Source organism: Stappia taiwanensis (assembly GCF_014635285.1).
In the GTDB taxonomy this organism is placed as follows: Bacteria; Pseudomonadota; Alphaproteobacteria; order Rhizobiales; family Stappiaceae; genus Stappia; species Stappia taiwanensis.
In genome coordinates this window covers 275,301-331,866 of the sequence record NZ_BMCR01000002.1, presented here as the reverse complement: position 1 = coordinate 331,866, position 56,566 = coordinate 275,301, and the positions used below count along the sequence as shown (strand labels likewise).

General features: G+C 65.4%; 48 protein-coding genes (2 of these 48 only partly in view). 23 read left to right on the top strand and 25 right to left on the bottom strand.

What is annotated here, in order from left to right; all coding sequences use genetic code 11:
- Positions 1 to 177: the final stretch of an ABC-type transport auxiliary lipoprotein family protein gene (locus IEV83_RS05425; RefSeq protein WP_209002987.1), read on the top strand. The gene continues 450 nt to the left of window position 1, outside the view; only the last 177 of its 627 coding nucleotides appear in the window; its start codon lies off the left edge, out of view; its stop codon occupies positions 175 to 177.
- A gap of 298 nt (positions 178 to 475) precedes the next feature.
- On the opposite strand, the gene IEV83_RS05420 is transcribed toward IEV83_RS05425, so the two are convergent.
- On the bottom strand, positions 476 to 6,700 hold the full coding sequence (locus IEV83_RS05420) for an apolipoprotein A-IV repeat region-like domain-containing protein (protein WP_181758627.1): 6,225 nt from the start codon (positions 6,698 to 6,700) through the stop codon (positions 476 to 478).
- A 258-nt stretch (positions 6,701 to 6,958) separates the two neighbouring features.
- Between IEV83_RS05420 and IEV83_RS05415 the strand changes: the two genes are divergently transcribed.
- The 3 genes from IEV83_RS05415 (at position 6,959) to IEV83_RS05405 (ending at position 8,376) form a co-directional block, all read left to right on the top strand.
- A complete protein-coding gene (locus IEV83_RS05415) occupies positions 6,959 to 7,267 on the top strand; it encodes a hypothetical protein (RefSeq protein WP_209002986.1) in 309 nt (102 codons plus the stop codon).
- Positions 7,268 to 7,570: 303 nt separating this feature from the next.
- Positions 7,571 to 7,933, top strand: coding sequence for an Hpt domain-containing protein (locus IEV83_RS05410; protein ID WP_244628072.1), 363 nt, complete (start codon positions 7,571 to 7,573; stop codon positions 7,931 to 7,933).
- 122 nt (positions 7,934 to 8,055) lie between these two features.
- The gene (locus IEV83_RS05405; protein WP_181758628.1) at positions 8,056 to 8,376 is read left to right on the top strand and encodes a 2Fe-2S iron-sulfur cluster-binding protein; all 321 of its coding nucleotides are present in this window, start codon (positions 8,056 to 8,058) and stop codon (positions 8,374 to 8,376) included.
- Between the two features lie 177 nt (positions 8,377 to 8,553).
- On the opposite strand, the gene IEV83_RS05400 is transcribed toward IEV83_RS05405, so the two are convergent.
- Positions 8,554 to 9,798: an MFS transporter gene (locus tag IEV83_RS05400; RefSeq protein ID WP_209002985.1), complete on the bottom strand. Its 1,245-nt coding sequence runs from the start codon at positions 9,796 to 9,798 to the stop codon at positions 8,554 to 8,556.
- 306 nt (positions 9,799 to 10,104) lie between these two features.
- On the opposite strand from IEV83_RS05400, the gene IEV83_RS05395 reads away from it, so the two are divergent.
- Positions 10,105 to 10,881: an AraC family transcriptional regulator gene (locus tag IEV83_RS05395; RefSeq protein WP_181758629.1), complete on the top strand. Its 777-nt coding sequence runs from the start codon at positions 10,105 to 10,107 to the stop codon at positions 10,879 to 10,881.
- A gap of 99 nt (positions 10,882 to 10,980) precedes the next feature.
- Here the strand turns inward: IEV83_RS05395 and IEV83_RS05390 are convergent, their stop codons facing one another.
- The 7 genes from IEV83_RS05390 to IEV83_RS05360 form a co-directional block, all read right to left on the bottom strand.
- Positions 10,981 to 13,134 (bottom strand): methyl-accepting chemotaxis protein, encoded by a 2,154-nt coding sequence (locus IEV83_RS05390; RefSeq protein WP_181758630.1) that lies wholly within the window; start codon positions 13,132 to 13,134, stop codon positions 10,981 to 10,983.
- Positions 13,135 to 13,328: 194 nt separating this feature from the next.
- Complete coding sequence (locus IEV83_RS05385) at positions 13,329 to 14,513, bottom strand: vWA domain-containing protein (protein WP_181758631.1); 1,185 nt, start codon at positions 14,511 to 14,513, stop codon at positions 13,329 to 13,331.
- A gap of 64 nt (positions 14,514 to 14,577) precedes the next feature.
- Positions 14,578 to 15,681, bottom strand: coding sequence for a YcjF family protein (locus tag IEV83_RS05380; protein WP_181758632.1), 1,104 nt, complete (start codon positions 15,679 to 15,681; stop codon positions 14,578 to 14,580).
- Positions 15,678 to 17,147, bottom strand: a complete 1,470-nt coding sequence (locus tag IEV83_RS05375) for a YcjX family GTP-binding protein (protein WP_181758633.1) — start codon at positions 17,145 to 17,147, stop codon at positions 15,678 to 15,680. The genes IEV83_RS05380 and IEV83_RS05375 overlap by 4 nt, the downstream gene beginning before the upstream one ends.
- 74 nt (positions 17,148 to 17,221) lie before the next feature.
- On the bottom strand, positions 17,222 to 17,827 hold the full coding sequence (locus IEV83_RS05370) for a SixA phosphatase family protein (protein WP_181758634.1): 606 nt from the start codon (positions 17,825 to 17,827) through the stop codon (positions 17,222 to 17,224).
- A gap of 95 nt (positions 17,828 to 17,922) precedes the next feature.
- The gene (locus IEV83_RS05365) at positions 17,923 to 18,468 is read right to left on the bottom strand and encodes a hypothetical protein (protein ID WP_181758635.1); all 546 of its coding nucleotides are present in this window, start codon (positions 18,466 to 18,468) and stop codon (positions 17,923 to 17,925) included.
- A gap of 5 nt (positions 18,469 to 18,473) precedes the next feature.
- Positions 18,474 to 19,319, bottom strand: coding sequence for an AAA family ATPase (locus IEV83_RS05360; protein ID WP_181758636.1), 846 nt, complete (start codon positions 19,317 to 19,319; stop codon positions 18,474 to 18,476).
- Between the two features lie 277 nt (positions 19,320 to 19,596).
- On the opposite strand from IEV83_RS05360, the gene IEV83_RS05355 reads away from it, so the two are divergent.
- The 3 genes from IEV83_RS05355 to IEV83_RS05345 all read left to right on the top strand — a co-directional run bounded on the left by IEV83_RS05355 (position 19,597) and on the right by IEV83_RS05345 (position 24,523).
- Positions 19,597 to 21,012: a flagellar hook protein FlgE gene (locus IEV83_RS05355; RefSeq protein WP_181758637.1), complete on the top strand. Its 1,416-nt coding sequence runs from the start codon at positions 19,597 to 19,599 to the stop codon at positions 21,010 to 21,012.
- Between the two features lie 83 nt (positions 21,013 to 21,095).
- Positions 21,096 to 22,979: a flagellar hook-associated protein FlgK gene (gene flgK / locus IEV83_RS05350; RefSeq protein WP_181758638.1), complete on the top strand. Its 1,884-nt coding sequence runs from the start codon at positions 21,096 to 21,098 to the stop codon at positions 22,977 to 22,979.
- A gap of 8 nt (positions 22,980 to 22,987) precedes the next feature.
- Positions 22,988 to 24,523, top strand: a complete 1,536-nt coding sequence (locus tag IEV83_RS05345; protein WP_181758639.1) for a flagellar protein — start codon at positions 22,988 to 22,990, stop codon at positions 24,521 to 24,523.
- A 306-nt stretch (positions 24,524 to 24,829) separates the two neighbouring features.
- Here IEV83_RS05345 and flaF read toward each other — a convergent pair whose 3' ends face one another.
- From flaF to IEV83_RS05320, 5 genes are all read right to left on the bottom strand, one after another.
- Entirely contained in the window at positions 24,830 to 25,198 is a 369-nt protein-coding gene (gene flaF / locus IEV83_RS05340) for a flagellar biosynthesis regulator FlaF (RefSeq protein ID WP_181758640.1), read from the bottom strand.
- Entirely contained in the window at positions 25,080 to 25,574 is a 495-nt protein-coding gene (flbT, locus tag IEV83_RS05335) for a flagellar biosynthesis repressor FlbT (protein WP_181758641.1), read from the bottom strand. The genes flaF and flbT overlap by 119 nt, the downstream gene beginning before the upstream one ends.
- A 198-nt stretch (positions 25,575 to 25,772) precedes the next feature.
- Complete coding sequence (locus IEV83_RS20340) at positions 25,773 to 27,161, bottom strand: flagellin N-terminal helical domain-containing protein (protein ID WP_181758642.1); 1,389 nt, start codon at positions 27,159 to 27,161, stop codon at positions 25,773 to 25,775.
- Between the two features lie 225 nt (positions 27,162 to 27,386).
- Positions 27,387 to 28,775 (bottom strand): flagellin N-terminal helical domain-containing protein, encoded by a 1,389-nt coding sequence (locus tag IEV83_RS05325; protein ID WP_181758643.1) that lies wholly within the window; start codon positions 28,773 to 28,775, stop codon positions 27,387 to 27,389.
- Between the two features lie 218 nt (positions 28,776 to 28,993).
- Positions 28,994 to 30,382 carry a flagellin N-terminal helical domain-containing protein gene (locus tag IEV83_RS05320; RefSeq protein WP_181758644.1) on the bottom strand — a complete coding sequence of 463 codons (1,389 nt, stop codon included), beginning with the start codon at positions 30,380 to 30,382 and terminating at the stop codon, positions 28,994 to 28,996.
- A 333-nt stretch (positions 30,383 to 30,715) separates the two neighbouring features.
- On the opposite strand from IEV83_RS05320, the gene IEV83_RS05315 reads away from it, so the two are divergent.
- Genes IEV83_RS05315 through IEV83_RS05300 form a run of 4 tightly spaced genes read left to right on the top strand, consistent with a single transcriptional unit; the run spans position 30,716 to position 34,228 of the window.
- On the top strand, positions 30,716 to 31,585 hold the full coding sequence (locus IEV83_RS05315) for an N-acetylneuraminate synthase family protein (protein WP_181758645.1): 870 nt from the start codon (positions 30,716 to 30,718) through the stop codon (positions 31,583 to 31,585).
- Positions 31,582 to 32,775, top strand: coding sequence for a polysaccharide pyruvyl transferase family protein (locus IEV83_RS05310; RefSeq protein WP_181758646.1), 1,194 nt, complete (start codon positions 31,582 to 31,584; stop codon positions 32,773 to 32,775). Before IEV83_RS05315 ends, IEV83_RS05310 begins: the two co-directional genes overlap by 4 nt.
- Positions 32,772 to 33,524: a class I SAM-dependent methyltransferase gene (locus IEV83_RS05305; protein WP_181758647.1), complete on the top strand. Its 753-nt coding sequence runs from the start codon at positions 32,772 to 32,774 to the stop codon at positions 33,522 to 33,524. Before IEV83_RS05310 ends, IEV83_RS05305 begins: the two co-directional genes overlap by 4 nt.
- The gene (locus IEV83_RS05300; RefSeq protein ID WP_181758648.1) at positions 33,521 to 34,228 is read left to right on the top strand and encodes an acylneuraminate cytidylyltransferase family protein; all 708 of its coding nucleotides are present in this window, start codon (positions 33,521 to 33,523) and stop codon (positions 34,226 to 34,228) included. The genes IEV83_RS05305 and IEV83_RS05300 overlap by 4 nt, the downstream gene beginning before the upstream one ends.
- A gap of 37 nt (positions 34,229 to 34,265) precedes the next feature.
- Here IEV83_RS05300 and IEV83_RS05295 read toward each other — a convergent pair whose 3' ends face one another.
- The 5 genes from IEV83_RS05295 to IEV83_RS05275 form a co-directional block, all read right to left on the bottom strand.
- Positions 34,266 to 36,086 (bottom strand): tetratricopeptide repeat protein, encoded by a 1,821-nt coding sequence (locus IEV83_RS05295; RefSeq protein WP_181758649.1) that lies wholly within the window; start codon positions 36,084 to 36,086, stop codon positions 34,266 to 34,268.
- A gap of 87 nt (positions 36,087 to 36,173) precedes the next feature.
- Positions 36,174 to 36,548 (bottom strand): flagellar protein FlaG, encoded by a 375-nt coding sequence (locus tag IEV83_RS05290; RefSeq protein WP_181758650.1) that lies wholly within the window; start codon positions 36,546 to 36,548, stop codon positions 36,174 to 36,176.
- 388 nt (positions 36,549 to 36,936) lie between these two features.
- Complete coding sequence (locus IEV83_RS05285) at positions 36,937 to 37,434, bottom strand: hypothetical protein (RefSeq protein WP_209002984.1); 498 nt, start codon at positions 37,432 to 37,434, stop codon at positions 36,937 to 36,939.
- Positions 37,431 to 37,757, bottom strand: a complete 327-nt coding sequence (locus IEV83_RS05280) for a rod-binding protein (protein ID WP_209002983.1) — start codon at positions 37,755 to 37,757, stop codon at positions 37,431 to 37,433. The genes IEV83_RS05285 and IEV83_RS05280 overlap by 4 nt, the downstream gene beginning before the upstream one ends.
- Positions 37,757 to 38,869, bottom strand: a complete 1,113-nt coding sequence (locus tag IEV83_RS05275) for a flagellar basal body P-ring protein FlgI (RefSeq protein WP_181758651.1) — start codon at positions 38,867 to 38,869, stop codon at positions 37,757 to 37,759. The genes IEV83_RS05280 and IEV83_RS05275 overlap by 1 nt, the downstream gene beginning before the upstream one ends.
- 255 nt (positions 38,870 to 39,124) lie before the next feature.
- On the opposite strand from IEV83_RS05275, the gene IEV83_RS05270 reads away from it, so the two are divergent.
- The 3 genes from IEV83_RS05270 to IEV83_RS05260 all read left to right on the top strand — a co-directional run bounded on the left by IEV83_RS05270 (position 39,125) and on the right by IEV83_RS05260 (position 41,742).
- The gene (locus IEV83_RS05270; RefSeq protein WP_181758652.1) at positions 39,125 to 39,544 is read left to right on the top strand and encodes a flagellar assembly protein FliX; all 420 of its coding nucleotides are present in this window, start codon (positions 39,125 to 39,127) and stop codon (positions 39,542 to 39,544) included.
- A 181-nt stretch (positions 39,545 to 39,725) separates the two neighbouring features.
- On the top strand, positions 39,726 to 40,142 hold the full coding sequence (gene dksA / locus IEV83_RS05265; RefSeq protein WP_181758653.1) for an RNA polymerase-binding protein DksA: 417 nt from the start codon (positions 39,726 to 39,728) through the stop codon (positions 40,140 to 40,142).
- A 616-nt stretch (positions 40,143 to 40,758) separates the two neighbouring features.
- Positions 40,759 to 41,742: an HD-GYP domain-containing protein gene (locus IEV83_RS05260; RefSeq protein ID WP_181758654.1), complete on the top strand. Its 984-nt coding sequence runs from the start codon at positions 40,759 to 40,761 to the stop codon at positions 41,740 to 41,742.
- 297 nt (positions 41,743 to 42,039) lie between these two features.
- Here the strand turns inward: IEV83_RS05260 and flgH are convergent, their stop codons facing one another.
- The 4 genes from flgH to flgF are packed head-to-tail and all read right to left on the bottom strand — an operon-like array spanning position 42,040 to position 45,331.
- On the bottom strand, positions 42,040 to 42,792 hold the full coding sequence (gene flgH, locus IEV83_RS05255) for a flagellar basal body L-ring protein FlgH (RefSeq protein WP_181758655.1): 753 nt from the start codon (positions 42,790 to 42,792) through the stop codon (positions 42,040 to 42,042).
- Entirely contained in the window at positions 42,789 to 43,760 is a 972-nt protein-coding gene (gene flgA / locus IEV83_RS05250; protein WP_181758656.1) for a flagellar basal body P-ring formation chaperone FlgA, read from the bottom strand. The genes flgH and flgA overlap by 4 nt, the downstream gene beginning before the upstream one ends.
- Positions 43,761 to 43,788: 28 nt before the next feature.
- Complete coding sequence (gene flgG, locus IEV83_RS05245; protein WP_181758657.1) at positions 43,789 to 44,571, bottom strand: flagellar basal-body rod protein FlgG; 783 nt, start codon at positions 44,569 to 44,571, stop codon at positions 43,789 to 43,791.
- A 22-nt stretch (positions 44,572 to 44,593) separates the two neighbouring features.
- On the bottom strand, positions 44,594 to 45,331 hold the full coding sequence (gene flgF, locus IEV83_RS05240) for a flagellar basal-body rod protein FlgF (RefSeq protein ID WP_181758658.1): 738 nt from the start codon (positions 45,329 to 45,331) through the stop codon (positions 44,594 to 44,596).
- Between the two features lie 278 nt (positions 45,332 to 45,609).
- On the opposite strand from flgF, the gene IEV83_RS05235 reads away from it, so the two are divergent.
- From IEV83_RS05235 to IEV83_RS05215, 5 genes are all read left to right on the top strand, one after another.
- Complete coding sequence (locus IEV83_RS05235) at positions 45,610 to 46,116, top strand: flagellar basal body-associated FliL family protein (RefSeq protein ID WP_181758659.1); 507 nt, start codon at positions 45,610 to 45,612, stop codon at positions 46,114 to 46,116.
- A gap of 7 nt (positions 46,117 to 46,123) precedes the next feature.
- Complete coding sequence (gene fliM, locus IEV83_RS05230) at positions 46,124 to 47,353, top strand: flagellar motor switch protein FliM (protein WP_181758660.1); 1,230 nt, start codon at positions 46,124 to 46,126, stop codon at positions 47,351 to 47,353.
- Positions 47,350 to 47,835 carry a DUF6468 domain-containing protein gene (locus tag IEV83_RS05225; RefSeq protein WP_181758661.1) on the top strand — a complete coding sequence of 162 codons (486 nt, stop codon included), beginning with the start codon at positions 47,350 to 47,352 and terminating at the stop codon, positions 47,833 to 47,835. The genes fliM and IEV83_RS05225 overlap by 4 nt, the downstream gene beginning before the upstream one ends.
- Entirely contained in the window at positions 47,832 to 48,605 is a 774-nt protein-coding gene (locus tag IEV83_RS05220) for a MotE family protein (RefSeq protein WP_181758662.1), read from the top strand. Before IEV83_RS05225 ends, IEV83_RS05220 begins: the two co-directional genes overlap by 4 nt.
- Before the next feature lie 109 nt (positions 48,606 to 48,714).
- On the top strand, positions 48,715 to 52,599 hold the full coding sequence (locus IEV83_RS05215; protein ID WP_181758663.1) for a tetratricopeptide repeat protein: 3,885 nt from the start codon (positions 48,715 to 48,717) through the stop codon (positions 52,597 to 52,599).
- A gap of 9 nt (positions 52,600 to 52,608) precedes the next feature.
- On the opposite strand, the gene fliP is transcribed toward IEV83_RS05215, so the two are convergent.
- Positions 52,609 to 53,376, bottom strand: a complete 768-nt coding sequence (gene fliP / locus IEV83_RS05210) for a flagellar type III secretion system pore protein FliP (RefSeq protein ID WP_181758664.1) — start codon at positions 53,374 to 53,376, stop codon at positions 52,609 to 52,611.
- The gene (locus IEV83_RS05205) at positions 53,373 to 55,103 is read right to left on the bottom strand and encodes a FliO/MopB family protein (RefSeq protein WP_181758665.1); all 1,731 of its coding nucleotides are present in this window, start codon (positions 55,101 to 55,103) and stop codon (positions 53,373 to 53,375) included. The genes fliP and IEV83_RS05205 overlap by 4 nt, the downstream gene beginning before the upstream one ends.
- A 447-nt stretch (positions 55,104 to 55,550) precedes the next feature.
- On the opposite strand from IEV83_RS05205, the gene flgB reads away from it, so the two are divergent.
- The 3 genes from flgB to fliE form a co-directional block, all read left to right on the top strand.
- Complete coding sequence (flgB, locus tag IEV83_RS05200) at positions 55,551 to 55,958, top strand: flagellar basal body rod protein FlgB (RefSeq protein ID WP_181758666.1); 408 nt, start codon at positions 55,551 to 55,553, stop codon at positions 55,956 to 55,958.
- Positions 55,959 to 55,989: 31 nt separating this feature from the next.
- On the top strand, positions 55,990 to 56,400 hold the full coding sequence (flgC, locus tag IEV83_RS05195) for a flagellar basal body rod protein FlgC (RefSeq protein ID WP_181758667.1): 411 nt from the start codon (positions 55,990 to 55,992) through the stop codon (positions 56,398 to 56,400).
- Between the two features lie 61 nt (positions 56,401 to 56,461).
- A protein-coding gene (gene fliE / locus IEV83_RS05190; protein ID WP_181758668.1) for a flagellar hook-basal body complex protein FliE crosses the window boundary here: on the top strand, positions 56,462 to 56,566 show its 5' end (the start). Its footprint extends 210 nt past the window's final position; only the first 105 of its 315 coding nucleotides appear in the window; it begins with the start codon at positions 56,462 to 56,464; the stop codon falls past the right edge of the window.

Genomic DNA, 56,566 nt, shown 5'->3' with positions numbered 1-56,566 from the left:
GTCGAGGTGATGGCCCGGCTCGTGAACGACCGCAATGGCCGCACCCGCGCCAGCCGCGTGTTCCGCGCCGAGGTTCCGGCCTCCGGCACCGATGTGCGCAAGGCGGTCGAGGCGATGAACGTGGCCGCCGACCGTGTGGTGCGCGAAATGACCGCCTGGGTTCTCACCAAGGTCTGAGCCGCGCGCCGCGCTCCATCAAGACTGCCGCAGTTGATTGACGAAGACCAGCTTCGCCCGGCGCCCCTCTTGCGCGGGGCGGCAGGGAGCTCTGTGGCTCTGACGCTCTCCGATCCCGGCTCGGGGGATGGGATGACGTCGGGAGGGGCGCCGCAGCATCGCCCTCGTGCGCGACAAGTCAACGACATGAAAAAGCCCCGCCGCTGGCTGCGGCGGGGCTTTTTCTATTGGTGACCTCCCGAGGGAAGGCCGTTGTCTTGCCCTGCCGCCCGATGAGGGGCGGCAGGGGGGAGGACGATCAGTCGAGACGCCCGCTGGCGTGGGCCAGCATGGTGTAGACCTTGCCCGTGTCGGAGGTCAGGTAGGTCTGGCTCATGACGTTGTCCCGGTCATTGCGCGAGACCTGCGACAGGAGCTGCTCGAAGTCCTTCAGGTAGCGGTCGACGGCCCCCCGGAATTCCGCGTCGCGCGCGTATTTCTGGCGGATCTCATCGAAGGTCTGCTGCCCCTGCAGGGTGTAGAGCCGGCGGGTGAAGACGTGACGCTCACCCTGCTTGTAGCGGTCCCACAGGTCGATGAAGGTCTCGTGATCGATGGCCCGGGCGATGTCGATCGACAGGGAGTTCAACGATTCCACCATCTGCAGCGGCGAGCGCGGGGACGCCTGGTCCGCATCGCTCGTCGGCTGCTCGTCCTGGGAGGCGCGGCGCAAGAGGTCGCTGACCCAGCCCTTGCCCTGCTGGCCCTGATCCGCGGCCGCCGGACGCTTCTCGCTCCGCTCCGGCGCCTTGGCCGGCTCGAAGTCGCTCAGGGTCGTGCGGCGCAGCTCGCCACGCACCGACTGGGGTGTCGGCGCCTGAGCGGGCGCCGGTGCGGCCGGCCGGGGGGCCGGTTCGGCAGGCGCGGCGCGCGGTGCGGCAAGCGTACCGGTCGAGGCCATGGCCCGTTCACCGGCCCGGGAGGTGTCGAGGGCATTGCTCTGCCGTGCGACGATCTCCGACAGCTCGCTCAAGGCGCGCACCTGCTCGCTGACCACCTTGCGCAGGGCAGAGGCGGACTGCTCGGCTTCTTCCGGCAGATCGAGAATGCCGCGCTTCAGCTCGCCGCGCGTCTTCTCCAGCTCCCGATGCACATCGTGGGCGACATCGCGCATGCGCGTGGTCGCATCGGTGAAGCGCTCGGAGGCATCGGCGAGGGTCTTGGACATCTCCGCGACGATCTCGTCCTGGGTTGCCCGGACGGCCTCGCGGGCCTTCTGCCCTTCAATGCCGGCGGACATGCGCATGGACTCGAACTGCTCGGTGACGGCCGCCGTGGCCGCCTCGGCCGCTGCGGACAGCATCCGCGTCACTTCGCGGCTCTTGTCATCGGCGGCGTTGAGCGTCGTCTCAAGCTGCTGCGAGAAGGTCCGCATCAGGCTGTCCACCGCCTCGGTCTTGGCCAGCAGCGTGTCGGCCACCTCCTCGATGGCGGTCTTGCGCTCGCCCACCCGGGTTTCCACGTCGCGGTTGGTCTCTTCCAGATGCTTGGCCGCATCGGTGAGTTGGCGTCCGTGCTCCTCGAACCGGCCTGCCAGTGCGGCAAGGTCGGACAGGACCGTGTTCGACACCTCCTTCAGCACGCCGGTCTGATCGGTGATGAGACCGGTCGAGTTGGTGGTCTCGGTAACGGCGCGGTCGACAGCGGTGCGGAATTCCCCGGCGCTGCGCGACAGGGAGGTCTCGATCTGACCCAGGTTGGTCCCGGCCTTCTCCACCACATCGCTGAGCAGCGCGTTCGACTGGGTCAGCCGGTCGAGCAGAGCGGTGATGTCGCTTTCGAGCTGCTCCTTGGTGCCGGACAGGATCTCGGCCGCCGACTTGCTGCGCTCGTCGAGGCGCGCAACCAGCTGGTCGCCAGCCTCCATCAGCGAGCGGGTGGCGTCGAGACCGGTGCGGGCGAAGTTGTCGGCCACATCCCGGCCCTTGACCGTGATGGCCTCAAGGATCGCGTCATGCACCTCGCCGACACGGCCGGTGAGATCCTGCGCGCGGGCCTCGATCGCCTTGACGAGGGCATTGCCATCGGTGGCGACAAGCTCGGACAGGGTGCCGGTGCGCTCTTCAAGCGCCTGATTGAGCGCATCGGCGCGGGCGAGCAGATCGTCGGCGACCGCCTGGCCGCGCTCGGACAGAAGCTCGGCCGCCTCGCGCACCGCGCCGGCCACCTTGGAGCGAACCCCATCGGCCTCGCCGGCAACGATGTTCTGGATCTCCTCCATGGTCCGCGCCAGCACGACACGGGCCTGCTCGCTCTCGGCGGTCAGGGTGCCGGACACCTCGGCGACGGTGCGGGTCAGGTCCTCGCGAACCTTTTCGCTTTCGCCGCCAAGCGCACCGCTCATCTCCGACAGGGAGCCGACGAACAGGGTGCGGGCCTTCTCGCTTTCCGCTGCCAGCGACCGGGCTGCCTCGCCGATGGCGGAGAACAACAGGTCGCGGACCTGCTCGCTCTCGCTCGACAGGGAGCCCGTGGCGGTGTTGAGCGCCTGGATGATGGCATCGGCCGCCTTCTCGCTCTCGCTCTGCATCGCGCCGCGCGCTTCGCCGACCGAGCCGAGAATGATCTGGCGCAGACGCGCGCCTTCGCCGCCGAGCTTCTCGGTGGCGCTGTCGAGGGTCGTCTCGACGATCTCACGCAGCTTGTCGCCTTCGCCGGTCAGGATGCCGGACATGCGCTCGACCGTGCCGCCGGCCTCGGTCAGCACATCGGTCAGGATCAGGCGTGCCCGCTCGCTCTCCGAGGAGAGGGTGCCGGAAATCGCCGCCAGCCGTTCGGCGAGGATGCGTTCCAGCTCCGCCGAACGGTTGTCGAGGGTCTCGGCGACCTCGAACACCTTGGAGCCGAGCGAGACATTGATCTCGGCGATCCGGTCGGACAGGGTCTCGGTGAGTTCCTGGCTCTGGCGCGACAGCACCGCGCCAGCGTCCGTCAGCCGCTCGTCGAGGGCATGGGACATCTCGTTCTGACCGTCGACGAAGGCGGTGGCGATCTCGCGGGTCCGGGCGATCAGCGTCTCGCTGATCTGGCGGGCGCGGGCGTCCAGAGCCTGGTCGATGCGCTCGGTGCCGGTCGACATGGTCTCGGCCAGATGCTCGGCCTTCTCCGACATGGACGTGGCGGCCAGTTCGACCTTCTCGCTGATCTTGCCCTCGAAGCTGGCCAGATGCATCTCGATCGACCGGCCGATGCTCTCCGAGCGTTCCGACAGGCTGTTGCCGATCTCCTCGGCGCGGTTGCCGAGCGAGGCGCTGACCTCCGCCACCTTGGTGGAAAGCTGGAGGGTGATCGCATCGGAGCGGTCCTCCAGGATGTCGGCCATGGCAACGGTCCGGGCGTTGAGCGCCTCGGACAGCTTTTCGGTGCGGCTGTCGATGGTCTCCGCCAGCGAGCCGGTGCGCTGTTCGAGAGTGGTCTCGAAATGCGTGGTGCGGTCGCGCAGGGTGGCGTTGATGGCCTCGACGCGGCTGTCGATAGTCTCGGCCAGGGCACCGGTGCGGGCTTCGAGAGTGGTCTCGAACTGCGCGGTGCGGTCGCCCAGGGTGGCGTTGATGGCCTCGACGCGGCTGTCGATGGTCTCGGCGAGGGCGCCGGTGCGGGCTTCGAGAGTGGTCTCGAACTGCGTGGTGCGGTCGCCCAGGGTGGTGTTGATGGCCTCGATCCGGCTGTCGATGGTGCTGGCCAGGGTGCCGGCCCGCGCATCGAGAGAGGTTTCGAACTGCGCGGTGCGGTCGCCCAGGGCCGTGGTGATCGTCTCGATCCGGCTGTCGATGGTGCTGGCCAGGGTGCCGGCCCGCTCATCGAAGGAGGCTTCGAACCGTGCGGTGCTGTCGCCCAGGGTCGCGCTGATCGTGTCGATCCGCGTGTCGAGGGTTTCGCCAAGCGCGGAGGCGCGCAGGTCGAAGGTGGTGTTGAGGGACTCGATCCGCCCGTCGAGGGTCTCGCCGAGATCGGCGGTGCGCTGCTCGAAGGACGACACCAGCGAGGTGCCGCGCTCGTCGATCAGGAACTCCATCCGCTGCAGATGGCCGGACAGGCCTTCCTGCAGGCTGGCACCGCGTGCGCCCAGCGTGCTGTCCAGCTTGTCGCCGATGGCGGTCAGCTCGCCGGCAACCCGCTCGCCGCGCGACCCGATCAGATGGGCCAGCTCGGTGCCGGTCTCCGACAGGGTGAGGGCGAAGCTGGAGGTATGCTTCTCCAGCGAGGTGTTGAGCGAGGCGGCCGCCGTTTCCAGCGTCTCGCGGAACGAACTGGTCTGGCTGTCGATGAGCGTCGCCATCTCGCGGTTGCGCTGCTCCAGACGGCTGTCGAGGGCTTCGCCATTGACGGAGATCGCCTGGTGGATCTTCTCGCCGACGGAGCCGAGCCGGTCGGCCAGCTCGGTGCCGCGCACGGTGATGGTCTCCGACAGGCTGCCGGCGGTCTCGTCCAGCTTGGAGGCGATTTCGCCGCCGCGCAGGGACAGATCGACAACGATGGATTCGCCGGTGCCACGCAGGATCTCGGCGACCTCGTTGGTGCGCGAGGACAAGGTGTCGACGATTTCCGCGCCCTTGACCGAAATGGTGTCGGTAACCTCCTGGCCGCGCAGGGAAATGCTCTCCACGACCCGGTCGCCGGTGGTGGCCAGCGAGGCATCGAGGCCGGTGACCCGCTCGTCCAGGGTGGACAGCAGACCTTCGGTGCGGGTGGTGATGGTGTCGATCAGCTTGCCGCTGGTCAGCGACAGGTTGGCGGTGATCTCGTCGCCGCGCTGGGCAATGGTGTCGCCGACGGTGGTGCCGGTCAGCGTCAGCGCCTCGGTGATCTCCGTGCCGCGCTGCGACAGGGTTTCGACAATCGAACCACCCGTGGAGGCGATGGTGGAGGTGATCTCCTCGCCGCGCTCGGACAAGGTGGTCACGATCGAGCCGCCGGTGGTCGCGATGGAGGAGGTGATTTCCTCGCCGCGGCCCGACAGGGTCTTGACGATGCTGTCGCCAGTCGAGGCGATGGTGGAGGTGATCTCCTCGCCGCGCTCGGACAAGGTTGCGACGATCGAACCGCCGGTGGAGGCGATGGAGGTGGTGATTTCCTCGCCGCGGCCCGACAGGGTCGAGACGATGCTGTCGCCGGTGGTGGCGATGGCGGTGGTGATCTCGTCGCCGCGACCCGACAGGGTGTCGATGATCGAGGTGCCGGTGGTGGCGATGGCGGTGGTGATCTCCTCGCCACGGCCCGACAGGGTCTCGACGACCGTATCGCCCGTCTTGGCCAGGGTGTCGTTGATCTGGGTGCCACGCGCGGTGAGGGTCTCGACGAATTCGCTTGCCGTGGCGGCGAAGCGGTCGTTGATCTCCGTGCCGCGGCTGTCCAGCGTCTCGGCAAACAGGGTGCCGGTGCTGTTCATGGTGTCGACCAGGTTCTGGCCGGTGCTCGTCAGGCGCTCCACATAAGACTCGCCATGAGAGGCCAGGTTCTCGATCAACTGGCCGCCGGCGGTGTTGAAGGTCTCGGTGATCTCGCGCACGCGGCTGTCGACGGTGGCGGTCAGATCGCCGACACGGCCGTCGATGGCAACGGTGAGGCGTTCCGTTGCGGTGTCGGCGATGGTGCCGATCTTCTCCGAGGTGGAGGTGAGCTGGGCGGCGAGGCTCTCATGGGCGCCGGTGATGGAATCGCGCACCCGGTCGGCGTTGGACACGACGGCCTCGCGCTGGGTGACCAGTTCCTCGATCAGCGAGCGGATCTTCAGCTCGTTGTCATTATAGGAGCGCTCCAGCGAGGAGACCTCGTTGTGCACCAGCACTTCCAGTTCGCTGGCGCGGGCAATCGCACGCTCGATGCCGTCGCCCATGGCGGCGACCTCGCGGCGGATGGCCTGTCCGACGCTGAGAATGGATTCCTTGGCAACGTCCTCCGGCTCGGCGAGGCGCAGGGCGACCTCGGTCATGCCGCGGGCGACGATGCGCATCTCCTGGGCGCGCCAGATCATCAGCGCCATGATCCAGAAGAACAGGATCGGCACCAGGATGGCGACGCCGGACAGAACGAGGAACGGCGCGGCGACGAGATCGTCGAAGGACGAGATCGCGGCGATGTCCCCCGAATAGGCGGACAGGGCGAGGCGGCCGCCAAGGCCACCCCAGATCACGGTCAGGGCGAGGGCGAACCAGAAGGGCGCCGCGGACGGACGGCGCTGCAAGGCGTAGATCAGGTTGCCGATGGTGCGGCGGTCGTCATTGGCCGCCGATGTCGGGCGGCCGCCACCGCGACCGCGCCGGCGCGCGGGGCCCGAGCCTTCCGCCTCCGGCGTATCGCCATTTGCCGGGGTCGGCAGGGGCTTGCCGCCGGTCGCCTCCGGCCGGGCCTTGGTTTCGGCGGAGGCGGTTGCGACGCTGTCGCCGTCGGACCCGTCCGTGTCTCCGAAGTCGATTTTCAGCGCCTCCTCGACTGCCGATAGGGCTGCCTCGGCGGGATCCTTCACCTTCGGGGGATTTGCCATGTTCAACTCGCCTCGCGTCCGTACTCGTTACATATCGGGTGCCACGGCGCAGACCACTGCGCGCCGTAAAACCTCACGGCACAGCTCTCGGTCCCGGTGCCAGGCACCGGAGGACGAGATGGCGGGAAAACGCTGCATGTCGGGTCGGCCTCTGACCCGAAACATACGTTTCCCAACCTTGCCGCATCCCCTTAGCTAATGACACAATCCTAACAGGTGAACAAGAATTTGCAGAATCCGCACAAGGGGATGACGGCAATGGCTCGTGCTGGAAACGAAGTTGAAAATGCCACTGCGAAGCGTGCCGGAAGCCGGAGCGGATCCCGTTCGCCGATACGCAAGCCGACCCGCACCCAGCGCGCCTGGCTGCGGCGGGGGCTCGATCAGGCGGGTGGCAAGCTGCCGCTGTTCGATGCCGAGGGGCGCAAGGTGCCGGAAAAAACGATCCGCGCTTGCCTTGCCGCCGGGTGGGCAGAGCCTTGGTTTTCCAACCCAATCAAGCCCGACTGGCTCGTTTGCCGGCTGACGGAGGCCGGGCGCCGGGCGGTTGCCGAGCCCGACGGCTGAGCGCTCCCGGCTCTCCGATCTCACACCTCTTCGGACAGGCCTCAAGGGCTCTGGCGCGGCGCTTCCAGCGTGCCGGGTCGGATGCACCTGGGCCTTGCCCGGGAAGCCGTTCAAATGCGTTTATTTTCGTTAACCAAAGATTCACTTTGTTGGAAGGCCGGGTGAGCAACGCCTGTTTTCCTTAACGTCGCTTTTGTCGATTTTGCCAAGACTGGCCTCTTGCGGGACGCGGTGACCGGTTTCAGGCGGAATCAGCGGGTGCAGCCGGGCCCCGCTTGCAAGGTGAAGGGGAAGGGAGCGATCATGAGGCAGATGGCGACGGCGGAGAGCCCGGACGCGAGTGCTGCTCGGGACCCGGGGCCGATCGACCGGGCACATCTGTCGCGGCATACGCTCGGCGACCGGGATCTGGAGCGGGAGGTGCTCTTGCTGTTCGCCCGGCAGGCGGAGCTTTTGATGGGGCGGATCGACGCACGGGACGCGGCGGCGGACCTTGCCGATACAGTGCACACCATCAGCGGATCGGCCAAGGGCATCGGCGCCTGGAAGGTGTCGGCGGCGGCTGAGGCGGCGGAAACGGCACTGCGCGCTGGCGAGGCGGCGGATCTTTCCCCTTTGCGAGCGGCGATCGAGGAAGTGCGGTTCTTCATTGATGGGCTTGTCTGAGGACAACCTGAAGTCGTAGGAAACCTTGCGGCATGGGCCAGGTGGCGCTTGACCTTTGGCGCTGATTGGGTATGTCGGTGGACGTAATCCCATTCGTCCTACAATGCCGAGACCGCCAGCCCATGCCAAAGATCACCTACATTACCGCCGACGGAGCCGAGACCGTGGTGGACGCGCCCATTGGATCGACGGTGATGGAAAACGCCATCAAGAACATGGTGCCCGGGATCGAGGCGGAATGCGGCGGGGCCTGCGCCTGCGCCACCTGCCATGTCTATGTGGATGGTGCGTGGGCGGCGGCCACCGGTTCGCCGGAAGCCATGGAAGAGGACATGCTGGACTTTGCCTATGACGTGCAGCCGACCTCGCGGCTGTCCTGCCAGATCAAGGTGAGCGACGCGCTCGACGGTCTGGTGGTGCGCATTCCCGAGCGCCAGGCTTGAGGCTGGGGCTTTTCGCTGCCTGACGGCGCTTGGCGTCATCCGCTGGCACTGAGACTGCCGGCGCTTTGACCTATCGATGCGCAGAACATCGGCAGCAGCGATGTCATCGTGGCAAGATCGCAAACGAAAGGCGCTCGTCCGGTGGGACGGGCGCTTTTCCATTTGTCGGTTGGGGCGTTATTCGGCCGGTGCGGCGGCCGTGCGCCGCCAGAAGACCGTGACCTCGTTGCCCTCGCACGGATCTTGCGGCACGAGACGGGCGAGGAACAGACTGACGGCGGCCATGCCGGCGCCGATCAGGAAGACGGCGGTGGGGGACACCAGCCAGATCAGGCCGAACAATGCCGGGATGAACACGGCGGCGATGTGGTTGATGGTGAAGGCGACGCCGGCGGTCGGCGCGATGTCGGCCGGGTCGGCGATCTTCTGGAAATAGGTCTTCATGGCAATCGCCACGGCGAAGAAGGCGTGGTCGATCACGTAAAGGGCGGCCGCCAGCGTCGGATTGGTGACGAAGGCATAGGTCGCGAACACGCCGATCAGGCCGATGTATTCGAAGGTGAGGGCGGTGCGTTCGCCGAACCGGCCGATCAACTGACCGATCTTCGGCGCCAGCAGCATGTTGAACACCCCGTTCAGCAGGAATAGGCCGGCGACCTCGTGCACGTCGTAGCCGAAGCGCTCCACCATCAGAAAGCCTGCGAAGACGATGAAGATCTGGCGCCGCGCGCCGCCCATGAAGGTCAGCGCGTAGTAGAGCCAGTAGCGGCGGCGCAGCACCAGCGTCTTGCGCTGGGGCACGCCCTCGCGAAACTGCGGATAGGCGATCACCAGAAAGGCAAGCACGCACAGGGTCAGCAGCCCGGCGATCAGGAAGACCGTGGCGAAGCTCAGGTTGAAGGTCTTCCAGGCGACGAAGATCAGGCCATAGGCAATGAGCTGGGCAAAGGCGCCGACGGAGATGATCTTGCCCATGCCGGCGGCGGCGGTCTGCTTCGGCAGCCACTGCAGCGACAGGGACTGGTTCATGGTCTCGTAATAGTGGAAGCCGACCGACATGACGAAGGTCGTCAGGTAAAAGCCCCAGGCCGTCGGGAAATAGCCGGTCACCGCGACGCCGATGCCGAGAAAGGCGAGCGACAGATAGGCGAGGGTCTGCTCGCGCATGATCAGAAGCACGTAGATGGCAGTGAAGGCGAGAAAGCCCGGGATTTCCCGGATCGACTGCTGAATGCCGATCTCGCGGCCGGTGAAGGCAAGCTCCTGCACCGCGAAATTGTTCATCAGGTTCCACCAGGCGGCAAAGGAAAGCTGCATGGCAGCGGCCATGACCATCAGCATCACCAGCGGCGAGCGCCAGCCGGTGCGAATTTCCGGTGCCGTCGGCGGCAGGGGGGCGGTGGAGGTGGCGGGCGAGGTCATGGTCAAAAACCTTTAGGGCGGTCGGGCGCGCGCATGGACCGGGGGTAGCCCGGGGCAGGCGAACGGAAACGGGCATGAGGCCGGGCCGGGTGACGGGAAGCCTTGCCGCGCTTCATGTCCATCCAGGAGCGACCCTCTCCGTATTACTCCGGAGAAGGGTTGCCGCGTTATCGCTATTTTGTCAGATTATGTTTATGAAGCGTCAGCTTTGAGGGTTTTGGACGCGGTTTCCGTCGCAAGGGCGGTCTGGGCCGCGTCTGTCCGCTCAAGTGGCGTTCGCGGTCTTTCTTGCGTGAGGTTTGCGTCATGACGATCCATCCGCTGCGCTACGGTCCTCAGCCGGAGGACCATCCGGATCCGATCATCTCCTTCGTCGGCGAGCAGGCGCGCGGATCGGAGACCACCCCGCATGCCCATGATCGGGCGCAGCTGTTTCACATCCAGCGCGGCTCGGTGACGGTGCAGACCCAGGAAGGCAGCTTCGTCGTGCCGCCGGAGCGGGCGATCTGGCTGCCGCCGGGAGTGGTGCACTGCTCTACCTATCACACGGCGACAGATATCCGGTTTCTCTACATCCGGACCGAAGACTTCGGGAGCCTGCCCGGGCGCACCAGCGTCGTTCATGTGACACCGCTGTTGCGGGAGTTGATTTCGGCCTTCATGGCCTCGGCGCCGGATTATGCGAAAGGGTCAGCGACGGCGCGGCTGGCGCATGTGCTGGTTGACCAGATCGCCGGGTCGCGGGCGGTGCCGCTGCATCTGCCGCTGCCCCAGACGGAACGGCTGCGCGCGGCGGTGGCGCCCTTGGCCGAGGATCCGGCACGGGAGGTCGCGGTGGAGGACCTGGCGGCGCGCGCCCATCTGTCGCTGCGCTCGTTCGAGCGGCATTTCTCGCGCGAGACCGGGCTGACCTTTCGCGCCTGGCGCCGGCAGGCGAAGCTGATGAAGGCGGTGGAATGGCTGTCGCAAGGCACTGCGGTCGGCGAGATTTCCGACCGGCTCGGCTATGAGGGGCCGAGTGCCTTCGTCGCCACGTTCAAGAAGGCGTTCGGCGTCACGCCGGGGCGGTATTTCGCCGGGTAGGTTTGGGGCTCAAAAAGAAAACGCCCCCGTGCGCGGCACGGGGGCGTTGTCTGCGGTTGGGTCATGGACCCGCCTCAGAAGGCGGAAGGGCTGCGCCGGTCAGGCGGCGCGCACCTGGCGCAGGAAGTTGGTCACCTCCGTGCGCAGCATCTCCGACTGACGGGATAGCTCGTTGGCCGCCTCGACCAGTTGGCCGCTCGATTGGCCGGTCTCGCTGGCGGCAGAGCTGACGCCGGTGATGTTGGAGGTGACATCATGCATGCCCATGGACACCTGCTCGATGTTGCGGGCGATTTCATGGGTGGCCGCGCCCTGCTGCTCCACCGAGGCGGAGATCGCGGTGGAGACCGCGCGGATCTGGCCGATGGTCTCGCCGATGGAGTCGATCGCCGTCACGGTTTCCTGGGTCGCGCCCTGGATGCCCTTGATCTGATGGCCGATGTCTTCCGTGGCGCGGGCGGTCTGGCTGGCCAGTTCCTTGACCTCGGCGGCGACGACGGCAAAGCCCTTGCCGGCCTCTCCGGCGCGGGCCGCCTCGATGGTTGCGTTGAGGGCCAGAAGGTTGGTCTGTTCGGCGATGTCGGTGATCAGGGCGATCACCTGGCCGATCTTGTCGGCGGCGGTGGTCAGTTCGCCGACCCGCTGGTTGGTGACTTCGACATTGCGCACCGCCGTTTGCGAAATCTCCTGGGAGTCGCTGACCTGGCGGTTGATCTCGGCGATGGCGCTGGACAGCTCTTCGGCGGCACCGGAGACGGCCTGAACGTTGGTGGAGGCTTCCTCGGCCGCCGAAGCGACGGTGGCGGAGCGGCTTGAGGTTTCCTCCGCCGTCGAGGACAGGGTCTGGGCAGCGGAGAGCATCTCGGTGGCGGCGGAGGCGACGGTGTCGACGATGCCGCCGATGGCCGCCTCGAAGTCCTGAGCCATGCGCTCGCGCATCTCGCGGGCTTCCGCCTCGCTGCGGGCAGCGGCTTCCGCCTGCTGTTCTTCCAGACGCTTCACCTCAAGCGCATTGTCCTTGAACACCTGCACGGCGGAGGCCATGTCGCCGATCTCGTCGCTGCGCTGGGTGTAAGGGATCTCGGTCTCCAGCTTGCCCTCGGCAAGCGAGGCCATGGCCACATTCATGGCGGCGATCGGCTTGGAGATGGTGCGGGCGAAGAGAAAGCCGACCGAGGCCATCAGCACCACGACACCGAGACCCAGCATCAGGATCTGGTTGCGCATCTGCACCACCGGACGCTGCACCTCTTCCTCGTCGATCTCGGCCATCAGTGCCCAGGTCAGGCCATTGAACTCGATGGGGATATAGGCCGAGAGCACCGGAACGCCGCGATAATCGGCGATGTGCTGGGCGCCGGATTGTCCGGCAAGCGCGGCGCGGACCGTCGGGGTGTCGGCCTTGCGCTTGAGGATAGTCGAGGGCTCACCGGCCTTGCGGAAACGGGTTTCCGTGCGCATGAGGAAATCGGCGCCGACAAGGAAGGTCTCGCCGCTTTCACCGAGCCCGGAGCTTTCCGCCATGATGCTGTTGAGACGATCGATCGGCATCTGGAAGATCAATGCCCCGGAAAAGGCGCCGTTGGCATCAAGCACGGGCGTGGCGATGAAGCTGGCGGGAGCGCCGGCGGAAGGCGCATAGGGCGCGAAATCGGTGAAGCCGATGCGGCCGGCGGCCGGGTTGGCCTTCACGGTCTGGAAAACCTTGCCGATATCGGAGCCGCTCCATTCACCGCCCAGAATGTTGGTGGCGTAGTCGTTTTCCTTGAACACCGAATAGACCAGGTCGCCATCGGCGTTGATCAGGAAGATGTCATAGTATCCACGGGCTTCCAGATACTTGCGGAACCAGGGGTGATACCGCGCATGGGCCTTGCTGTAGTCGCTGCCGTCGGCGGCGGCATCGAGCTTGTGCTTCTGGCCGGCCGGATTGGGGTTGCCGGTGATATAGGCCTTGCGCAGGGCCGTGTTCGGCGAGGTACCAAGCTCTCCATAGGTTCTGTCAAACTCGGCGAGCGCCTCGACAACGGTCTCGTTGCTCGCCGTCAGCTTGAGGTCTTCCTCGATACTGCCGAGGTAGTCCGAAAGCTGTTCCTTGCGTGCGTGCACCAGGGCAACCATCGAATTGGAGGCGGCCTCGGAAAGCTGGGCGCTTGAGGACACATAGGCGGCGATGCCCGTTGCAAGGGAGGCTGCTGCAGCAATTGCCACCACAAGTAGCGGTATTTTCGCCGAAATTCGAAGCGTTGCCATGACCGATATCGCTTTTTTTGGTTTCGATATCGGCGAGAATCAAGAAAATCTCTTTCTATTCTATTAAGTATACATCAGGTTGTAGGTTTGTATACTTACTTCAATCCAGAGTTATATAGTGCTTTCCCTTAGTAATTTTCATCTGAATATGATGTGCAAATATGAGTCGCGGATCGGCTCGGAGGCGGGCCGGATTACCGCGACAGTTCCTTCATCGCGTTGTCGAGCCCGTCGAGGGTCAGCGGGAAATGCCGACCGCCCATCAGCGTCTGGATCATGTCGATGGAATGGGTGAAGGACCAATGCTGCTCGGGCACGGGGTTGAGCCAGACGCTCTTGGCGTAGTGCGAGGTCAGCCGTTCCAGCCAGACCGATCCGGGCTCCTCGTTCCAGTGCTCCACCGAGCCGCCCGCATAGGCGATCTCATAGGGGCTCATCGAGGCGTCGCCGACGAAGATCAGCTTGTAGTCCGGCCCGTAGGTGTGCAGCACATCGAAAGTGGGGATCCGCTCCGAATGGCGCCGAGCGTTGTTCTTCCAGACGAATTCATACGGGCAATTGTGGAAGTAGAAATACTCCAGCACCTTGAATTCGGTGCGGGCGGCGGAGAACAGTTCCTCGCAAACCCGGATGTGGTCGTCCATCGAGCCGCCGATGTCGAAGAACAGCAGCACCTTGATGGCGTTGCGCCGTTCAGGGCGCATCTTGATGTCGAGCAGCCCCTTGTGAGCGGTGGACTGGATGGTGTGATCGAGATCGAGTTCTTCCGCCGCGCCGCTGCGGGCAAAGCGGCGCAGCCGTTTCAGAGCCACCTTGATGTTGCGGGTGCCCAATTCGACCGTGTCGTCGAGATCCTTGAAGGTGCGTTTGTCCCAGACCTTGACCGCGCGCCGGTGCCGGCTTTCCGCCTGGCCGATGCGAACCCCTTCGGGATTGTAGCCATAGGCGCCGAAGGGGGAGGTGCCGGCGGTGCCGATCCACTTGCTACCGCCCTGATGCCGTCCTTCCTGCTCCTTCAGACGTTCGCGCAGGGTCTCCATCAGCTTCTCGAAACCGCCAAGCGCCTCGATCTCGGCCTTCTCTTCCTCGGTCAGGTGCTTTTCGGCGAGCTTGCGCAGCCAGTCCTCGGGCAACTCGCGCGGCTCAGTCCCGTCGCCGCCGGCGCCCAGCTCCAGCCCGTTGAAGGTGGCGCCAAAGACCCGGTCGAACTTGTCGAGATTGATCTCGTCCTTGACCAGACAGGCACGGGCGAGGAAGTAGAAATCCTCAACCTTCTTGTCGGCAAGGTCGGCCTTCAACGCTTCCATCAGCGTCAGGTATTCGCGCAAGGAGACAGGAACGCCCGCATCGCGCAGGTTGGTGAGGAAGGTAATGAACATGAGCCTGTTATACGAAGAGCGCGCGCGCTTCGCCAGTCATCTTCCGGCCTGAGGACGGGGACAGTCAGTCCTTTCCTGGCGGGGCGGCCTTGGCCTCCTGCAGGAGCGCCTGGGCTTCCGGGTCGCCCTTGAACAGCTCGCCCATGACATCGGAGACATTGGGACCGCGCGCGGCGATGAAGGGCGCCGGGCGGCAGACCTCGATGGCGGCGATGCCGACCCGGGCGGTCAGAAGTCCATTGATCACGCCTTCGCCGAGACGGGCGGAGAGGCGCGCGGCAAGCCCGTGGCCGAGCAGTTGCGACACCAGGCTGTCGCCGGCGGCCATGCCGCCGGTCACCGCCAGATGCGCGGCCACGTGGCGGGCAAGACGGAGAAAGCCGAAGACCCCGGGCCGACCGCCGTAGAGCGCTGAAATGCGGCGCATGATCCTGAGGTTCTCGACCAGGACGATGGCAAGATCGAGCACCGCGCGCGGCGAGATGGCGGTGACCACGGAGACTCGCTTGACGCTGTCGTTGACGATCCGCAGGGCCCGGGCGTCAAGCGGTTTCAGAAGATCCCGTTCGGCAAGGATGACCAGATCGCGGCCGTCGATCACCTCGCCCAGATGATCGGCAAGCGCGCGCCGTCCCCGGGCGGTTTCCGGCCGTTCCCGGTAAAGGGCGATCAACTGGCGCAGGCCGGCGCGGGCCGGCGCGTCGTCGTCGTCCTCGGCCGACGCCGTCAGGCTTGTGCGGATCTCGTCGATCTTCTTCAGCCGTAAAAGGCCGGTCACCTCGCGCAGGATCAGGCCGAGAAGGGCAATCGCGGCCAGGCCCGCCAGCGCCACGGCCAGCCAGCCAAGCCAGTCGGTGCGGGCGAACAGGTCGCGGATCAGCGCGTCGATCGACAGGCCGATGGCCAGCGAGGCCAGCCCGCCAAGGCCGACGGTCAGCCAGCGTCCCCAGGAAACGCTGCGGGGGCTGCGCTCCGGTGTCGCCGCAGCCGGGCGCGGGGCGCTGCCGCCGGTGGGAACGACACGGGTCTCGCCCCGTGTCAGGGCTTCATGCGCATCGCTGTCGAGGCGGACACGGGCGTCATCGAGCCGAAAGGCGGCGGGTTTGCGCTCGCGGTCCGGGCGGCGGCGGTGCGCCGCGCCGTCCGGCTGGTGGTCCGGGCCGGTCATGCCAGATGGTCTCCGATCAAAAATTGCAATGCCCGGTCAAGGCGGATGTGCGGCAGCGACAGGGTTGCCCCCTCGGCGGTGGTCTGGAGTGCGGGCGGGCGGAAGCGGACGAAGCGGACCGGCGGGTTGCGCGCCTCGCTGCCGGCGAACACCTCTTCGGGATCGTCCGGTAGGTCGCCGGGGAAGAGGGCGATTTCGGTGTTGCCGTCATAGGTGTCGCCATTGACCCGCTCGCCGGGCAGGGGCGTGCCGAGGATAGCGGGCATGGTTTCCCCGTCGTGAGTGACGCTGGCCTCGCGGGTGGCGCGGATGGCGGCAAGGGCCAGCGCATCGACATCGGCGCCGGAGTATTCCGCCCGCTCGATGGCGCGGGCGACGGTGCGCTTCAGGATCGCTTCCAGCCGGTCATGGTCGGCCCGGTGCAGGTGATCGGCCTTGGTGGCGGCGAACAGGATCCGGTCGATCCGGCGGGTGAAGATGGAAAACAGGCGCGAGACCCGCCCGGGCCGGAAGGCGGCGAGGATTTCCGCCAGCGCGGCTTCCAGATCGCGCAAGGCCGCCGGACCGGCATTGAGGGCGTTCAGCGCGTCGACCAGCACGATCTGTCGGTCGAGCCGGGCGAAGTGATCGCGGAAGAACGGGCGCACGATGTGTTTCTTGTAGGCCTCAAAGCGCCGCTCCATCATCGCCGCGAGGGAGCCGGGGCGCGGCGATCCCTCAAGCGTTGCCGGATCGAGCGGGGCGAAGGTGAGGGCGGGCGAGCCTTCCAGATCGCCGGGCATCAGGAAACGGCCGGGTGGCAGCATCGACAGGGCCCGCTCGTCGGCGCGGCAGGCGCCCAGGTAGTCGGTGTAGCGGCTGGCCAGAAGACGGGCGGTCGGCTCGACAGCCTCCGCATTGGCATCGGCAGCGGCGAGGGCGGCAAGGAACGGCGCGGCGATATCCGCCCGGGCGGGATCTCTGGCACGCAGCAGGGCCTCCTCGCAGAAGCTGCGGAAGTCCTTTTCCAGAAGCGGCAGGTCGAGCAGCCATTCGCCCGGATAGTCGACGATATCGAGGTGCAGCCGACCCCGGCCAAGGGTGCGCGACAACAGGCTGGCCGATTCAAACTCGATGGTCAGCCGCAGCTCGGAGATCCGCCGGGTGGATTGCGGCCAGAGCCGTTCGGTGAGGAGGGTCTCCACATGCGCCTCGACATCGAAACGGGGCACATCGTCATCTGGCTGCGGCTCCAGAGCGGCCCGGGCGATCCGCCCCTCGGCGGAGGCATCCAGCATCGGCAGGCGGCCGCCATTCACCAGATTGTGGATGAGCGCGGTGATGAACACGGTCTTGCCGGCGCGCGACAGGCCGGTGACACCGAGCCGCACCGTCGGCACCGCCAGGTCGCCGACCGTCTCCGTCAGGTTGTCGAGGGAATAGCGGAGCTCATCGCCCAGCCGTGAGAGGAAATTGCGTTGTGCCACGTGTTTGTCTCCGGCCAGCCATGTGGGGAGCGCGGAAGCCGGTCGCAAGTATCCCGTGCCATGCACACGCGTGTCTACTCCGGTTCGGATGTGCCGTCACCACCGTCGTTGGCGGCCAGGGGCGGAGGGCCGAGCGGAGCGGCGGACAGGGGCGGCAGGGCGCCGCCCGGCAATTGACGCGGCAGACAATAGGCCACCACCCGGCCGCTGCCGCGCTCGGCATCGGACCAGCGGTTGATGGCGAAATCCACCACCGCGAGGGCGGCGGTGGGAAACTTGGTGGCGATGCTCTCGCGCAAGGCAGGGTTCCCCTCGCCGATCAGCTCCAGCGCCGTGTCCTGCATCGCCGGGTTGTGGCCGATCACCAGAACGGTACGCGCACCGCCGCCGAGGGCGCGGATGCTGTCGACATAGTCCAGCTCTCCATCCTCATAAAGGTCGCGGGTGACGCGGATCTCCATGTTGCCGGACAGGTGGGGCAGTATCAGCCCGAGGGTTTCGCGGGTGCGGCGGGCGCTGGAACACAGCACCTTGTCGGGCATCAGCCCATGCCGGGCCATATGCGCACCCATCTGCGGCGCCGCGCGCTGCCCGCGTGCGTTCAAGGGCCGGTCGAAGTCGATCTGAGCGGCATCGCTCCAGTCGGACTTGGCGTGTCTCAACAGCAAAAGGCGCAGCATGGCACGGATATCCCGGAACGGTTGTCGTCACAGTCGGAACCAGCATAGGCGATAAGATCGCGTCCGGTCGACGGTTTCCGTATTCGGGGGGGCGCCTACCGCGCCGCGCGGGCCAGTTGCCGGGTGAAATCGGCCACCAGCGGCCCGACCAGATCTCCCTGGTCGGGAAGGGAGTAGGCCATCCACAGGGTGTAGTCGGTGCGTCGTCCGGTCAGGCGCCACAAGGTTTCGCAGCGGGTCCGGTCGCCGGTGGTTCCGGTGTTGAAGGAAAGGCCGGCCGCCGCCGCACCGGTGGCGGCAAGGCGTTTGAAGCCGGCGGCGCTGTATCGGCGGTCGAACGCGCGCGCGGCGGCCGCGCTGGAGCCGGGCAGGTGGCTGCGCACCACGACGCTGATGCCGTTCGTCGCCAGATAGACGCAGCCGGCGATCCGGTCCGCGGCGCTGGTCAGCACCCGTACCCGGCTCAGCATGCCGATCCGGTCCGGGCAGGTCAGCCCGGTGAAATGGCGCATGCCGCCGATCACCGTGTGCCAACCGGAATCGGAGCCCCGCTCGTCAGCTTGCGCCGGTGCCGCCGGGGCGAGCGGCAGGCTCAGCGTCAGAAGCAGCGGCAAGGTCGCCCGGGAGCGCCAGCGGCGCACGTCCGCTAGCCCCGGCCGCGCCTGTTGATGAAGGCGAGGCGCTCGAACAGATGCACATCCTGCTCGTTCTTCAGGAGCGCGCCATGCAGCGGCGGGATCAGCTTGCTGGCGTCGCGCTCGCGCAGGGTGGCCGGGTCCACGTCCTCGTTCAGCAAGAGCTTGATCCAGTCGAGCAGCTCTGAGGTGGAGGGCTTCTTCTTCAGTCCGGGCATGTCGCGGACATCGTAGAAGATCTTCAGCGCCTCGCGCAGCAACTCGCCCTTCAGGTCCGGGAAATGCACCTCGACGATGTCGGTCATCGTCTCCGCGTCCGGGAAGGTGATGTAGTGGAAGAAGCAGCGGCGCAGGAAAGCGTCCGGCAGTTCTTTCTCGTTGTTGGAGGTGATGATCACCACCGGCCGCTGGCGGGCGGTGACCGTCTCGCCGGTCTCATAGACATGGAATTCCATCCGGTCGAGCTCCTGCAACAGATCGTTGGGGAACTCGATGTCGGCCTTGTCGATCTCGTCGATCAGAAGCACCGGCCGCCGTTCGCTGGCGAAGGCTTCCCAGAGCTTGCCCTTGCGGATGTAGTTGGCGATGTCGTGCACCCGGTCGTCGCCGAGTTGGCTGTCGCGCAGGCGCGAGACCGCGTCATACTCGTAAAGTCCCTGCTGTGCCTTGGTGGTGGACTTGACGTGCCATTCCAGCAGCGGAGTGTTGAGGGCGCCGGCGATTTCCTGGGCGAGAACGGTCTTGCCGGTCCCCGGTTCGCCTTTCACAAGCAGCGGGCGCTCCAGTGTGATCGCCGCATTGACGGCGATCCGCAGATCCTCGGTCGCCACATAGCCCGCAGTCCCTTCAAAACGCATGGAAGCCTCGCATCAAGATGATCTCGCGCCGCACAGTATGGGGCGCGGCAAGGCTGCGCAAGATCCCGGAAGGGAAGTCGCGCGCTCGGCAAATATTGCCGGCCCGTGTCGGTCAAAGCTGCCGGTTGCCGGGTGTCACCTTGGGCGATGCATTGGTCCGTCTCAGGAATTTCAAGGGGTTGGGCGCGCTTTCTGGTCTGGCACGGGCCTTGCGTCGGTCTGACCAAGACCGGCGTCCCCCTCGCCGCAAGCCATTCGTTCCGTTCTGGAGGATCCCATGGGTGTTTTTGGTGCATTGAATGCGGCCGTCTCCGGCCTGTCTGCACAGGCTTACGCGCTCGAGAATATCTCGGGCAACATCGCCAACGCGTCGACCGTTGGTTACAAGCGGCTCGATACCTCCTTCTCCGATCTGGTTGGCGGCGGGCGCGGTGCGCAGCCGGGCCAGCTTGCCGGTACCGTGTCGGCCAGTTCGCGTGCGACCAACGGCATTCAGGGTGATCTGCAGCAAAGCCAGGTCAACACTTACATGGGGATCAACGGCAGCGGCTATTTCGTCGTGCAGGGCAAGGCGGGCGAGGTCGATGGCCGCTCGATCTTCTCCGGTGACGATCTCTATACCCGCCGCGGCGACTTCGAGGTCGATAAGGAAGGTCGTCTGGTCAATGGCGCCGGCTACTACTTGATGGGTCAGCCGATCGATCCGGTAACGAACAACGTGTCCGGCAGCGTGCCGTCGATCATCACCATCGACACCTCGGTGATCCCGGCGGTGCTGACCGACCGGATCCAGTATGAGGGCAACCTGCCGACAACCCCGCAGACCAGCGCCAAGCTGGCCGGCGGCGACGATCTCCTCGATGCGGCGCTGACCAAGGCCTCCACCGGTGCGGCGCCGGACGGGGCGGCCGCCGGCCAGACGGTGGGTGTGGATGCGATCTCCGCCGATGACGAGGTGGCCTTCCTCAATTCGTCCATCGCTGGTGAGGCGATCACCGTCTACAACTCCAGCGGCACGCCGGTGAACGTGCAGATGCGCTGGGCCAAGACCTACGAGGATGACGGCTCCCAGCCCGACACCTGGTCGCTCTACTACCTGTCCGATTCCGATGCCACTGGCGCGAACGCCAAGTGGACCAAGGTGTCGGACGCCCAGTTCGATTCCAGTGCGGCCAATGGCGGTAAGATGACCTTGCCGTCCAACGACCAGATGACGATCACCGCACTGACCGTCGATGGCGAGACGGTGGGCGATGTGTCGCTCGACTTCGGCACCAATGCCCTGACCCAGTTCTCCGACAGCAATGGCCGGGCCAAGATCTCCAAGCTGACCCAGAACGGCTATCCGTCCGGCGACCTGACCGGTGTTTCGGTCTCCGAGGCCGGGCGGCTTGTCGCCGCCTATTCGAACGGCCGGACGCGTGAGCTCTATGACATTTCTCTGGTGTCGTTCTCTGGCGAGGCCTGGCTGGAGCGTGTCGATGGCGGTGCCTATGAGGTGACCCCGGAATCGGGCGAGCCGATCGCCGGAGCGCAAGGGCGGATCGTCGGCAAGCGGCTTGAAGCCTCCAACACCGATATCGCCGATGAATTTTCCAAGCTGATCGTGACCCAGCAGGCCTATTCGGCCAACACGCGGATCGTCAACACGGGCGACCAGATGCTGAAAGAAGCGATCAACATGATCCGATAACGGCCCTGGCAGGGCGCCGGCCGGGATCCTCCGGCCGGTGCCGCGCCATGACAACCGCATTCGGGTGAACGCTGGACGAGGCCATGGGACTTAGCAGTGCTCTGAACACCGCGTTGATCGGGCTGGGCTTCAATCAGCGCCAGCTTGAGGTCGCGGCCACCAATATCGCCAACTCCGACACGGTCGGCTACACGCGGAAGTCCATTTCCGCCTCGGCCAGCTATGATGGAAACGGCCGGGTCACCGGGGTCGATACGGACAGCATGCGCCGGCATCTGGACCTGGCGGTTCAGGGGCAGTATCGCACCTCGCTGGCGGAATACACCTTCGCCGGTGTCTCCCAGCAATACACCGGGCGACTGGACACGCTGTTTGGCAGTATCAACGACGCTGGGTCTCTGCCCAACACGGTGAACAGCTTCATCGGCTCGGTATCCAGTCTGGTGTCGGGGCCGGAAAACTACTCCAACCGTCTTGAGGTGGTCCGCACGGCGCAGGCGCTGGTGGGCAAGATCACCGGCATGTCCGACGAGATCCAGGGCATGCGGCAGGAGGTCGAGTATCAGATCGCCGAGCAGGTTGACCGGGTCAACGAGCTGCTGACCGACATCCAGTCGCTGGACCGGCAGGTGGTGCTGCACAGCCAGGATGGCGACATGCCGGTCGGGCTGCAGGATGAGCGCGACAAGCTGCTGGAGGAACTCTCCGGCTACATGGACATCGAGGTGAAACCGACCGAGCAGGGCGGCATTCGCATTCACACCTCCGGCGGCACGCCGCTCTACGATGTCAATGTGCAGAAGCTGACCTTCGATGCGCGCGGCAATATTGGTGCGACCTCGGTCTACGATGCCGACCCGGCCAAGCGCGGTGTCGGCACCATCGCCCTTGAAAACTCGGAAGGTAGCCGTATCGACCTGCTGTCGACCAAGACCTTGCGCTCCGGCTCGCTGGCGGCGCTGGTCAACATGCGCGACGAAGTGCTGGCCGATGCCCAGACCCAGCTCGACGAGCTCGCCGCCTCCATGTCGCGGGCGTTTTCCACCCATACCGAACCGGGAACCGCCTATCCGGCGACCGGGACGCAGACCGGCTACGAGATGGATCTGGCCAACCTGCAGCGTGGCGACAGTCTGACCTTCGACTACAAGGATATGGCGACCGGGCGCACCAAGTCGGTGACGATCTATCGCAGCGACGGGCCGGAACCTCCGGCGCTGACAGACACCAACGATCCGGATGACATCTTCCTGGCCGTCGACTTCTCCAGCGGCAACTACGCAACCATTGCCGCGGGCATTCAGTCGGCGCTCGATGCGGATCCGCGTGTCGGCGCGGGCGTGTTCGCCGCCGCCAATCCGGGCGGCTCGGTGCTTCGGCTGGAAAGCACGGCCCCGGCCTCGGTGCGGATTGAAAGCGCCAGCACCCGGGAGACGGTGACCAGTTCCTCCGCCCATGGCGACGCATTCGCCCTGTTCGTCGACGATGGCGGCGAGATCTTTACCGGCATGGCCGACGGGCGGCCGAATGTCGCCGGCTTTGCCTCGCGTCTCACCGTCAACAGCGAGTTGATCAACGATCCGTCCCTGCTGGTGGAATATGCGCCGGGCATTCCCAATGGCGATGCCACCCGGCCCGAGGCGATCCTCGATAAGCTGACCAAGGCGAAGACGGCGTTTTCCCCGGAGAGCAAGACCGGTGGCCGAACATCGATTTTCGAGGGCTCGATCAATGATTTCGTGACGGCAATCGTCTCGCACCAGAGCGGGCGGGCGGCTCAGGCCAAGGCCACGGCGATGGGCCAGGAGGTGGTCACCACCAATCTGAAGGGCCGGCTGGATGAAAGCGCCAAGGTCGATGTCGATCAGGAACTGGCGCAACTGGTCCAATTGCAGAATGCCTATGCGGCCAATGCCCGGGTGATGCAGGTGGTGCGCGAACTCTATGACATCCTGATGCGGAGCTAGTGACGACGATGGCGATCAATCCCTATGGCGGTTATGGCCTGCCGCGCCAGGTGTCCTATCTGACCAACCTGCGCACGCAGATGGATGACCTGGGGCGGCAGCTCGGCACCAACCTGAAATCCGACACCTATGGCGGGCTCGGTTCGGAACGGGTTCTCGACCTGTCGCTGAAGCAGCAGCTTTCCGAGCTCGGGGTCTACAAGCAGACCATCCAGATCGCCAATCTGCGGCTCGACACGCTGGACAAGACCAGTGAACGACTGGAAGCCATTCGCAGCGAGGGCAAGCAGGCGGCGGATCGCAACAATTTCGAGTTGTTCGGCAATGGCCGCACCTCCTCGCAGTCGGCGGCCGAGATTTCGCTGCGCGAGTTCATGGCCCATCTCAACACCGATGTCGGCGGGCGCTACCTGTTCTCCGGCAAGGCCGCGGATACGCTGCCGGTGCAGAGCCTCGATCATATTCTGGATGGCGACGGCAACTATGCCGGCCTGAAGACCGTGATCGACGAATACAATCAGGCGGATCTGGGTCCGCTCGACAACGGCCGGATGACCACATCCCGCACCGGATCCCAGGTGACGCTGGCCGAGGACGGGACCCATCCCTTCGGCTTCAAGATCGACAGCGTCGCCTCCGGCGCCAGCAATGTCACGGTCAACCAGACCGCCGGGCCGCCGGCCTCGCTGGATGTCGATTTCACCGGGCAGCCGGAGCCGGGGCAGGCGATCCGGGTGTTCCTGACCCTGCCCGATGGCAGCCAGAGCGAGTTGACGCTTGGCGTGGCCGGCGGGGAGGACGATCCGGACATCACCTTCCAGCGCGGTGCGACGCCTGATGACACGGCGCAGTTCTTCAAGGATGCACTCGACACGGCCCTGAGCGTGGCGGCGGGCACGGAACTGAAGGCGGCCTCCAGCATCCGCGCTGGCGAAGCCTTCTTCGACACGGCGCCGAAGTCGCCGGTGCCGCCGGGCTATCAGCCGATGGCCCGGGTGGTGCCGAGCGCAGGTCCGCCGGTGGATTTCTCGACCGCGACCAGCTTGCGGGATGGCACCGGGGATACGGTCAGCTGGTACACCGGCGACAATTCCGCAGGTGATCCGCGCAAGGATTCCTCTGCCCGGGTGGACGAGAACCTCTCGGTCAACTACGGCGCCCGCGCCAACGAGGACGGCTACCGGACGGTGGTGCAGTCACTGGCGGTGCTGGTGGCGGCGGATTTTTCCGCAGGCCAGCCGCAGAACGACAAGTTCTATCAGGAGATGGCGCAGCGGGTGAACGACGGGCTGACCCCGCCGGGGGCGGAAGCTTCGGGCATTCGCCAGAACCACATGGAATTCGCCTCGGTGCAGCGGACGGTAAAGGACGCGGAGGGCCGCCACCGGGTGGCGGAAGGTGCCGCCAAGGCGATGATCGACGGCATTGAGGGCATCAACAAGGAAGAGGTGTCCATGCAGCTTCTCACGCTGCGCAACACCCTTGAGATCAGCTATCAGGCGACCAGCATCACCTTGAACATGTCCTTGTCGAAGTACCTATAAGGGCGGCGTTCAGCGCCGCTCGCCTGGCGGCTCCGGCTCAAGCGGTGCTGGTCATGCCTGGCCCCTGCCAGGCGGGGCGTCGTCGCCTGCGGCGATGCGGCGAGAATGCCGTCATGATGCGGTAACCGGGCGCGCTGCGCCGGAAGGCATCGAGAGTTCAGCGAGATATCGGGAAAGAGCATGAGTGCTGAAGCGATTGCGCTTCAGCACGGCTGCGGACCTTTGTGGCCCGCAGGCAGGGCGCTGCGTTGTGCGCCGGGCAATGGATGCTGGGTGACCCTCTCGGGTGAGGCCGACCGGCGCGGCTCAGCCGCCGCGCAGGCCCTGGGCGATGTTGCGGTTGATCGAGATCAGCGTGGTCAGCCGTTCCGGCTTGGGATCGGTCATCACGTCCAGCGTGTGCTTGAGGATGAAGGCGCCGAGCGAGCCAAGGTTCTGCTTCACTTCCAGCGGAAGCGGGTTGTCCTGGCTGGTGACCGAGGTGGCGAGAATGGTCCACAGACGACGGTTGTAGGACAGCGCCTCATCGAGCGTCACCGGCCCGCCGGTGTCCCAATCATCCTTGACCGCCTGAAGACGGGCCGCCGCCTTCAGAAGAAGTGTCGCTTCCAGCTCCCTCGGATTGACCGTCGATTGGGTTGTCTGCTGGTATGCTGCGGTGGCCAGATTGTACATTCTCGATCAGTTCCCGTTCACATTCAACCAGGTCGCGTGCCCGTTTCAAGGCACCGTAGAGCGATCCGGTTAAGATCTCATTGTTGATGGCGTCAACGAGCTTGATGGTACTTGGAGCTGCCCGGATGAAATCGTCTATCAACTCAAAGTAGATTTCCCTGTGGCTCTCGATATCCTGGTTGAGGTACATCAACTGGACCGCCAGATAGATCCGCTTCGCCGGCGTGTTGGCGGTTTCCGCCGTGTAGATGTCTTTCTCACGCAGGAGCGGTTCCTTGCCCTCGATGAAGATATGCGTGCGGTGATCTCCATTGGTGATGACCGTGGAGCCGACGATGAATCGTTCGCGGGGGCGGAGTTCAATCTTGAGAGCCATAGAGTGACGGTCGCATAGGCGTAGACGTCAATCAAGAATAAACTGAATCTCAACTAGATTTTTTGTGCGCATATTGCGCGGTGGGAAATAATTACCTGGTAACTATACTTTGGGAGTGCGCGCTTGGGGTCAGCGCGAATAGGGCGGCGAATGGATCGCCGCCCCGAGGTTCTGGAGCCATCGTGGACCAGGTGCTTATTAGAAGAGCCGCAGCACTGCCTGGTCGGCCTGGGAGGCCATGGACAGCGCCGTGGTGGAGAGCTGCTGGCGGGTCTGCAGGGCCAAGAGGTTGGCGCCTTCCTCGTTGGTATCGGCCAGCACCAGGTTGTCCGCACCCGTCTGCAGGGTGTTGATCGCGGCCTTGGTGTAATCCTTGCGGATCTGCACCATCGACAGGCTGGAGCCGAATTTCGAGCCGGCCTCACGCAGGGTGATCAGCGCGTTGGCCAACTCATCGAGCGCGGCGTTGGCTTCCGAGTCGTTGAGGCTGGTGGTGTGGGTTATGTTGAGCCCGGAGGAGGTCAGATCCTCACCGGTCAGCTTCAGCTCCGACTTGGTGGCCGCATCGCGCTTTTCGTTGAAGGCAACGGTCAGCTTGGACGAGGAGCTGTTGATCAGGTTGATGCCGTTGAAGCTTGCATCGCCGGCGAGCTTGTCGATCTGGCCAAGAATGTCGTTGAACTGGGTGACCAGCTTCTGACGGGTCGAGGAGTTGGCGGCCGGATTGGCCTGGGTGGTGATCGACAGAACGTCGGCCGCACCGGCCGTGGCACCATCGGTGAAGCTGACGGCGGTTTCGCCGGCATCCACGTAGTCGCCATCGGCGGGTGAGGACAGGTCAACGTTGGTGTTGCTGCCAAAACCCAGCGAGGCGGCCAGCGAGGTGGCCTGGGTCGTCGCCGTGGAGGCGTCGCCGCCCGTGTCGGTGATCGTCAGGTTGACGGTCTGGGCATCCGAGCCGGTCAGCTTGAGCTTGCCCGCATCGGTGACTTCCGCGGTAACGATGCCCGAGGCGTTGATGACGTCCAGCGCATCGGCGACGGTGGTCACCGGACCGGAGCCGTCGGTCTTCTGGGTGGTGCCGATGACGATGTCGAAATTCGAGACCGTGCCGGTGTTGGTGTCGGTGGTCTGCACCTGGATGGTGTCGCCGGCGGCAAAGCCGAGGTTGGCGAAGGTCTGGCGCTTGGCTTGATCCTGGATCGATTCACCGGCAATGGGCGCAAGGCCGTTGGTCGAGATCGAGGAGGAGCTCTCGACCACGGTGCCGGCACCGGCTCCGCCGTCCTGCAGCGCCTGACGGGCGGTCGACTGGGCGCTTTCCACCAGCTTGGTGATAGCGGTGATGCCGTTGTCGGCGGCCTCGATCGTCTTGATGGCGTTGCTGATGCCGTCAAGCAGGGCGTCAAGGTCGTTGGCACGGGCCGACAGGGACTGGGCGGTGAAGAAGTTGGTCGGGTTGTCCAGCGCCGAGTTGACCTTCTTGCCGGTGGCAAGACGGTTCTGGGTGGTGGCCATCATGTCTGCGGTGTTCTGCAGCGTCAGCAGGTTCTGGCGCACACCGGCGGAAAGGGTGATATCGGGCATTCGGAAATCCTTTCAGGCCGTCCAGGATCGGCGCGAGTCTCTCTTCCTGAGATTTTTTGCAGCTTCTTACGCGATTTACTAACAAGACGTTAACAAGGCGCGGAAGCCCTCCCAAAATGCGGCAGAGAGCAAGGAATTCTTCACCATAATTGCAAAAACAACAAAAAAGACGGCGGGATTTCTCCCGCCGCCTCTGCGTCGTGATTCGGGTGATGCGTTCGTCTCTTAGAAGAGCCGCAGCACCGCCTGGTCGGCCTGGGAGGCCATGGACAGCGCCGTGGTCGAGAGCTGCTGGCGGGTCTGCAGGGCCAAGAGGTTGGCACCTTCCTCGTTGGTATCGGCCAGCACCAGGTTGTCCGCACCCGTCTGCAGGGTGTTGATCGACGCCTTGGTGTAGTCCTTGCGGATCTGCACCGTGGAGAGGCTCGAACCGAACTTCGATCCGGCCTCACGCAGGGTGATCAGAGCGTTGGCCAACTCGTCGAGCGCGGCGTTGGATTCCGTGTCGTTGAGGCTGGTGGCCTTGGTGATGTTGAGCCCCGAGGAGGTCAGGTCCTCACCACCGATCTTCAACTCCGACTTTGACGCCGCGTCGCGCTTTTCGTTGAAGGCAACGGTCAGCTTGGACGACGAGGTGTTGATCAGGTTGATGCCGTTGAAGCTGGAATCCTCGGCGAGCTTGTCGATCTGGCCAAGGATGTCATTGAACTGGGTGACCAGCTTCTGGCGGGTCGAGGAGTTCGACGCCGGGTTGGCCTGGGTGGTGATCGACAGAACGTCGGCCGCACCGGCGGTGGCGCCGTCGGTGAAGGTGACGGCGGTTTCACCGGGATCCACGTAGTCGCCATCGGCGGGCGAGGACAGGTCGATGTTGGTGTTGGTGCCGAAGCCGAGGCTGGCGGCCAGCGAGGTCGACTGGGTCGTTGCCGTGGAGGCGTCGCCGCCCGTGTCGGTGATCGTCAGGTTGACGGTCTGGGCGTCCGAGCCGGTCAGCTTGAGCTTGCCCGCATCGGTGACTTCCGCAGTGACGGTGCCCGAGGCGTTGATGACGTCCAGCATGTCGGCGACGGTCGACACCGGGCCGGAGCCGTCGGTCTTCTGCGTGGTGCCGACATTGATGCTGATGCTGGAGACCTGACCCGTCTCGGTGTCGGTGGTCTGCACCTCGATGGTATCGCCTGCGGCAAAGCCAAGGTTCGAGAGGGTCTGGCGCTTGGCCTGATCCTGGATCGATTCACCGGCGATCGGCGCAAGACCGTTGGTCGAGATCGAGGAGGAGCTTTCCACCACGGTGCCAGAGCCGGCGCTGCCGTCCTGCAGGGCCTGACGGGCGGTCGACTGGGCGCTCTCCACCAGCTTGGTGATGGCGGTGATGCCGTTATCGGCGGCCTCGATCGTCTTGATGGCGTTGCCGATGCCGTCAAGCAGGTTGTTCAGGTCGTTGGCGCGGGCCGACAGAGCCTGGGAGGTGAAGAAGTTGGTCGGGTTGTCCAGCGCCGAGTTGACCTTCTTGCCGGTGGCAAGGCGGTTCTGGGTCATGCCCATCATGTCTGCGGTGCTCTGCAGCGTCAGCAGATTCTGGCGCACACCGGCGGAAAGGGTGATGTCGGACATTCGGAAATCCTTTCTGGCTGTCCAAAAATCAGAGAAGCCTCGTCCTGAGGCTTGCCGCCAGACTAGGAGCGCAAAGACTAAATTAAGGTTAATGCCGCTTTACGGGGAACGCGATTTTGGCTGGCCTTGTAAAGGGTTGGCTAACCATGCGCGGCCGAACACAAAAAAGGGCGGCGGGATGACCCCGCCGCCCCTGAAGGCTTGGTCCGGCTCTGGGATCAGAGCAGACGCAGCACCGCCTGATCGGCCTGCGAGGACAGCGACAGGGCCGTCGTCGACAGGGACTGGCGGGTCTGCAGAGCCAAGAGGTTGGCGCCTTCCTCGTTGGTGTCGGCCAGCACCAGGTTGTCCGCACCCGTCTGCAGGGTGTTGATCAGGTCCTTGGTGAAGTCCTTGCGGATGCTCACCGTGTTGAGGTTGGAGCCGAAGGTCGAGGAGGTCTCGCGCAGGGTCGACAGTGCATTGCTGAGGCTGTCGAGGGCCGCGTTCGCCTCGCTGTCGCTCAGGCTCGACACGCTGGTCAGGCTGAGACCGGACGAGGTCAGGTCCTTGCCGCTGATCGTCAGCTCCGACTTCGAACCGGCGTCACGCTTCTCGTTGAAGGAGACGGTCAGCTTGGAGGAGGAGTTGTTGATCAGGTTGGTGCCGTTGAAGCTGGAGTCGGCTGCGAGCTTGTCGATCTGGCCGAGGATCTCGTTGTACTGCGACACGAGCTTCTGGCGAGACGTGGAGTTCGCGGCCGGGTTGGCCTGAGTGGTGATCGACAGGGTGTCGGCTGCACCGGCGGTGGCACCGTCGGTGAAGGTGACGGCGGTTTCACCGGCGTCCACGTAGTCGCCATCGGCAGGGTCGGACAGGTCAACGTTGGAGTTGGTGCCGAAGCCGAGGCTGGCGGCCAGCGAGGTGGCCTGGGTCGTCGCCGTGGAGGCGTCGCCGCCCGTGTCGGTGATCGTCAGGTTCAGCGTGTCGGAATCACTACCGGTAAACTTGAGCTTGCCGGCATCGGTGACTTCCGCCGTGGCAACGCCGGAAGCGTTGATCACGTCCACTGCATCCTTCACGGTCGTGACCGCACCGGAACCGTCAACCTTCTGAGTGGTGCCGACGGTGATGGTGATGTTCGACACAGAACCCGACGTGGTGTCGGTGGCCTGCAGCGTAATGGTATCGCCCGCGGCGAAACCGAGGTTCGAGAGGGTCTGGCGGTTGGCCTGATCCTGGATCGATTCACCGGCGGCCGGGGTGAGACCGTTGGTGGAGATCGACGAGGAGCTTTCCACAACGGTACCGGCACCGGCGCCGCCGTCCTGCAGAGCCTGACGGGCGGTCGACTGGGCACTTTCCACCAGCTTGGTGATGGCGGTGATACCGTTGTCGGCGGCTTCCAGGGTCTTGGTGGCATTGGAAATGCCATCCAGCAGGCCGGAAAGCTCGTTGGCGCGCGAGTTCAGATTCTGCGAGGTGAAGAAGTTCGTCGGATTGTCCAGCGCCGAGGTGACCTTCTTGCCGGTGGCAAGACGGTTCTGGGTCGACGCCATCATGTCGGCGGTCTTCTGGAGAGAGAGCAGATTCTGGCGAACGCCAGCGGAGAGAGTCACATCGCTCATTGGTCGTACCTTTCTGGTGCGTTTACGCAACGTATTCTCGTTGCAGTGCCAATGTAGCGCCGTATGGGGAGAGCATGTGTAAACACATATAGTTAACGTGAGTTATGGTTAATTTGAACTTGGCGGGCGAAAGACTCTGATCCCTCTACGGTTGCTGGGGAGGCGCGAGGTCTCAAAAAGATCTCGCCGAATCAGACTGAACGGGGATATTGATGCGGCGCGGCGACCGGCAGGGGGATGATCGTCCGCCGGTGCAAGACCAGCAAAACCCGCGAACGCGCCAGGCCCACCGCCTGAAGGCAGCGTTCGCCGCGAGCCCGAAAAGATCGCGAGATGAGTCTCTTCACCTTTGACACGTGTACGGTGGTCGCCGAGATCGGCATCAACCACAATGGCAGCATCGATCTGGCGCTGGAGATGATCCGGGCGGCCCATCGGGTCGGCTGCGATGCGGTCAAGTTTCAGAAACGCACCGTCGATGTGGTCTATTCCGCAGAGGAACTTGCCCGGCCGCGTGTCTCCCCGCTTGGAGAAACCAATGGCGATCTGAAACGGGGACTGGAGTTCGGCCGCACCGAGTATGAGCGGATCGCCGCCCTGTGCGCCGAACTTGGGATCGTCTGGTACGCCTCGCCGTGGGACGAGGCGTCGGTGGACTTCCTGGTTGCGCTCGATGTTCCCTATCTGAAGATCGCCTCCGCCTCGGTCACCGACAGGGGCTTGCTGGTGCATGCGGCCCGCAGCGGGGTGCCGCTGCTCATTTCCACCGGCATGTGCGATCTGAAGATCGTTGAGGCCGCGGTGGAGACGATCGAGGCGGCCGGCGGCGAGATCGCCTGTCTCTATCACTGCACCTCGACCTATCCGGCTCTGCCGGAGGAGATCAATCTCGCCGGCATCTCCACCCTGCGCGAGCGGTTCCCGCATCTGAAGATCGGCTATTCGGGGCATGAAGAGGGCATCCTGCCCAGCATCCTGTCGATTGCCTTTGGCGCGGTGTCGGTGGAGCGCCACTTTACCCTCGACCGGGCCATGTGGGGCTCCGACCAGGCCGCCTCCATCGACGCGGGTCAGATGAAGGAGATGATCGAGGGCATCCGTCTTGCCGAGAAACTGCGCGGCAACGGGGTGATCGATATTTACGGCCGCGAGCGTCCGATCATGGAAAAGCTGCGCCGGAAGGACACGCTGGCGTCATCGTGACAGCCGCCCTCACGCCTCACAGGGCGCCGCTGAAGGTCCTGCATCTTGCTTCCTTCGTCGGCAATCTCGGCGACAACGCCATGCATGACGGCGAATACCGGACCCGTGCCGCCGACCTGCCGTTCGCACTCGACCATTGCCCGTGCGAGGTGCGCCAGTTCATTCACTGGCGGGAGCGGGCCTTTGATGCGGCGTTCCTCGCCGAGGCGAACCGCGCCGATCTCGTGGTCATTGGCGGTTTCAGCCTGTTTCAGCTCTGGCGCGAGACAACGGTTTCGGGAACCTATCTGGAGGCGACGCCGGAGCTCTTCGCCGCAATCCGCCGTCCGATCCTGTTTCACGGGCTCGGCTGCGATGCCACGCGCGGTGTCAGCCCGCTGGCGGTGGAGCGCAGCCGCGCCTTCCTCGACGCATTGCTGGCCATGGATCATTGCCGCTTTTCCTTGCGCAACGACGGGTCGGTGGATCTGATCCGCGACCATCTCGGCGCGGCCTATGCGGATGCGATGGCCATTGTTCCCGACGGCGGCCTGTTCGCCGAGCCGGCGACCGGGGCTGTCCCGGGACTTGCCGAAGGTAGCCGCTTCATCGCTATCAATCTCGCCGGCGACATGCCGGACAAGCGCTATGCCGGGGCAGGCGGTGAGGATCTGACAAAGGCGTTCGCCGCCGATGTTGCCGCCGGGCTGAACGCGCTGTTGACCGCCGATGAGACGCTGATTTGCGTGTTCGTGCCGCATATCTACAGCGATTTCGGCCCCATCGGCGCGGTGCTCGATGCGCTGGACGACCGCTTGCGGCGCGAGCGGGTGGTGGTCGCCGGACTGGCGCAGGGAGAGGGCGGATGGGCGCCGACCTTCGATTTGTATCGCCGGGCCGAGGCGGTGGTGGCGATGCGCTATCACGCCTGTCTTGCCTCGATGGGCTTCGGCACGCCCGTTTTCGCCGTCGCCACGCACCACAAGATCGCCGGCCAGTTCGCCGCCTATGGTCTGGGGGCGCGCTGCCATGACTGGCGCGAGGGGACTGACCTTTCGCCGCTGTTCGCCGAGCTTGCGCGCGATCTTGCCGACCCGGCGCCGGTGCGGCAGCGGCTCGGTGACATCCGTGCCAGTGAACGAGCGGTGCTGAAGCGCTATCACGCGGATCTGGCCGGCTGGCTTGCCGGCCAAGTGGAGGGGCTGTTGTGACGTCGATCATCGACTGCTGTCTGGCGCTCTACGGGGCGCGGGACTATTTCGTGCGCTATCCGGCCCGCCCGGCGGCGGAAGAATACTGGGACGGCAAGGCCGATCCGGATGGCCGGGTGCGTGACCTTGCCTCCGAGCGCGATCAGCGCAAGGCCGATCTGGCCTATATCGCCGAGGCGGTCAACGCGCGCCCTTCCGGGCGGGTGGTCGATGTCGGCTGCGGCCTTGGCGAGTTGCTGGAGCAGATCGACGACCGGCACGAGCGGATCGGCATCGACCCGTCCGAAAAGGCGGTGGAGGTGGCGGCGGCCCAGAGCGGCGCGCAAACCTTGCGCGGAGAGCTGACGGGCGAGACGTTTCCGGCCGGCAGTTGCGATGCGATCCTGGCCCATCACGTGATCGAGCATATGGATGCGCCGGTGGAGTTCGTGCGCAGCGCCGCAAAAGCACTGAAGCCGGGCGGCCTGTTTGTGGTCGGTACGCCGAACTTCGCCAGCGCGGCAGCCCGCCTGTTCGGCGATCGCTACCGCTTGCTCCATGATCCGACGCATGTCAGCCTGTTTACCGATGAATCCCTGATGCGCCTGATGCGCGACTGCGGGTTCCGTATCCTCTCCGTGGAGTATCCGTTCTTCGGCACGCGGTTCGCGACCGCGGAGGCTTGGGAGCGCATGCTGCGGCCGGAGGAGGGGGTGTCACCAGCCTTCTGGGGGTCGTTCGTGACCGTATTTGCGGAAAAAGAGCAATGATCTGTGATGCGATCGTGCTGGCGCGCGGCGGGTCGAAGGGGATTCCGGGCAAGAACATCGTTCCGGTGTGCGGCAAGCCGCTGATCGCCTGGACCATCGAGGCGGCGCGAGAGGCTGGCTTCGTGCGGAATGTGATCGTCTCCACCGACAGCGAAGAGATCGCCGAGGTGGCACGGGCCTTCGGCGCGCTTGTGCCGATGTTGCGGCCAGCGGAGTTCGCCACCGACACCTCGCCGGCGGAAGCCTCCCTGCGCCATGCGCTCGATGAGATGTGCGCCCCGGAGAAGCCGGAGGTGGTGCTGTTTCCGCAAGTCACCTCGCCGGTGCGGCGCCGGGAGACGCTGGCCGGTGCGTTTCGCCACTTTTGCGAAGACGGGCTCGACTCGCTGTTCTCCGCGCGGCTGATCCGCAATTATATCTGGCGCAACCTGCCCGAACCGCAGCCGCTTTACGATCCGCACAACAGGTTGATGCGCCAGCAGATCCCGGCCGAAGACCGCTATTATCGCGAGACCGGCAATTTCTACCTGTTCCGGCGCGAGAGCTTCGAGCGCACCGGTTGCCGGCTGACCGGGCGGATCGGCTTCTTCGAGACCAGCGATGAGGAAGTGGTGGAGATCGACGAGCCGGATGACATCGCGGTCGCCGAACTGATGCTGGAACGGCTGGCGCGCAATCTTGAGGTTCACCCCATTCAGATGTGACGGGCCATCCAGATGTGAGGGATGTGGCGAGCGCGGGTCAGCCCCGCGCTGCCAGCCAGTCGCGCAGATCCGCTTCCAGCCGGGGCACCACCGCCTCGGCAGGCTGTTCCGGATCGAGCCGCAGATAGCGGGTTGCCGGCAACCAGGGCGGGGTTTCCTGGCCGAGCAAAATGGTGCCGGTCACCGGGCCGAAGCGCCAGGTTGGCACGCCAAGCGCGCCGGACATGTCGGCCACCGAGGTGTTGGCCGAAATCACCAGATCCATGCAGGCGGTGAGGGCTGCGGCGGTTTCCAGATCGTCGAAAAGATCGAGATCGTCCCAGCGGTGCAGGGTGATCGGCGCCTTTTCCTGAAGGGCGGCGATTTCCGCGCTGCGGTCGGTGTAGTCGAGCAGCACGAATTCGGCATCGGAGATGGACAGGAGCGGCAAGAGGTCGGCAAGCGCCAGATAGGAGCGCGCGCGCTGGCCGGTGCGGTTGCCACTGGTCCAGGACAGGCCAATGAGGGGCCGTGTGCCATCAAGCGGCGCACGCCGGCGCAACTCCGCAACGCGCGCCGGATCGGCAGTCAGGGTGGCGGGGCGCTCGGGAAAGGATGCGATATCGGGGCGCAGATGCGCTGGCAGCGCACCGAAGGCACACTGGCAGTCGAAATCCTCGCTGCTGAACAGGGCATTGGCGCCCTCGTGCCGGCGCTGGCGCACCTCGATTTGCGGGAAGTTGCGGGCGAGCAGCGGCACGACCTTTGGGTGACACTCGACGATGAGCCGGTCCGCGCGCTCTGCCAGTTCCTCGAACATGGAGGCGGAGCGCAGCACATCGCCGATGCCCTGATCGTCCCAGATCATCAGCGTCTTGCCGGCAAGCGGCTCGCCCTGCCATGTCGGCCGAGTGAAGCGCCGGGTGATCAGGCCCTTGAGCCGGGCTTCCACACGCCGTTCGGCGAGCGTCCAGCCCCGGGCCAGATCCCCTTGCGACAGCAGCGCCAGACCAAGGGTCATGGCGGCGTCATGGCGCTGCGGATCGAGCGTGAGCGCCTGTTCCAGCTCCACTGCGGCCTCGGCGAACCGGCCAAGGTGGTAGAGCGCCTTGCCGCGCAAAAGCCGGGCGTCCACGCCGGTAAGCCCCAGCCGGATTGCCTCGTCCGTCTCGGCAAGCGCGGCGCGGTAGGCGCCGCAGCCCCAATGGGCATTGGCCAGGCTGAGGTGGTAGCCGGCATCTCGCCCGACGGCGAAACGGTCGGCGGTGATGCGCAGCACCTCCAGCGCCTCGGGCGCGCGGTCGAGCTGGTTCAGCGCATCGGCGAGGGAGAGAATTGCCAGCCGGTGGGTCGGCTCGGCGGAAAGGACGAAGCGCAGGACCCGTTCGGCCTCCTCGTGCTTGCCCGCCAGGATCAGGGTCTGGCCGAATTCGACCAGGATCTCCGCGTTCTCCGGTGCAGCGCGGACGGCGGCGTCATAGGCGGCAAGGGCCTCGGCGAAACGGCCGGTCTGGCGCAACAGACCGGCGCGGCGATGCAGCAGGTCCGGCGTGGGCGCGGGGAGCTCGGCCAGCGCGGTTTCGATTGCCGCGATCTGCGCGCTGTCGTCGCCGAGCCGGTCGAGCCCGTCGCAAAGGTTGATCCGGTAGCGCTCTTCCTGTGGGGCGAGCCGGATCGCCCGTTCGAACAGGGGAAGCGCCCGCTTGGCAAACCCCTGTTCCAGGAAGCACAGGCCGAGAAGGTTCGCCGCTTCGGCGTTGTCCGGCTCCTGCTTCAGGATCTTTTCGTAAATCGGACGCGCGCGCGCCGGCTTGCCGTCACGCTGCAGGAGTAGCGCCTTGCGCATCTGGGTGAGGATCGTTTGGGAAGGTGCCGGCATCCAAGGGTCCGCGCTGGAGAAAACAGGCGCGGACTATAGCCGATTCGGCTTCATGAGGGGCGCGGCCGGCGTGACGGCGCGAAAGGCTCAAAGGCTGCGGTTGAGGCCGAGACCCGTCATGTCCTTGTGGGTGGTCTCGGCGAAGGCGCGGCGCAGCCGCAGCAGGGACTCATCCGGGATCTGGCGAAGGACCTCTCCAGTTTCCGTGTCGATGGCGCGGAACACAAGGGAATCGGTGACTTCGTCCCGGTATTCTTCCCGCTTCACCGGCTCTTGCGGAGAGGACGCGGTTTCCCGGTCATTTTCCGCCGAGGGGCGCAGGGCTTCGCTCGAGCGGCTGGGGGTAACCGCCTGCTCGGGCGGAATATCGGTGGCGACCGAAGGGGCATTGACCGGCTCGATGCTGCGCATCGCCGGTGTAGTGACCGAGTAGCCCGGTGTCCTGACTGCTCCAGGTTCCATCCCGTTACTCCTGCGCCTATGGCGGCGAAAGATAAATTCTTGCGTCGCCGTAGAGGTTTTTCCCGCGAACCTTGCGGAAGTTTGCCTCAGTTATCAATTCTCAAAATCATGATCTTCGACGGCATGTGGAATACTGATCTTGCCGTCTAGGAAAATATTTTTACAAGAAAATTCTGAATACTGCGTTAACGAAATCGTCAGGTTTTGAGCTGTGTTCGATCATTCCCGATTCGTTCCTGGAAGGGAAGAAATTTCGCGCGCAGGGCCGGGCGCCGTCCCTGTGAAAGGAGGCGGCGATGGTGGGCGAGGGGCTGGACGGGCGGGTGGCATGCTGGCGCGCTTTCCCACCGCGATAGGCTCGTTGTCGAGCAGCGGGGGCGCCGGGCGGTCAGAGTGACCGATTGATGGAGATGCCGTCCGCCAGGGTTGGCGCGCGCGGGGCGGTGCCGGCCGGTCCATAGGTGGTGGGTGCGCGGGTCGCGCCGGCGCCTTCGGCGACCTTGCGCATCAGGGTGTCGGAAACCTCGCGCGCCGTGGACAGGACGGCAAGGTTGACGCGCAGGATGGGCTGGAATTCCCCGTGGCGGCGCTTGAGCGCCTCCACGGCGCCCGGTGCCAGATTGCCAAGGGCGACAGCATGATCGCGCACGAAAGTCATGCCGCGCATGTAAACGCTGACCAGATTGGCTTTCTCTGGCTGTAGTTCGCCGGCTTCGGCGAGCTTGCCGGCCCGGACCAGTTCGGTTTCCGCCTCAATGACGGTGATGAGTTGATCCATGGCCAGGCGCAAGCGATCGCAGGCCGCCTCCGCCGCTTGCCGATCGGCGATGGTGCCGGAAAAGAACTCGGGCGCCAGCTCGGCGATCGCTTGGGTGTCGAGGCTCATTGTCCGTTGGTCTCCTGAAGAGCAAGCAGTTCGCGCTGGATGCTGTCGGCAATGCCGATGCCGCCGGATTTGGCGATGGTGTCGGCGTAGGTTTCCACCAGCATGCCGCGCCAGGCGTCCGAGCCCTGGCTGTCGCCCCAGCTTCCGCCTTCTTCCAGGCCGGCGAACATCTGCTGCAGCATGGTGTTGAGGAACACCGATTCAAACTCCTCGGCATTCTGGCGCAGGCCCGCGCCGGCGGCGCCCGTGGGCCGGGCCGGGCCAGCGGACATCATCCGCCCTTGCGCGGCGCCCAGAACGGTATCGATGGCGGGGGTGGTCATCACATCACCTCGATTTCGGCCTGGAGCGCGCCAGAGGCCTTGACCGCCTGCAGGATGGAAATCATGTCGCGCGGGCCGATGCCGAGAGCGTTCAGCCCATCGACAAGCTGCTGCAGGGTCACTGTCTGCGGCAGCACCGCCAGCCGGTTGTCGCTGGCATCGTCCACCAGGATGTCGGTGCGGGGTTCCACGGCGGTCCGGCCATTGGCGAAGGGCAGGGGCTGCACCACTTCCGGGCTTTCGGCAACGGTGACAGTGAGATTGCCCTGGGCGATGGCCACGGTCGAGACCTTGACGTTCTGGCCCATGACGATGATGCCGGAGTTCTCGTCGATGACGATCCGCGCGGGCAGGTCCGGCTCGATGATGAGCTGCTCAATGTCGGTGAGAAGATCGACGATGTTGCCGTTGAACTCGCGCGGCAGGTCAATGCGCACGGTGGCTGGATCGACCGGCTCGGCGGTCGGCAGGCCAATCAGCTCGTTGACCGCCAGCGCCATGCGGCGGGCGGTGGTCAGGTCCGGATTGCGTAGGGCAAGTCGCAGGCTGGTCATCGAGGCCAGCTTGAAGTCGATTTCCCGCTCCACCAGCGCGCCATTGGCGATGCGCGCGGAGGTGGGAACGCCGCGCACCACCGAGGCGGCATCCCCTTGTACGGAAAAGCCGCCAATGGCGAGGGGCCCTTGCGCAATGGCATAGACCTCGCCGTCGGCGCCGAGCAGCGGGGTCACCAGCAAGGTGCCGCCCTGCAGGCTTTCCGCATCGCCAAGCGCGCTGACGGCAACGTCGATGCGGGTGCCCTGGGTGGCGAAGGCCGGCAGGTTGGCCGTGACCATGACGGCGGCGACATTGTCGGTGTTGAGATTGAAGCCGCGGGTGTTGACGCCGAGCCGTTCCAGCATGGCTTCCAGGCTCTGGCGGGTGAAGGGGGCGTTGCGCAGGGAATCGCCCGTGCCGTGCAGGCCGACCACAAGGCCATAGCCGATCAGCTGGTTGTCTCGCACGCCCTCGAAGCTGGCGATGTCCTTGATGCGCGAGGCCGCGCTCGCCCCGGTGGCGGCGGAAAGCGCCGTCAGAAGAAGCAGGCAACGAAGGACATGTACGAGTGTCATCGGTCAGGATCCGCCTATGGAGCGCGCGCAGGCGCCAGGTTTGCCTTTCAGTATGCGAGCGGCGTGCCAAGTTGCGGCTTCGAGGCGAAAATATATAACGATATGAAATGTAAGACTAAAATACGGGGAAGGTGGAAGAGTCGCTGGCGTCGGGCGGCGGCGGTGGGCAAAACTTGCCGGGCCGTTAACGTTTCGTTTACCAAGCGGGAAAATCCTACAGGCGGAAGATGCCCTCCTCAAAGGCCGGTTCAGATCATGAGAATCACAGGATACACCCCCACATCCGGCGTCGCGGGACGCGCGAACAAGAAGCGCGTCGGGGGAAGCGGGAGCGGCTTCGACCTTCATCAGCAGGAAGAGGCTAGCGCTGCGGCAAGTGGCGGCGCGGCGGCCGGAATCGCCGGGCTCGACGCCCTCCTCGCGCTGCAGGAGGTGGAGGACCCGTTGGTGGGACGCCGCCAGGCCTTCGCTCGCGGTCACGATCTGCTCGATACGTTGGAGGCGGTGAAGGCGGATCTGCTCGGCGGACGGATTTCATCGGAGCGTCTGCAGCGGCTCGCAGGTCTGCTGGAGCGGCGCAAGCCGAGCGGCGACGCGGCCCTCGACGCCATCGTCGAGGAGATCGAATTGCGCGCCAGGGTGGAGCTCGCAAAGCTCGGTCATTTCCCCGGTTGAAGGGGTGGTGCAGACGCCCGGGGCGGGGCCCGCTTGGCGCGAAACCGTGCAGTTTCATGATAACTACATGAAAAATATAGGCGAAAATTGACCGCATTTTCCGCAAAGGCAACATTGTCGAGCGGGCACACTCCCGCTATATTCCGCCCGGCCTGTTAGGGAGTGGGAGCCGGAGCAGATTATGTCGGTTGAGCTGGATGCCGAGTATCGTCCGACCGAGGACGAAGTGTTCATGAACGAGCGTCAGCGGGAGTATTTTCGGAACAAACTTCTGAAGTGGAAGGACGACCTGCTTCAGGAGTCGCGCGAGACGCTGGCGAACCTGCAGGAGGAGAACCAGAACCATCCGGACCTTGCGGACCGGGCGTCGTCGGAAACCGATCGCTCGATCGAGCTGCGCGCGCGTGATCGCCAGCGCAAGCTGATTGCCAAGATCGATTCCGCGTTGGACCGCATCGCCGATGGGTCGTACGGATATTGCGTCGAAACCGGAGAGCCGATTTCTCTGAAGCGGCTTGAGGCACGACCGATCGCGACCCTGTCGCTGGAAGCGCAAGAGGCGCATGAGCGGCGGGAAAAGGTCTATCGGGACGATTGAAGCCACGTGGCCGGCCCGCGTCAGCGGGCTGGCCGTGAGCCTTGCGCTTTGGCTCCTCTGCGGGACAGCCCGGGGAGCTGAGTTCGCTCGGCCCTCAAAACGGGGGATGCCTCGACGCTCCCGGACCTGCGCGCTCTTGCGTACCGGATTCCCCTGAAAAACCTGTCACAACGCACAGCCCGGCAAGTCGGGCTTTTTTTGTGCCCGGACGTCTGTTGTGCCCGGATCGGAGGGCCGTGGAGGCTTTCATGTCTGCAGGCAGGAAAACGGCGGCGCAGGTCTTCCTTCGGGACGTATGCGGTCGCGCGCGAGGGTAATCCGGACTTCGAAAAAAAGCGGTTCAGTCGATTAAACTTTTGAGAAGAGTGCTGTGCTCTTTTTTGAAGGGGAATATCACCAGTTGGTAGAGATTTTGAATCTATAAAAATTTTGATCTGGGGGTGCGATGCGGGATGTTCTTTTGATCTTCGATGCAAAGCTTGAGAAGGTCCCGGTTTTCAGGACACTCTGGTCCATGTTCAGCGTGCGATCGGTGCCCTTCGCGGAGGTCGGGCCCGAGGACCTCACGCGCGCGACATGTCTGGTCGTGCATTCTTGTCTTGGGTCCGCGGAAGAGGTGAGGCGCCTGGAGCGGCTGGCCGGGGGCGTGCGCCTGCGGGAACAGACGATCTTTCTATCGCCGGACACCGGGCGCACGGCGCAGGTCCAGGCGAACTCCATCGGCATCGAACGCATTTTCGACCCGCGTAGCCGTGAGGCCGATGTCGTGGCTGCGGTCGCGGCGGTACTGGAGCAGGAACTGGACCGGCAACTGGAGACCTGTTCCCGGCAGATTGCCTCGGCGATCAAGCAGAGTGATCTGCTGCATCGGCGGCTCTGTTCGGCGATGCGCGGGAAAAAACCACTGCCGATGGCGGCTCTGGACCAGAGCGCGGCCAGTATTTGCGATGCGGTGGAAGACGAGGGGTTTGCCCGCTGGTTGAAGGCGATTGAGCTGCATCACGGACAGACTTGCCGCCACATGATGAACGTCGCGGGCACCGCCGTCGCGTTCGGGCGCTACCTCGGTCTGCCGCGCGTGGATCTTCTGCTTCTGGCCCAGGCAGGCCTTCTTCATGATGTCGGCAAGTTGTTCATCCCGATCTCGGTTCTGGAAAAGGACGGTCCGTTGACGGAAGCGGAGCGGGCGCAGATCGCCTGTCATCCGGAACGCGGTGCGAAGGCGCTCGCGCGCGAGCAAGGCGTGGACCGGCAGGTGATCGAGGCGGCGCTCTGCCATCACGAATATCTCGACGGCAGCGGTTACCCGAATGGCATCTCAGGCGACACGATCTCGCCGCTGGTGCGGCTCCTGACCATCGTTGACATTTTCGCGGCGCTTACGGAACGGCGTGCCTACAAGGAGCCGATGACGGCGCGCATGGCAATCGGCCACCTGATGCAGATGCGGGACAAACTCGATCAGCCTTTGTTGCGGGCGTTTCGCGGGCTGGTGCTGGAGCCGGTGTTCGCGGTCTCGAAGGCGCCGGAGCCGGCGCGTTCCGTGACCGCTGAAGGATGCCTCACCTATCGGCGTCACCCGCTGGGCGAGGTTGCCTGACAGGGACAGGGGTGATCGGCGGGGGCTTGGTTGGTTCCTTGTGATGTATCTCCAGGTTGGTCTGGGGCCGGTGGAAAGCTGAAACGGGCACGGCCTGCCGGGGAGCATTGGGCCGTGCCCGCTCACCGTTCACGCCTGGGGAGCGTTGGAACGGCTGGGGAGAGAACGTCTTGCCTTCGCCGGGGAGAGGCGGGCGAGACGGGATGGCCGGGGGAGGCCGGACGTAGCCTTTTCTGTCTGGTGCTGACGTGCCCCCGCACGGGCTTTTGCCCGCGCGGAATGGTGAGGAAGCTGCGCCTAGAAGGGTAAGACGATATCGAGCACCTGGCTGCCGTAGCGCGGCTGCTGCACATCGGTGATCTGGCCGCGTCCGCCGTAGCCGATCCGTGCCTCGGCGATCTTGGCGCTTTCGATGGTGTTGTTGGCCGAAATGTCCTCTGGCCGGACAACGCCGGCGACGATCAACTCACGCACCTCGAAGTTCACCCGAATTTCCTGACGTCCCTCGATCACCAGGTTGCCGTTCGGCAGCGACTGGGTGACCACCGCGGCGACCTTGGTCTTCAGCTTTTCCTCACGGTCAACCTTGCCCTTGCCCTTGAAGGTGGACGTGCCGGAACTGGTGACGAGGTTTTCCGAAGCGGTCCCGGCGGGCAGGAACAGGGTGTTGATCGCCGCGCCCACGGCACCGCCGGTCCCGCTGGAATCGCTGCCGACCCGATTGCGCTCGGTCTCGTTGTCGAACTCGGCCTTGTCGGAGATGGTCACCAGAACGGTGAGGATATCGCCGACCCGCGCGGCGCGCTGGTCCTTGAAGAAGGCGCGAGCGCCGGACCGCCAGAGCGAATTGGAGTTGTAATGCACTGATTGCGGCGTCGGCATGGGCATCTGCACCGGACGGTAGCCGGGGGTGGTCGTCGGGTCCTGGATCGCTGACAGGGCCGGAGCCTTGCCGACCTGGGACAGCCGGTCGGCGGCGCCGCAGCCGGCGGTGACAAGTGCGAGGGTCACAGCCAGCAGCGGCTTGGTGTAGCGGGCGCTCCCGTTCATCGGATCGTCTCCTGAAGCTGTGCCATGCGGTGGCGGGCAAGGCCGACCTCGACCTGGCCGCGCGCCTTGACGGTGCCGGAAACGGTCCGGCGGGATTGAAGGTTGAGAACGTCGATCACGTCCCCATCGGTGCCGTTGGCCAGTGCCTGTCCGATGGTCGTCAGGGTCATGCCGGCGACGCGGTAGTAGAGGGTGACCTTGTCGCCGCGCCGAACCAGGGTCGGCTCTTCGAAGTCGGTCTTCATCAGCGGCCGGCCGGGGCGAATGCTGCGCCGTGCGGCCAAGCCGGCGATGGCGGCCATGTCGGCCACTTGCTGGCCGGTCAGCCGGTTGCGGGGAATGCGGTGCGGCTTCAGGTCGGCGGCGGTGACGATGGCGCCCCGGTCCAGCGGTGCGGCGGCGGCAAAGACCGTGGCCATTTCCGTCGCCGTGCCGGTGACCTGGCGGCTTTCGAGCCGGGTGCCGGTGTGGATCTGCAGCCGCGCGCTGAGGCGGCCGGAGGCGGGGTGCCAGTTGATGGCGGTGACGCGTAGCGGATCGGGGATCGAGGCATCGGCGCGGATCATCTCCGGGGTGCCGGTGAAGGTGATCTCCAGCGCCTCTGGGTCAAGCTGCGGATGGCGCTCGACCAGAGCCGCGCGGATCGCGGTTTCCAGCTCGGAGGTGCCGATGGTGACCGCGAGACGCTCCACCGTGACCTGACGCAAGCCGTCGGTGCCGGCCGCCGCATAGCCGGCGGCGCGGGCGCGCTCGGCGACCATGGCGGCGGGGACCGTCCCCCGGGTGCCGAGATCGGGGGCGCGGAACAAGGGGGTTGCGGCCAGCGGGCCGGCGTCGGGGTAAAAGTCGCCCAGGGTGACGATGGCGGCGGCCACCTGAACCTCGGAGCGCAGCGCGCCGGCGGCAACGGCTGGCAGCGTGGCCGACAGCAGCAGCGACAGGGCAAGAACTGTCCGTGTGAACGACATGGGCTTCGCCTTCCGGGTCATTCTGGCGTCAGCGCAGGTTCGAGGTGGTGGCCGACATCTCGTCGGCGGCCTTGATGATGCGCGAGTTCATCTCGTAGGCACGCTGGGCGGCGATCAGATCGGAAATCTCGCCGACCGCCTCAACGTTGGCCATTTCCAGATGCTTCTGCATCAGGTCGCCGAAGCCGGCATCGCCCGGGTTGCCGACCACGGCGGCGCCGCTGGATTCGGTTTCCAGGAACAGGTTGTCGCCGATGGCCTCAAGGCCCGACTTGTTGACGAAGCGGGCGATCTGCAACTGGCCCAGCACCTGAATGGCATTGTTGGCGTCAAGCACCTGAACCTCGCCGACGGCGCTGATGGTGATGTCGCGGGCGTCCTCGGGAATGACGATGCCCGGCTGTACCGTGTAGCCGTCGATGGTCACGAGTTGACCGTTGGCATCGCGCTCGAACGAGCCGTCGCGGGTGTAGGCGGTGCCGCCATCGGGCAGGTCGATCTGGAAGAAGCCTTCGCCGCGCACGGCGACGTCCAGTTCCTTGCCGGTCGGGGCGACGTTGCCCTGGCTCATGATGCGCGCGGTCGCGGCGGTCTTCACGCCGGAGCCGATCTGCACGCCGGTGGGCACGATGGTGCCCGAGGCGGAGGAGGTGGTGCCCATCCGGCGCAGGTTCTGGTAGAGCAGATCCTGGAAGTCGGCGCGCTGGCGCTTGTAGCCGGTGGTGCGCATGTTGGCGACGTTGTTCGAGATGACCTCGACGTTCAGTTCCTGCGCCCGCATTCCGGTCGCGGCGATGTGAAGTGCCTTCATCTGAAACTCTCCTTTTCGCCGCTCAGGCCTGAACCGAGCCGAGCCGGTCGATGGCTTTTTTCAGCAGCTCGTCGCCATCCGCCATCATCTTCGAAACGGTGGTGTAGTTGCGGGTGATCTCGATCATCCGGGTCACCTCGGTCACGCCCTGGACGTTGGAACGCTCGATCGCGCCCTGAACGACGCGAATGTCATCGGCCGGCAGCGGATCGTTGCCGGCGAACAGATTGTCGCCGATCCGGGTCAGGGTCTGCGGATTCGCAAATTGCACGACCTTGAGCCGGCCGCGCACGCCGAGCGCACTGGAGATGGTGCCATCCTCGGCGATGGTGATGTCCGCATCCTCGGTTCCGAACGTCAGCGGGCCGGCTTCGCCAAGAACCGGGCGGCCATCGGCGGTCACCAGCTGCCCCGTGGAATCGAGGTGAAAGGCGCCGTTGCGTGTGTATTTCTCACCGTCCGGCGTCTGGATCGCGAACCAGCCTTCGCTTCCCAGGGCAACGTCGAAGGTGTTTCCGGTCATGGTCGTGGCGCCTGCGTCGAAATTCGACGACGCACCGTAGTCCAGCACGTAGGAATAGTTCTGATCCTGCTCCTGGAAGCTCGTGGCTTCCGCGACAGGCATCAGATATTCCTCGAACATCAGGCGCTGGGCCTTGTATCCGGTGGTGTTCATGTTGGCGAGATTGTTCGCCACCACGTTCAATTGATTGCGTAGGGCTGTCTGACGCGACAACCCGATCAGCAAGGAATTCTCCATCGTGTCCGTTCCTATGCTCCCCAGCGAGCGCCCATCTCCCCAGATCGGACGCTCGTTAACCATGAAGCACGGACCGTGCCAGTTTCTATCTCGTTGAAAACATTGAGGATGCCCTATCCTGAATGGCAAAAAAGTGGGAAGAAATGGGCCGCAGAAGTTTCCGCCCGGCAAAACTTGCCGCGTTCTGCAATCCGTTAACCATTTGGTAACGAACGGTTAACCATTATGACTTTAGAAACTAATCTACGCGCGAGGGCGGCGCGGATGAGGGGCAGGGAATGGCAGCCGAAGCGGACGCGGTCGAAGCCGAAGGCGAGGAGCAGGAAGGCGCTGGCGGCGGTGGTCGCAAGAAGCTGATCCTTATCGCCGTGGCTGTGGTGCTGCTGCTGATCGCCGGCGGTGCCGGGGTGTATGTCCTCGACATTTTCGGTGGCGGTGCGGCGCCTCGGGCGTCTGAGGAGCCGGCGGCGCCCGCGCAGCGCCCGGTGGTGTTCTACGATCTGCCCGAGATGACGGTGAACCTGTCGACCGACGGGCGTGCGACCTACCTGAAGGTGCGGATCGCGCTGGAGGTTCAGGACCGGGATGCCATCGCTCAGATCGAGCCGTTCCTGCCGCGCATTCTCGATGCGTTTCAGGTCTATCTGAGGGAGTTGCGGCCGGCGGATCTGGAAGGGTCGTCCGGCCTGTTCCGGCTCAAGGAGGAGCTTTTGCGCCGTATCAACACGGCGGTTTACCCGGCACGCGTCGATGGCGTGCTGTTCAAGGAAATCCTGGTTCAGTAGGTGTCCGATGGCAGCCGAAGAAGACGATCTTGGCAATATCGACGAGGCCTGGGGCGAAGCGCTGGCTGAACAGCGCGACGGCGAGGACGAGGACGACGAGGATCTGGCTGCCGCCTGGGGGGCGGCGCTGGAGGAGCAGGGCGTCGCTGGCGGCGACGACATGGCTGCCCAATGGGCGGCGATGATCGATGACAGCGAGCCGGAGCTTGAAAGCGCGACGCGCGGCGCCGACCGTATCCTCAACCAGGAGGAGATCGACAATCTCCTCGGCTTCAACATCGAAGACACGATTGCGGCCGACCAGAGCGGCATTCGCGCGCTCATCAACTCGGCAATGGTCTCCTACGAGCGTCTGCCGATGCTGGAGATCGTGTTCGACCGGCTGGTGCGGCTGACCACCACCTCCTTGCGCAACTTCACCTCCGACAATGTGGAGGTGTCGCTCGATTCCATTTCTTCTGTCCGGTTCGGCGACTATTTGAACTCGATTCCGCTGCCGGCCATCCTCGGCGTGTTCAAGGCCGAGGAATGGGACGGCTTTGGCCTTTGCACGGTGGAATCGAGCCTGATCTATTCGATCATCGACGTGCTGCTCGGCGGCGGCCGTGGCATGTCGGCGGTGCGCGTCGAGGGGCGGCCCTACACGACCATCGAGACCAATCTCGTGCGGCGGATGATCGAACTGATCATGCAGGACATGGAGATGGCGTTCTCGCCCTTGTCGCCTGTGCATTTCAATCTGGAGCGCCTGGAGACCAACCCGCGTTTCGCGGCGATTTCGCGCCCGGCCAATGCGGCCATCCTCGTCGAGCTGCGCATCGACATGGAGGATCGCGGCGGCAAGATCGAAATCATGATGCCCTATGCGACGCTGGAGCCGATCCGCGATCTGCTGCTGCAGATGTTCATGGGCGAGAAGTTCGGCCGCGACCCGATCTGGGAGGGGCATCTGGCCACCGAGATCTATGCCGCGGAAATCGACATCGATGCGGTGCTGTACGAGACCCACATGCCGCTTGGCCGGGTGCTCGATCTTCAAGTCGGCGAGACCCTGCTGTTCGACATTTCCCCGAATGACCCCGTGGCCATCAAATGCGGCGGCATTCCGCTGACATCGGGCACCATGGGCAAGGATGAAGACGCGATCGCGATCCGCGTCGACAAGGGATTGCAAAAACCAAAAATGACGCTGGCCGCATTCGAACGCGCCATGCAAAAAGAAATGGACCCGTCATGAGCACGCTGCCCGTTGGACTGATCATCGAAAGCCTCGTCGCCATTCTGCTCTTGGTGACCATTGGCTATTGCGTCGTCCTCAACAACCGGCTGAAGCGGTTGCGCGCCGACGAGGAAAGCCTGCGCGCCACCATTTCCGAGTTGATCACCGCTTCGGAGATCGCCGAACGGGCGATCCTGGGTCTGAAGGCGACCGCCGGCGAGGCGGACCGGACGCTGGGCGAGCGCCTGGTGGAGGCCGAGCGTCTGTCCCGGGAGCTGTCCGATCAGATCGGCGAGGGCAACACCGTGCTGGAGCGCATCACCCAGATTGCCGAAGCGGCGAAGCCGGCGGCGCAGGCAGCCCAGCCCGCAGCCGCGCCGGCGCCGCACGAGCCGGCGCCCGCCGCCCCGATCCGGGCCAGCGACATTCGCTCTGCCGCCATCGAGGCGAGCGCCCGGCTTGAGCACTTCCGCAAGCGCGCGGCGGAGCAAGCTGCGTGACAAGCCTGCGTCTGATCCCCACGCTCGTCATTGCCGCGAGCGCGCTGTTCCTGCTCAAGCTGATCGGCTTCGCGCTGAACGACGGCCAGGACGCGCCGTCGCCGGTGTCGGTGGCCGTGGCGCAGTCCGCTTCGGCGGCGGGCGGGTCTGCGGGGGAGGGCGCAGGAACGTCTTCGGAGACCACAGCGACGGGCGCGGGCGCGCCCGGTGCCGGTGGCCCCCAGGCCGATGGCGCGGCCGCCACCGCCGCGACGCCCGGGGAGACGGCACTGCCGCCAGGGGGCGGTCTGCCGGCCGGAAGCCTGGAACTGGGCGGTTCGATTGCCGAGCGCAAGGTGCTGGAGTCCCTGAGCGGTCGCCGCCGCGAACTCGACAAGCGGGAGAAGCAGTTCGACCTGAGGCAGGAAATTCTCAAGGCGAGCGAGGCACGGTTGCAGAAGAAGGTCGAGGACCTGAAGGCGCTGGAAGCCAGCATCAAGTCGCTGCAGGAAGAGCGGGAAGAAAAGCGCAACGAGGAACTGCGCGATCTGGTTATCATGTATGAATCCATGAAGGCCAAGGACGCGGCGCGCATTTTCAACCGGCTGGACCTGGATATCCTCTTGCAGGTCGCCAAGCAGATGAAGCCGCGCAAGATGGCCGACGTGATGGCGCGCATGTCTCCGGAGGCCAGTGAGCGGTTGACCGTTGCGCTGGTCAAGGGCGGTGAAGCGGCCATGGCCACCGTGGAAACGGTTCCGGCCGAACTTCCGAAAATTCGGGGAAACTGACCGGCAAACGGGCTGTTGGCCCGGTGGGGCTTGCCCCGATGCGTGAAAGGTGGCGTTAAGTCGCCATGCGTAAACTGAGCGCTCGAATGTCGAGCGATGGGGAAGCCTGGTGACGGACAAGGGCCGGAGTGCATGGACAGTCAGGTCCGCCGCCCGTTGGGTGGTGCGGGCAGTGCTGCCGGCCCTGATCGTACTGGCCGGGGGGCTTGCTGGGGCCGCGCCGGCGCATGCCGAGCCCTTGCGCGCGGATGTCCGCGCGGCGCAGCAGGACGGGTATGGCCGTCTGGTGCTGACCTTCCAGGATCGCACGCTGCTGCCCGAATATGACGCGCTGGTCGCCAACGGAGTGTTGCGCATCCGGTTTCGCGACGAGGTGCGCACCTCCGTCGATCATGTGCCGGTCAAGCTGCCGGGGTTCATCTCCATCGCGCGCCGCGACCCGGATGGGTCGGCCCTGCGCTTCGCCCTGACCGGCGATCATCGTATCAACACGATGGAGGCAGGTGAGAAGCTGTTCATCGACCTGTTGCCGTCGAACTGGCAGGGCATGCCGCCGGGATTGCCCGACGATGTGGTTCGGGAACTGGCGCGGCGCGCCGAGGCGGCCATCCGCCGGGCGCGGGCGTTGGAGCAGGGCCGTCTGCGCGGGCAGGTCGAGCCGAGGGTGGATCTGCGCATCGGCACGCATCCCACCTTCACCCGGCTCGCCTTCGAATGGAACCTTGCCTTCGATTCCGCCTTTGTCCGGGAAGGCGATCTGGTCAAGGTGACGTTCAATCATCCGGTTGACCTGGATCTCGGGCAGTTGCGCGCGCATCTGCCGCCGGGGGTCGTCGATGCCACCGCCTTTACCGATGAGGGCAAGCTGAAGTTCCTGCTGCGGATCGAGCCGGACGTGGACATTCGCGCGTTTCGCGAGGAGGACAGTTACATCGTCGACGTGACCCCGCGCTCGATGGAGGTGGATCCGGTCAACGCGGCGATTGATGAAGCGCTGAGCGCGGACGAGGAGACACCCGCGAAGGCGCGCGAGTTGGTTCTGGCGCCGGCCGATCCGGAGGCGAAGGAAGCGGTGGCTGCGCGCGCCGAGGCCGAGCCGGCCCCGGAGGAGGAGATGCCCAAGGTGTCGCCGGCCCCGCGCGAGAGGGTGACCGGTGCACCGTTGCCGGCCGCCAGGCCAGCCGCCGCCGAGGCGACTGCCGATCCGGCACCGGCCGCGGAGACATCTGCCGCGCCCGTGCCGGACGCGGCGGAGCTGGAAGAGGCGGCTGAACCGGCCGCAGCGGCTGCGCCCCCGGCTGCAAAGGCCGAAGGTTCGGTGCCCGCACCGCAGACCCCCGCACAGACAGAGGCTACCGAGCGGCCGGAGACGAAGGCGGAAGCGCCATCCTCCCGCGGCGGGCTGGTCGAATTGCCGGAGGCGATCGACCTGACCCGGGTCACGCCGGATGCGAAAGGGATCGCCGATGCGGTTGCCCTGTCGCCGGAAGCGCCGCCCGCGGGGTATGAGGACGAGGCGCGCCGGCTGGTCACGGCCGAGGCCCGGCGCATCGGCGATATCGTCCGTGTGGTCTTTCCCTTCGCCGAGCCGGTGTCCTCCGCCGTCTTTCGCCGTCACCGCAGCCTGTGGATGGTGCTCGACACCGCAGATCCGATCGATGTGCGCGGAATGCGCTCGGTGCTGGACGATATGGTCGACGCGGTCGAGGTGACCGAGATGCCCGATTGGCAGGTCATTCGCGTCGACCTTGGCGAGAACGCGCTGGCGACTGTCGGTGTCGATGGCAGCGCCTGGGTGATGACCATCGGCAATACGATCCTGGAGCCGTCCCGGCCCTTGTCGCTGGAACGGAACGTGCGCGGCGATGGCGGGACCGTGATCCGGGTGCCGTTCCATGACCCCCGAAACCTGCGGGAGATCGAGGACCCCTTCGTCGGCGACACGGTGTCGGTGGTCACCGGCTTCGGGCCCGCGCGAGGCTTGCTGAAGCCGCAGCACTTCGCCGAGTTCGATGCGCTGATGTCGGCCCATGGGGTTGCCATCCTGCCGCGGACCGACGATCTCGACGTGAAGATCGACGGCGATGCGGTGATGGTGGAGCGCCCTCGCGGCCTGTCGATCTCCAACGGTCAGTTGAACGACGGCTCGCGCGTGTTGAAGGCGGTCGCCGATCCGGCTGTTCCGGGACAGATCGACCTCGGCAACCTGATGACCAGCACGACCGAGGACTTTCTCGACAAGATCAAGGCGCTGGAGTTTCGCAGCGCGAATACGCCTCCGGAGGACCGGCTGGGGCCGCGCATGGACCTGTCGCGCTTTTATCTGGCGCATGGGTTCGCGCACGAGGCGCTTGGCCTGATGCGGCTTGCCGCCGATGAAGATCCGGCATTGGTCCGGGACCCGAGCTTCAATCTGTTGATGGGGGCGGCGCAGTCGCTGGCGGTGCGCCCGAAGGAGGCGCAAGCCTATCTGGAGCGCCCGGGGCTGGAAAACAACGCCGACGCGGCGGTCTGGAAGACGATCAATCTGACGCGCCTTCGCGACTGGACCGGGGCGAAGGGGGCTCAGCCGCGCGGGCAGGCGGTGATCGGCAACTATCCATTGCTGGTGCAGACCGAATTCAATCTCGCCGCCGCCGAGAGCCTTGTCGAGATCAACGATTTCGGTCGGGCCGCCGCCGTGCTGGCGGAGATCGACCCGAGCCAGGTGAGCAACGCGCAGGCCGGGCGCTACGACATTCTGCGCGGCCGGATCGCCGATGCCTCGGGCCGGTCGCGCGAGGCGCTGACCGCCTTCGACATCGTTGCCCGCTCCGACGAACGACCGCTGGCGGCGGAGGCGACCTATCGCGCGCTGCGGATCCGGCACCGGGACGGAGACATCGCGACCGAGGAGGCGGCCAACCGTCTTGCCGGGTTGGCGACCTCATGGCGCGGTGACGAGATCGAGTTGAAGGCGCTGCGCTTTCTTGCTCAGCTTCGGGTTCAGGCCGGGAATTACCGTCAGGCGTTCGAGGCGATGACTTCGGCGCTGCAGGCAAACAGCGATGCGGAGACCGCACGCCTGCTACAGGACGAAATGGGGGCGGTCTTCGCCGAGCTTTTCCTGGACGGCGGCGCCGATGCGATGCCGCCGGTCAAGGCGCTGGCGCTGTTCTACGATTTCCGCGAAATGATGCCGATTGGCCGGCGCGGGGATGAGATGGTGCGGCGGCTCGCCAACCGTCTGGTGGCGATGGACCTCCTGGACCAGGCGGCGGAACTCCTGAAGCATCAGGTCGACCACCGGCTGAAGGGGGCGGCCCGGGCGCAGATCGCCGCCGATCTGGGTGTGGTCTATCTGATGGACCGCAAGCCGGAGGAAGCCCTTCGCGTTCTCAGCCAGACCCGGCAGGCCAAGCTTCCCCGGGAGTTGGAGCGCCAGCGCAACATGGTGGAGGCGCGGGCGCTGACCGAAAGCGGGCGTCCGGATCTGGCGCTGGAGATCGTGCGCAACATGCGCGGTGAGGATGTGGAGCGGCTCAGGGCGGACACCTTGTGGGCCGCCCATAGCTGGCGTGAGGCGGGCGAGCAACTGGAAGGCATCGTCGGCGGGCGCTGGTCCGATCCGATCCCGCTGGCCGACCAGGAACGGGCGGATATTCTCAAGGCGGCGATTGCCTATTCCCTTGCGGACGATGCCTTCAGCCTCAGTCGGCTGAAGTCGAAATTCGCCACCAAGATGAGCGACAGCCCGGAGGCGGATGCCTTTGACATCGTCACCCGGCAGGCCGGCGATCGCGGCGTGGAGTTCATGTCGGTGGTCGACCGGCTGGAGGCGATCGACTCCCTCGATATCTTCCTGTCGGAATATCAGCGCAAGTATCTGAGGCCGCGGAACGCCGAGGTGCCGATTGCCGGCTCAGGCGAGGTGTCGCCTTCGGCGCGCGCGGTGCGGCAAGCGGTGCCCAATGATCTGGAGCCGACACAGGTGGCGAGCAAGCCAGCAGGGTGAGCCGGCGCCTCAGGCGCCGACGAAACTTTTCACCAGGCTGCCGGCGATCAGGTTCCAGCCATCCACCAGCACGAAGAAGATCAGCTTGAACGGCAGCGAGATCACCACCGGCGGCAGCATCATCATGCCCATGGACATGAGCACCGAGGCGATCACCAGGTCGATGATCAGGAACGGCAGGTAAAGCAGAAAGCCGATTTCAAAGGCCCGGCGCAACTCGCTGATCATGAAGGCGGGCACCAGAATGCGCAGGCTGAGGTCTTCCGGCCGTTCGGGCACCGGCTGGCCCGACAGCTCCACGAACAGCATCACATCCTTCTCGCGCACATTGGCACGCATGAAGCTGTGGAAGGGAATGGCGGCGCGGTCGAACGCCTCGTTCAGCTCGATGGAGCCCTCCACCAGCGGCTGCACCCCCTCGTTATAGGCGGCTTCGAAGGTCGGGGCCATGATGAAGGCGGTGAGAAACAGCGCCAGGCTGGTCATCACCGCGTTCGGCGGTGCGGTTTGCAGGCCGATCGCCGAGCGCAGCAGCGACAGCACCACCACGATCCGGGTGAAGCTGGTCACCATGACGATGATCGACGGCGCCAGGCTGAGGATGGTCAGCAGGGCGACAAGCTGAACCGCCCGTTCGGTGAGCGTGGTGCCTTCGCCGAAGCCGATGGAAATATCCTGCGCCGCCGCCGGTGACAGGGCGGCGGTCAGGACGGTGGCGGAAAGCATGGCAACCGCGGCGGTGCGCCTTAGCGGACCGCCGCGAAAGCGTGGCGTCATTTGCCTTTCGGTCCGCTGATCTCGCTGAGCAGCTTGGCCATTTCCTCCTCGATGGCGTCGATGGTGATCGCGCCATTGTCGGATTTGGCCGGTGCGTCCGGCTTGGCCTCGGACTTGGTGTCCGCCGCCTTGGCTGGCTTGTCCGCAGCCGCGTTATCGGCTGCGGGGTTGGCCGCCGGCTTCTTCTCCGCCGTCTCGTCCACCGGCGCCTTTGCGGCGGGCTTGTCCGCCTCCGGCTCCGTGGCGGTGGCGACCGGTTTGTCGCTCGCGCTTGCGGCTGCCGGTGCCGAGGGCGCCGGTGCGGCGGGGGTCTTGCGCGTCTGGGTGAACTCGCCGAGAAGCGCGTCCTCAAGCGACAGCTCCTGCTCGGCCGCCGTGGGCGCCTCGGGGGCGGCGGTGTCCGGCTTGACCGGGCTCTCAGGCTCGACCGGCTTGACCGCTGCCGGAGCAGTCTCGGGCTTGGCCGGGCTCTCGGGTTTGGTGGGGCTTTCCGGCTTGACCGCTGCGGGGGCTGCCTCAGGCTTTGCCGGGGACACCGGCTTCACCGCAACTTCCGGGGCCGCCGGGGCGGCGGGCGCTTCAGGCTTGATCGACACCTCGGGCTTAGGCGCCGGCTCTGGCTTTGCCGGCGCTTCCGGCTTGACCGCCGGGGCAGGGGCCGCAGCGGCAGCGGTATCGCCAACCGGCGGCTTCACGCTTGCCACAGGTCCCAGGCTTGCCGCCGGGCGTGCCGGGGGCGGCTCGGGCGTGCGGTCGGTGCTGTCCTTGCGTGCGGCACGATCCTCTTCGCCGAGCTGCGGGAAGGCTGTCCGCGCGGTGGCGGCGGGCCCGGAGGACGGCGGGGTGATGGTGCGGCGAACCGGCGGCTGCGGCTCTCGCCGTGCAGGTGCCGGCTGCCGGGGCGCGGGGGCCTCGGCGCGCGTGCCTGCGGACGGAGCCGGGGCCGACGGGGCAGCCGAAGTCGAAGGCGCCTGTCCGGTGGCGCTTTTCGCCAGACCGGCAACGGCGGCACCCGCGGCGGCCACCGAGGCGCCGGCGCGGCGCAGCGGCGAGGATTGCGATGCGGCAGCGTCCACCGGAGCGGTGGGCGCGGGCTCCGGACGACGGGCGGCCGGTGCGGGCTCACCGCGCTGCGGGGCAGACGGGGCTGCCGGGCGCGGCGGTTGAGGGGCTTGCGGCGGCTGAGGTGCCTGGGGGCGCTGCTGGACAGGTGCCTGGGGCTGTGCCGGGCGGCTCTGCGGCGCGGGCCGGGGGCGAGGCTGCTCCCGGGGGGGCGCCTGGGGCTCCTGCGGGGCTGGTGCCGGTGCCGGTGCCGGCTCGGCGACCGTGGGCGGCGCGACAAGGTCGGCGCCCGCTTCGAGGCCCGCGGCCACCGGTGCGGCGACAGGCGCTGCCTGCTGGCGCGGATAGCTCTGGCTGACCGGGACGCCGCGCACGATGTTGCGCTCGACGACCACATCGCTGGGACCGCCGACCAGGAGCAGGTGCTCGACATTGTCGCGGCGGATCAGCACCAGACGGCGCCGGGTATCGAGCGAGGCGGCATCCATCACCGCAACGCGCGGCTGCCGGCTGCGTCCGCCGGCCACCCGGCCGCCGGCCACCCGGCGCAAAATCCATACGAACATGGAAATCAGGGCAAGGACGATCAGGATGGCTATGAAGAACTGAATGCCTTGCGCCCAGCCTGGCTCCATGTTGAAGGTCTCTACCAGCCAATCCCTCATGCTCTTGGGCCTTTTCTCATCGACTGTCTCGCTCTTGCGACGGTTTGCTGGTCTCGCGCTGCTTCGCGCCCGCGCGTTTGTTCCAGCGGTTGTCACACATGCAAGGGGATCGTGTAAACGTCGACATGATAATGCGATATTGCCTTATCGACCATAGCCGATCCCGAAATCGCCCCCGCATGCTTTCGGTGTGATCACCGGCCAATCGTCTATCGGCCGGTTGTGCTCCGCTTCTCCATAGCCGGTTGTCTGATTCCCTCAAAGCCGGAACGCCGAAAAGGGGTGGGTAAAAAATGCCCGCCGCGCGCATTGCCTCACGCAAACTGCAAGACCCGTTGCGGCGGAACTCCGCAGTATGGCAAGGGGAAACCTTACTGGATGGTTAACCGTTAACCTGTTGTTAACCAAATGATCGGCAGGATCTGCCTAGCAGTCAAGGAGCCGGTCATGGCGATCACCGACCTTCCCGTTTTCCAGGTTTTGAAGTCGAAGATGCAGTGGCATCAGACTCGGCAGGGCGTGTTGGCCGAAAATGTCGCCAATGCGGATACGCCCGGCTACCGGGGGCAGGACCTGAAGGCGTTTTCCTTCGAGGATGCGCTCAAGGCGCGCACCACCGGGCTGGAGACCAGCCGCACCGTCGTCGGCCACATGCACGGCAGCATGCTGCGCGAGACGAGCGCGGTGAAACGGGACCCGGAGCACGGGTTCGAGATCACGCCGGACGGCAACACCGTGGCGCTCGAAGAGCAGATGATGAAGGTCACGGCAAACCAGATGGACTACCAGACCGTCTCTTCGCTCTACAGCAAGGGGCTGGGGCTGATCCGCACGGCGCTGTCGCGCAATGGATAACGGCGCGCGCGTGCCGGCTAGGAGCTGAACCGTGGATTTCACCAAGTCAATCTTCGTCGCCGCCTCGGGGCTGAAGGCCCAGACCGGGCGCATGCGGATCATCGCGGAGAACATCGCCAACGCGGATTCCACGGGGCGCACCCCCAATGAGGATCCCTACCGGCGCAAGATCCCCACCTTCGAGGCGACCCTGAACCGGGAGATCAACGCCGAGACGGTGGAGCTCGGCCCGGTGGAGATCGACCGGACCGAGTTCAAGACCCGCTACGAGCCCGGCCATCCGGCCGCCGACGAAAAGGGCTACGTGCGGCTTCCCAACGTCAACACGCTGGTGGAAATGGTCGACATGCGCGAGGCGCAGCGGTCCTACGAAGCCAACCTCAATCTCATCCAGGCGACCCGCCGGATGCTGCAGAAGACCATCGATATCCTGCGCGCCTGAACCGGGCCGAGCCGCCTTCGCGCGGCTGGCCGCGCGCTGACTTCAATCGGAGAGAACCGCCATGTCCACCCCTTCGGTCGCCGCTGGTGCCTATCGGATGGCCTCTGCCCTTGTCGACCCGAATCAGGCTAGGGAACTTGAAAAGCCGTCGACGACGAGCCCGGAT

Excerpts from the sequence above, each read along its gene's own strand:
- dksA (WP_181758653.1), top strand. The coding sequence starts at position 39,726 with ATGTCGGTTGAGCTGGATGCCGAGTATCGTCCGACCGAGGACGAAGTG.
- IEV83_RS05295 (WP_181758649.1), bottom strand. The coding sequence starts at position 36,086 with ATGCCGGCACCTTCCCAAACGATCCTCACCCAGATGCGCAAGGCGCTA.
- IEV83_RS05270 (WP_181758652.1), top strand. The coding sequence starts at position 39,125 with ATGAGAATCACAGGATACACCCCCACATCCGGCGTCGCGGGACGCGCG.
- IEV83_RS05355 (WP_181758637.1), top strand. The coding sequence starts at position 19,597 with ATGGGTGTTTTTGGTGCATTGAATGCGGCCGTCTCCGGCCTGTCTGCA.
- IEV83_RS05420 (WP_181758627.1), bottom strand. The coding sequence starts at position 6,700 with ATGGCAAATCCCCCGAAGGTGAAGGATCCCGCCGAGGCAGCCCTATCG.
- IEV83_RS05415 (WP_209002986.1), top strand. The coding sequence starts at position 6,959 with ATGGCTCGTGCTGGAAACGAAGTTGAAAATGCCACTGCGAAGCGTGCC.
- IEV83_RS05345 (WP_181758639.1), top strand. The coding sequence starts at position 22,988 with ATGGCGATCAATCCCTATGGCGGTTATGGCCTGCCGCGCCAGGTGTCC.
- flgF (WP_181758658.1), bottom strand. The coding sequence starts at position 45,331 with ATGGAGAATTCCTTGCTGATCGGGTTGTCGCGTCAGACAGCCCTACGC.
- IEV83_RS05225 (WP_181758661.1), top strand. The coding sequence starts at position 47,350 with ATGAGCACGCTGCCCGTTGGACTGATCATCGAAAGCCTCGTCGCCATT.
- flgG (WP_181758657.1), bottom strand. The coding sequence starts at position 44,571 with ATGAAGGCACTTCACATCGCCGCGACCGGAATGCGGGCGCAGGAACTG.
- IEV83_RS20340 (WP_181758642.1), bottom strand. The coding sequence starts at position 27,161 with ATGCCCGATATCACCCTTTCCGCCGGTGTGCGCCAGAACCTGCTGACG.
- flgB (WP_181758666.1), top strand. The coding sequence starts at position 55,551 with ATGGCGATCACCGACCTTCCCGTTTTCCAGGTTTTGAAGTCGAAGATG.
- IEV83_RS05385 (WP_181758631.1), bottom strand. The coding sequence starts at position 14,513 with ATGTTCATTACCTTCCTCACCAACCTGCGCGATGCGGGCGTTCCTGTC.
- IEV83_RS05205 (WP_181758665.1), bottom strand. The coding sequence starts at position 55,103 with ATGAGGGATTGGCTGGTAGAGACCTTCAACATGGAGCCAGGCTGGGCG.
- IEV83_RS05315 (WP_181758645.1), top strand. The coding sequence starts at position 30,716 with ATGAGTCTCTTCACCTTTGACACGTGTACGGTGGTCGCCGAGATCGGC.
- flgA (WP_181758656.1), bottom strand. The coding sequence starts at position 43,760 with ATGTCGTTCACACGGACAGTTCTTGCCCTGTCGCTGCTGCTGTCGGCC.
- IEV83_RS05290 (WP_181758650.1), bottom strand. The coding sequence starts at position 36,548 with ATGGAACCTGGAGCAGTCAGGACACCGGGCTACTCGGTCACTACACCG.
- fliP (WP_181758664.1), bottom strand. The coding sequence starts at position 53,376 with ATGACGCCACGCTTTCGCGGCGGTCCGCTAAGGCGCACCGCCGCGGTT.
- IEV83_RS05400 (WP_209002985.1), bottom strand. The coding sequence starts at position 9,798 with ATGACCTCGCCCGCCACCTCCACCGCCCCCCTGCCGCCGACGGCACCG.
- IEV83_RS05360 (WP_181758636.1), bottom strand. The coding sequence starts at position 19,319 with ATGCGTTTTGAAGGGACTGCGGGCTATGTGGCGACCGAGGATCTGCGG.
- IEV83_RS05285 (WP_209002984.1), bottom strand. The coding sequence starts at position 37,434 with ATGAGCCTCGACACCCAAGCGATCGCCGAGCTGGCGCCCGAGTTCTTT.
- flgK (WP_181758638.1), top strand. The coding sequence starts at position 21,096 with ATGGGACTTAGCAGTGCTCTGAACACCGCGTTGATCGGGCTGGGCTTC.
- IEV83_RS05370 (WP_181758634.1), bottom strand. The coding sequence starts at position 17,827 with ATGCTGCGCCTTTTGCTGTTGAGACACGCCAAGTCCGACTGGAGCGAT.
- IEV83_RS05405 (WP_181758628.1), top strand. The coding sequence starts at position 8,056 with ATGCCAAAGATCACCTACATTACCGCCGACGGAGCCGAGACCGTGGTG.
- IEV83_RS05325 (WP_181758643.1), bottom strand. The coding sequence starts at position 28,775 with ATGTCCGACATCACCCTTTCCGCCGGTGTGCGCCAGAATCTGCTGACG.
- IEV83_RS05235 (WP_181758659.1), top strand. The coding sequence starts at position 45,610 with ATGGCAGCCGAAGCGGACGCGGTCGAAGCCGAAGGCGAGGAGCAGGAA.
- IEV83_RS05275 (WP_181758651.1), bottom strand. The coding sequence starts at position 38,869 with ATGACACTCGTACATGTCCTTCGTTGCCTGCTTCTTCTGACGGCGCTT.
- flbT (WP_181758641.1), bottom strand. The coding sequence starts at position 25,574 with ATGGCTCTCAAGATTGAACTCCGCCCCCGCGAACGATTCATCGTCGGC.
- IEV83_RS05280 (WP_209002983.1), bottom strand. The coding sequence starts at position 37,757 with ATGACCACCCCCGCCATCGATACCGTTCTGGGCGCCGCGCAAGGGCGG.
- IEV83_RS05300 (WP_181758648.1), top strand. The coding sequence starts at position 33,521 with ATGATCTGTGATGCGATCGTGCTGGCGCGCGGCGGGTCGAAGGGGATT.
- IEV83_RS05380 (WP_181758632.1), bottom strand. The coding sequence starts at position 15,681 with ATGACCGGCCCGGACCACCAGCCGGACGGCGCGGCGCACCGCCGCCGC.
- flaF (WP_181758640.1), bottom strand. The coding sequence starts at position 25,198 with ATGTACAATCTGGCCACCGCAGCATACCAGCAGACAACCCAATCGACG.
- IEV83_RS05320 (WP_181758644.1), bottom strand. The coding sequence starts at position 30,382 with ATGAGCGATGTGACTCTCTCCGCTGGCGTTCGCCAGAATCTGCTCTCT.
- IEV83_RS05395 (WP_181758629.1), top strand. The coding sequence starts at position 10,105 with ATGACGATCCATCCGCTGCGCTACGGTCCTCAGCCGGAGGACCATCCG.
- IEV83_RS05410 (WP_244628072.1), top strand. The coding sequence starts at position 7,571 with ATGAGGCAGATGGCGACGGCGGAGAGCCCGGACGCGAGTGCTGCTCGG.
- fliM (WP_181758660.1), top strand. The coding sequence starts at position 46,124 with ATGGCAGCCGAAGAAGACGATCTTGGCAATATCGACGAGGCCTGGGGC.
- IEV83_RS05390 (WP_181758630.1), bottom strand. The coding sequence starts at position 13,134 with ATGGCAACGCTTCGAATTTCGGCGAAAATACCGCTACTTGTGGTGGCA.
- flgH (WP_181758655.1), bottom strand. The coding sequence starts at position 42,792 with ATGAACGGGAGCGCCCGCTACACCAAGCCGCTGCTGGCTGTGACCCTC.